Annotated in this window: 55 protein-coding genes, 1 tRNA gene and 1 pseudogene (1 of these 57 running past the window's edge); 29 read left to right on the top strand and 28 right to left on the bottom strand. The window is 61.9% G+C overall.

Going from position 1 to position 56,429, the window contains the following annotated elements:
* The 5 genes from VJ651_RS01780 to VJ651_RS01760 all read right to left on the bottom strand — a co-directional run.
* On the bottom strand, positions 1-2,718 hold the 5' portion of the coding sequence (locus VJ651_RS01780; protein ID WP_324105778.1) for a DUF748 domain-containing protein. The gene continues 510 nt to the left of window position 1, outside the view; only the first 2,718 of its 3,228 coding nucleotides appear in the window; the start codon lies at positions 2,716-2,718; the stop codon falls past the left edge of the window.
* 91 nt (positions 2,719-2,809) lie between these two features.
* Positions 2,810-3,517 (bottom strand): lipoate--protein ligase family protein, encoded by a 708-nt coding sequence (locus VJ651_RS01775; RefSeq protein WP_324105777.1) that lies wholly within the window; start codon positions 3,515-3,517, stop codon positions 2,810-2,812.
* Positions 3,518-3,582: 65 nt separating this feature from the next.
* A complete protein-coding gene (gene groL, locus VJ651_RS01770) occupies positions 3,583-5,202 on the bottom strand; it encodes a chaperonin GroEL (protein ID WP_324105776.1) in 1,620 nt (539 codons plus the stop codon).
* Between the two features lie 24 nt (positions 5,203-5,226).
* The gene (gene polX, locus VJ651_RS01765; RefSeq protein WP_324105775.1) at positions 5,227-6,981 is read right to left on the bottom strand and encodes a DNA polymerase/3'-5' exonuclease PolX; all 1,755 of its coding nucleotides are present in this window, start codon (positions 6,979-6,981) and stop codon (positions 5,227-5,229) included.
* Positions 6,982-6,984: 3 nt separating this feature from the next.
* Positions 6,985-8,796 (bottom strand): adenosylcobalamin-dependent ribonucleoside-diphosphate reductase, encoded by a 1,812-nt coding sequence (locus VJ651_RS01760; protein WP_324105774.1) that lies wholly within the window; start codon positions 8,794-8,796, stop codon positions 6,985-6,987.
* A gap of 283 nt (positions 8,797-9,079) precedes the next feature.
* Between VJ651_RS01760 and VJ651_RS01755 the strand changes: the two genes are divergently transcribed.
* On the top strand, positions 9,080-9,541 hold the full coding sequence (locus VJ651_RS01755; protein ID WP_324105773.1) for an RT0821/Lpp0805 family surface protein: 462 nt from the start codon (positions 9,080-9,082) through the stop codon (positions 9,539-9,541).
* 120 nt (positions 9,542-9,661) lie between these two features.
* Here VJ651_RS01755 and VJ651_RS01750 read toward each other — a convergent pair whose 3' ends face one another.
* Positions 9,662-10,165, bottom strand: a complete 504-nt coding sequence (locus VJ651_RS01750; RefSeq protein WP_324105772.1) for a BCAM0308 family protein — start codon at positions 10,163-10,165, stop codon at positions 9,662-9,664.
* Between the two features lie 282 nt (positions 10,166-10,447).
* On the opposite strand from VJ651_RS01750, the gene VJ651_RS01745 reads away from it, so the two are divergent.
* Entirely contained in the window at positions 10,448-10,774 is a 327-nt protein-coding gene (locus tag VJ651_RS01745) for a hypothetical protein (protein ID WP_324105771.1), read from the top strand.
* Positions 10,775-10,869: 95 nt separating this feature from the next.
* Here VJ651_RS01745 and ftsH read toward each other — a convergent pair whose 3' ends face one another.
* Positions 10,870-12,759, bottom strand: coding sequence for an ATP-dependent zinc metalloprotease FtsH (gene ftsH / locus VJ651_RS01740; RefSeq protein ID WP_324105770.1), 1,890 nt, complete (start codon positions 12,757-12,759; stop codon positions 10,870-10,872).
* Between the two features lie 188 nt (positions 12,760-12,947).
* Between ftsH and VJ651_RS01735 the strand changes: the two genes are divergently transcribed.
* Genes VJ651_RS01735 through VJ651_RS01720 form a run of 4 tightly spaced genes read left to right on the top strand, consistent with a single transcriptional unit; the run spans position 12,948 to position 15,578 of the window.
* A complete protein-coding gene (locus VJ651_RS01735) occupies positions 12,948-13,421 on the top strand; it encodes a YbhB/YbcL family Raf kinase inhibitor-like protein (protein ID WP_324105769.1) in 474 nt (157 codons plus the stop codon).
* A gap of 23 nt (positions 13,422-13,444) precedes the next feature.
* The gene (locus VJ651_RS01730; RefSeq protein ID WP_324105768.1) at positions 13,445-13,906 is read left to right on the top strand and encodes a universal stress protein; all 462 of its coding nucleotides are present in this window, start codon (positions 13,445-13,447) and stop codon (positions 13,904-13,906) included.
* A gap of 9 nt (positions 13,907-13,915) precedes the next feature.
* The gene (locus VJ651_RS01725) at positions 13,916-14,581 is read left to right on the top strand and encodes a phosphoribosyltransferase (RefSeq protein ID WP_324105767.1); all 666 of its coding nucleotides are present in this window, start codon (positions 13,916-13,918) and stop codon (positions 14,579-14,581) included.
* The gene (locus tag VJ651_RS01720; RefSeq protein ID WP_324105766.1) at positions 14,568-15,578 is read left to right on the top strand and encodes a hypothetical protein; all 1,011 of its coding nucleotides are present in this window, start codon (positions 14,568-14,570) and stop codon (positions 15,576-15,578) included. Before VJ651_RS01725 ends, VJ651_RS01720 begins: the two co-directional genes overlap by 14 nt.
* 120 nt (positions 15,579-15,698) lie before the next feature.
* Here VJ651_RS01720 and VJ651_RS01715 read toward each other — a convergent pair whose 3' ends face one another.
* Positions 15,699-16,715 (bottom strand): ribose-phosphate pyrophosphokinase, encoded by a 1,017-nt coding sequence (locus VJ651_RS01715; protein WP_324105765.1) that lies wholly within the window; start codon positions 16,713-16,715, stop codon positions 15,699-15,701.
* Positions 16,716-16,731: 16 nt separating this feature from the next.
* Between VJ651_RS01715 and VJ651_RS01710 the strand changes: the two genes are divergently transcribed.
* Complete coding sequence (locus tag VJ651_RS01710) at positions 16,732-17,700, top strand: acetyltransferase (protein WP_136417543.1); 969 nt, start codon at positions 16,732-16,734, stop codon at positions 17,698-17,700.
* A 26-nt stretch (positions 17,701-17,726) separates the two neighbouring features.
* Here VJ651_RS01710 and VJ651_RS01705 read toward each other — a convergent pair whose 3' ends face one another.
* Both VJ651_RS01705 and VJ651_RS01700 read right to left on the bottom strand, forming a co-directional pair.
* A complete protein-coding gene (locus VJ651_RS01705) occupies positions 17,727-18,176 on the bottom strand; it encodes a CBS domain-containing protein (RefSeq protein WP_136417544.1) in 450 nt (149 codons plus the stop codon).
* Between the two features lie 150 nt (positions 18,177-18,326).
* Positions 18,327-19,715 (bottom strand): nicotinate phosphoribosyltransferase, encoded by a 1,389-nt coding sequence (locus VJ651_RS01700; protein WP_324105764.1) that lies wholly within the window; start codon positions 19,713-19,715, stop codon positions 18,327-18,329.
* Between the two features lie 211 nt (positions 19,716-19,926).
* On the opposite strand from VJ651_RS01700, the gene VJ651_RS01695 reads away from it, so the two are divergent.
* Positions 19,927-20,562, top strand: a complete 636-nt coding sequence (locus VJ651_RS01695; protein ID WP_324105763.1) for an isochorismatase family protein — start codon at positions 19,927-19,929, stop codon at positions 20,560-20,562.
* Here VJ651_RS01695 and VJ651_RS01690 read toward each other — a convergent pair.
* The 9 genes from VJ651_RS01690 to pepN form a co-directional block, all read right to left on the bottom strand.
* A complete protein-coding gene (locus VJ651_RS01690) occupies positions 20,525-21,109 on the bottom strand; it encodes a phasin family protein (RefSeq protein WP_324105762.1) in 585 nt (194 codons plus the stop codon). The two genes, VJ651_RS01695 and VJ651_RS01690, sit on opposite strands and share 38 nt — an antisense overlap.
* Positions 21,110-21,436: 327 nt before the next feature.
* On the bottom strand, positions 21,437-21,628 hold the full coding sequence (locus tag VJ651_RS01685; RefSeq protein ID WP_324105761.1) for a DUF3460 family protein: 192 nt from the start codon (positions 21,626-21,628) through the stop codon (positions 21,437-21,439).
* A gap of 94 nt (positions 21,629-21,722) precedes the next feature.
* Positions 21,723-23,648 carry a molecular chaperone DnaK gene (dnaK, locus tag VJ651_RS01680; RefSeq protein ID WP_324105760.1) on the bottom strand — a complete coding sequence of 642 codons (1,926 nt, stop codon included), beginning with the start codon at positions 23,646-23,648 and terminating at the stop codon, positions 21,723-21,725.
* Positions 23,649-23,719: 71 nt separating this feature from the next.
* Positions 23,720-24,286, bottom strand: coding sequence for a nucleotide exchange factor GrpE (gene grpE, locus VJ651_RS01675; RefSeq protein ID WP_414691285.1), 567 nt, complete (start codon positions 24,284-24,286; stop codon positions 23,720-23,722).
* A gap of 251 nt (positions 24,287-24,537) precedes the next feature.
* Complete coding sequence (locus VJ651_RS01670; RefSeq protein ID WP_324105758.1) at positions 24,538-24,939, bottom strand: GGDEF domain-containing protein; 402 nt, start codon at positions 24,937-24,939, stop codon at positions 24,538-24,540.
* Positions 24,936-25,253: a 7TM-DISM domain-containing protein gene (locus VJ651_RS01665; protein WP_324105757.1), complete on the bottom strand. Its 318-nt coding sequence runs from the start codon at positions 25,251-25,253 to the stop codon at positions 24,936-24,938. The genes VJ651_RS01670 and VJ651_RS01665 overlap by 4 nt, the downstream gene beginning before the upstream one ends.
* A gap of 291 nt (positions 25,254-25,544) precedes the next feature.
* Positions 25,545-25,620, bottom strand: a tRNA-Thr gene (locus VJ651_RS01660).
* Positions 25,621-25,808: 188 nt separating this feature from the next.
* Entirely contained in the window at positions 25,809-26,810 is a 1,002-nt protein-coding gene (locus VJ651_RS01655) for a class 1 fructose-bisphosphatase (RefSeq protein ID WP_324105756.1), read from the bottom strand.
* Positions 26,811-26,826: 16 nt separating this feature from the next.
* Entirely contained in the window at positions 26,827-29,496 is a 2,670-nt protein-coding gene (pepN, locus tag VJ651_RS01650) for an aminopeptidase N (protein ID WP_324105755.1), read from the bottom strand.
* A 152-nt stretch (positions 29,497-29,648) separates the two neighbouring features.
* On the opposite strand from pepN, the gene VJ651_RS01645 reads away from it, so the two are divergent.
* Entirely contained in the window at positions 29,649-29,993 is a 345-nt protein-coding gene (locus VJ651_RS01645; protein ID WP_324105754.1) for a hypothetical protein, read from the top strand.
* Between the two features lie 113 nt (positions 29,994-30,106).
* Entirely contained in the window at positions 30,107-30,739 is a 633-nt protein-coding gene (locus VJ651_RS01640) for a DUF4136 domain-containing protein (protein WP_324105753.1), read from the top strand.
* 23 nt (positions 30,740-30,762) lie between these two features.
* On the opposite strand, the gene VJ651_RS01635 is transcribed toward VJ651_RS01640, so the two are convergent.
* The 7 genes from VJ651_RS01635 to VJ651_RS01605 form a co-directional block, all read right to left on the bottom strand.
* On the bottom strand, positions 30,763-32,667 hold the full coding sequence (locus tag VJ651_RS01635) for a DUF1631 family protein (protein WP_324105752.1): 1,905 nt from the start codon (positions 32,665-32,667) through the stop codon (positions 30,763-30,765).
* Positions 32,668-32,702: 35 nt separating this feature from the next.
* On the bottom strand, positions 32,703-32,852 hold the full coding sequence (locus VJ651_RS01630; RefSeq protein WP_324105751.1) for a hypothetical protein: 150 nt from the start codon (positions 32,850-32,852) through the stop codon (positions 32,703-32,705).
* 9 nt (positions 32,853-32,861) lie between these two features.
* The gene (locus VJ651_RS01625; protein ID WP_324105750.1) at positions 32,862-33,836 is read right to left on the bottom strand and encodes a quinone oxidoreductase; all 975 of its coding nucleotides are present in this window, start codon (positions 33,834-33,836) and stop codon (positions 32,862-32,864) included.
* A 9-nt stretch (positions 33,837-33,845) separates the two neighbouring features.
* Positions 33,846-34,244 (bottom strand): methylglyoxal synthase, encoded by a 399-nt coding sequence (locus tag VJ651_RS01620; RefSeq protein WP_324105749.1) that lies wholly within the window; start codon positions 34,242-34,244, stop codon positions 33,846-33,848.
* A gap of 9 nt (positions 34,245-34,253) precedes the next feature.
* Positions 34,254-35,033: an SDR family oxidoreductase gene (locus tag VJ651_RS01615; protein ID WP_324105748.1), complete on the bottom strand. Its 780-nt coding sequence runs from the start codon at positions 35,031-35,033 to the stop codon at positions 34,254-34,256.
* An 8-nt stretch (positions 35,034-35,041) separates the two neighbouring features.
* Positions 35,042-35,953: a DMT family transporter gene (locus VJ651_RS01610; protein WP_324105747.1), complete on the bottom strand. Its 912-nt coding sequence runs from the start codon at positions 35,951-35,953 to the stop codon at positions 35,042-35,044.
* A 137-nt stretch (positions 35,954-36,090) separates the two neighbouring features.
* Positions 36,091-37,632, bottom strand: a complete 1,542-nt coding sequence (locus VJ651_RS01605; RefSeq protein WP_324105746.1) for a DUF853 domain-containing protein — start codon at positions 37,630-37,632, stop codon at positions 36,091-36,093.
* A gap of 153 nt (positions 37,633-37,785) precedes the next feature.
* Here VJ651_RS01605 and VJ651_RS01600 point away from each other — a divergent pair, with 153 nt between their 5' ends.
* The 9 genes and pseudogenes from VJ651_RS01600 to VJ651_RS01560 all read left to right on the top strand — a co-directional run.
* Positions 37,786-38,511: a YebC/PmpR family DNA-binding transcriptional regulator gene (locus VJ651_RS01600; RefSeq protein ID WP_324105745.1), complete on the top strand. Its 726-nt coding sequence runs from the start codon at positions 37,786-37,788 to the stop codon at positions 38,509-38,511.
* Positions 38,512-38,673: 162 nt separating this feature from the next.
* Positions 38,674-39,948 (top strand): phosphoribosylamine--glycine ligase, encoded by a 1,275-nt coding sequence (gene purD, locus VJ651_RS01595; RefSeq protein WP_324105744.1) that lies wholly within the window; start codon positions 38,674-38,676, stop codon positions 39,946-39,948.
* A gap of 161 nt (positions 39,949-40,109) precedes the next feature.
* Entirely contained in the window at positions 40,110-41,027 is a 918-nt protein-coding gene (hemF, locus tag VJ651_RS01590; RefSeq protein WP_324105743.1) for an oxygen-dependent coproporphyrinogen oxidase, read from the top strand.
* A complete protein-coding gene (locus tag VJ651_RS01585; RefSeq protein WP_324105742.1) occupies positions 41,018-41,674 on the top strand; it encodes a nicotinate-nucleotide adenylyltransferase in 657 nt (218 codons plus the stop codon). The genes hemF and VJ651_RS01585 overlap by 10 nt, the downstream gene beginning before the upstream one ends.
* A complete protein-coding gene (rsfS, locus tag VJ651_RS01580; protein WP_324105741.1) occupies positions 41,674-42,309 on the top strand; it encodes a ribosome silencing factor in 636 nt (211 codons plus the stop codon). Before VJ651_RS01585 ends, rsfS begins: the two co-directional genes overlap by 1 nt.
* Before the next feature lie 18 nt (positions 42,310-42,327).
* Positions 42,328-42,798, top strand: coding sequence for a 23S rRNA (pseudouridine(1915)-N(3))-methyltransferase RlmH (gene rlmH, locus VJ651_RS01575; RefSeq protein ID WP_324105740.1), 471 nt, complete (start codon positions 42,328-42,330; stop codon positions 42,796-42,798).
* A 14-nt stretch (positions 42,799-42,812) separates the two neighbouring features.
* The gene (locus tag VJ651_RS01570) at positions 42,813-43,433 is read left to right on the top strand and encodes a Maf family protein (protein ID WP_136417568.1); all 621 of its coding nucleotides are present in this window, start codon (positions 42,813-42,815) and stop codon (positions 43,431-43,433) included.
* Positions 43,430-44,893 (top strand): ribonuclease G, encoded by a 1,464-nt coding sequence (gene rng / locus VJ651_RS01565; RefSeq protein ID WP_324105739.1) that lies wholly within the window; start codon positions 43,430-43,432, stop codon positions 44,891-44,893. Before VJ651_RS01570 ends, rng begins: the two co-directional genes overlap by 4 nt.
* Positions 44,894-45,007: 114 nt before the next feature.
* A pseudogene (locus VJ651_RS01560) lies at positions 45,008-45,294 on the top strand (transposase); the annotation flags it as partial.
* 332 nt (positions 45,295-45,626) lie between these two features.
* On the opposite strand, the gene VJ651_RS01555 reads toward VJ651_RS01560, so the two are convergent.
* Complete coding sequence (locus VJ651_RS01555; RefSeq protein ID WP_324105738.1) at positions 45,627-46,094, bottom strand: PH domain-containing protein; 468 nt, start codon at positions 46,092-46,094, stop codon at positions 45,627-45,629.
* A gap of 274 nt (positions 46,095-46,368) precedes the next feature.
* Between VJ651_RS01555 and modA the strand changes: the two genes are divergently transcribed.
* The 4 genes from modA to VJ651_RS01535 are packed head-to-tail and all read left to right on the top strand — an operon-like array spanning position 46,369 to position 49,079.
* The gene (gene modA, locus VJ651_RS01550; protein ID WP_324105737.1) at positions 46,369-47,124 is read left to right on the top strand and encodes a molybdate ABC transporter substrate-binding protein; all 756 of its coding nucleotides are present in this window, start codon (positions 46,369-46,371) and stop codon (positions 47,122-47,124) included.
* Positions 47,121-47,531 (top strand): TOBE domain-containing protein, encoded by a 411-nt coding sequence (locus VJ651_RS01545; RefSeq protein WP_324105736.1) that lies wholly within the window; start codon positions 47,121-47,123, stop codon positions 47,529-47,531. Before modA ends, VJ651_RS01545 begins: the two co-directional genes overlap by 4 nt.
* A complete protein-coding gene (modB, locus tag VJ651_RS01540) occupies positions 47,528-48,199 on the top strand; it encodes a molybdate ABC transporter permease subunit (RefSeq protein WP_324105735.1) in 672 nt (223 codons plus the stop codon). The genes VJ651_RS01545 and modB overlap by 4 nt, the downstream gene beginning before the upstream one ends.
* 1 nt (position 48,200) lies before the next feature.
* The gene (locus VJ651_RS01535; protein ID WP_324105734.1) at positions 48,201-49,079 is read left to right on the top strand and encodes an ABC transporter ATP-binding protein; all 879 of its coding nucleotides are present in this window, start codon (positions 48,201-48,203) and stop codon (positions 49,077-49,079) included.
* A 258-nt stretch (positions 49,080-49,337) separates the two neighbouring features.
* Here VJ651_RS01535 and hutC read toward each other — a convergent pair whose 3' ends face one another.
* Positions 49,338-50,078 (bottom strand): histidine utilization repressor, encoded by a 741-nt coding sequence (gene hutC, locus VJ651_RS01530; protein ID WP_324105733.1) that lies wholly within the window; start codon positions 50,076-50,078, stop codon positions 49,338-49,340.
* Between the two features lie 221 nt (positions 50,079-50,299).
* Between hutC and VJ651_RS01525 the strand changes: the two genes are divergently transcribed.
* The 6 genes from VJ651_RS01525 to hutU all read left to right on the top strand — a co-directional run.
* Positions 50,300-51,454 (top strand): ABC transporter substrate-binding protein, encoded by a 1,155-nt coding sequence (locus VJ651_RS01525; RefSeq protein WP_324105732.1) that lies wholly within the window; start codon positions 50,300-50,302, stop codon positions 51,452-51,454.
* A gap of 64 nt (positions 51,455-51,518) precedes the next feature.
* The gene (locus VJ651_RS01520) at positions 51,519-52,382 is read left to right on the top strand and encodes a branched-chain amino acid ABC transporter permease (RefSeq protein WP_324105731.1); all 864 of its coding nucleotides are present in this window, start codon (positions 51,519-51,521) and stop codon (positions 52,380-52,382) included.
* A 2-nt stretch (positions 52,383-52,384) separates the two neighbouring features.
* Entirely contained in the window at positions 52,385-53,245 is an 861-nt protein-coding gene (locus VJ651_RS01515) for a branched-chain amino acid ABC transporter permease (protein WP_324105730.1), read from the top strand.
* On the top strand, positions 53,242-54,063 hold the full coding sequence (locus tag VJ651_RS01510) for an ABC transporter ATP-binding protein (RefSeq protein WP_324105729.1): 822 nt from the start codon (positions 53,242-53,244) through the stop codon (positions 54,061-54,063). Before VJ651_RS01515 ends, VJ651_RS01510 begins: the two co-directional genes overlap by 4 nt.
* Entirely contained in the window at positions 54,056-54,760 is a 705-nt protein-coding gene (locus VJ651_RS01505) for an ABC transporter ATP-binding protein (RefSeq protein WP_324105728.1), read from the top strand. Before VJ651_RS01510 ends, VJ651_RS01505 begins: the two co-directional genes overlap by 8 nt.
* 26 nt (positions 54,761-54,786) lie before the next feature.
* The coding region (gene hutU, locus VJ651_RS01500) for a urocanate hydratase (RefSeq protein ID WP_324105727.1) at positions 54,787-56,429 on the top strand (1,643 nt) is incomplete at its 3' end.

The following is a 56,429-nucleotide window of genomic DNA, read 5'->3' as shown; positions in this document are numbered from 1 at the left end:
GGGCGGGATGGCGGCGCTGCCGGGAGCGAGAGCGAGCGAGGACAGCTCCTCGCCGCCGCCGAAGAGCGCGCCGATCAGTGCGAAAGGCTTGGTGACGGCCTTGGTGATGATGTTGACGATGACCTTGACGATGACGCCGCCAATGGAGAACTGCGGGTCGTCGAGCGAGCCGCCGATCGGCAGGTTGACGTCGATCACGCCGTTGCGGTCGCGCAGCAGCGCCACCGCGAAATGCACCGGCAGCTTGGTCGCGGTCGGGCTGTCGACCTTGTCGCCGAAGGTGAGCTGATCGAGGATCAGGCGGTTCTCGGCCGACAGCACGCGCTTGTCGACACGATACGCCGCCTCGAAGGACAGCTTGCCCTTCTCGATGCCGTAGCCGACATACCTGCCGGAATAGGCGGACAGCGGCGCCAGTTCCATGCCGCGCACGTTCGCCTTGAGATCGAGGAACAGATCGCCCTTGAGCGGATTGATGCGGCCGGTCACGGCCAGCGGCGCGTTGTTGACGTCCCCGTGCAGGTCGAGGCCGGCACTGCTGCCGGGGTCGGACGACAGCTCGGTCACGGCGCCGCCGAAGTTATTGAGCGTCGCGCTGTAGTGCGGCTGGATGAAATTATCGGTGAAGCGGACCCGCCCGCCTTGCAGCGTGACTTTGCGGATCATGATCGGCGGCATTTTTCCTGCGGCCCGCGACGCGCTGCTGGCGGTCGCTACCGGCTTGGCCGCCGGAGCCGCTTCTTCGGTCAGGCTCTTGTGCGCGCCGGACGTATCGCGCACGATGTCCTGCAAATTGATGCGGCCGCTCGGATCGATAATGACGCGCGCAAAAAAGTCCGACAAGGCGAGCTGATCCACTTTGACGGCAAGCGGTTCGAGGCGCAGGTCGATGCCGCCGGCGAACAGCGATTTCCATCGCAGGAAATCGTTGCCGTTGAGCTTGTCGACGGTGGCGAGGTTACCCAGCGTCATGTCGCCCTTGAAATCGCCTTTCCACGCACCGCTTTCGGCTACATTCAAGCTGAGCTTGCCGTTGCCGCTCAGCGCCGCGCGCGTCAGGCGCAGGTTGATCCGATCGGCGATGTAGGGCTGCAGGGGCAGCAGATCGACTTCCTTCGCCTTGAGTGCGAGGTCGGCCTTGAACGGGGCGACAACGATGCCTCCGCTCACATCCAGCAGACCGTTCTTGTTGACGGCGGCTTTCAGATTCACATGGGCGGGCGTGGCGGATGCGGTCGAGAATCCCTGCACCGACAGACTGAGCGGCGCCAGTGTCGTCACTGTCGCTTGTGCGTCGCTGCGGTCTTCGAGACGCGCGGTCCAGTTCTGCAGGTCGACGCGATCCACCTTGATCGCATAGGGCTTGTCCGCGCCCGGCCCGGACTTCGTGGCCGATTCAGACACCGGCGCAGCGGGCGCGCCGGGCTTGTCCTGGCGCAGCAGGAAACCCGCGCTGCCCGACCTCACTTCGCCAACCGAGACGACGCGCTGGTTGATATCGACGGCCATCTTGCGCAGCATCAGGTCCAGCTTCTCCACACCGGCATGCGTGGGACGTGATGCGTGCTCGTCCGTGTAACGCAGGCTTGCATCGCGGATTTCCAACTCGCCGAGCGCGATGCCGGGCATGGGTTTGCCGGTTTCGACTCTGGACGAGGACGCGCTTGATGGCGCCGAGGCGGGCAACAGCTGCAGCAGGCTGAGCTGGCCGTCGCGGTCCCGCGCCATATCGGCTTCCAGCCCCTTCAGCAGCACGCGTGCCACGTCGATGCGCTTGCTGAACACGTCCGTATCGTGCAGCGCCACCGTCAGTTCCGGCAGCTTGAGAACCTGCTTGCCGTCCAGCGTATTGACGCGCAAGGACTTCAGCGTCGCGCCGCCGCGCAGCAAGACGGTCGGAGCCGCGCCCTTCGGTTGGCGGAAGCTTGCGCTCAATTGCATGTCCAGCCGGGCGCCGGGCACCTTGAAGCGCGGCTTGAAAGGCAGGTATTCCAGGTAGCGCGTCAGATCAAGGTCGCGCAGGCCGAATTCCACCACCGCATCGCGTGGATCGGCAAAGGGGCGCGCCTTGCCTTGCACCAGCAGCGGCGTGCCGTTGACGTTCGCGCTCAAGAGCGGTTCCACGAATACCTGAACCTGCGACGGCAGCGAGGATATGAAGGGCACGCCGAGCTTGATGTCGCTCACGGTGTGAGTGGTCTTGACCGGCTTGTCCTCGAAGTCGATGCGGCCCTGTTGCAGCTGGATGTTGTTGACTGAAAAACGTGCCGGCTCCGGCGCTGACGGCTGCTTGGCGATCAGCGCGAGGATGTCGTCGATGTTGTAGCGATGCGCCTGCTCGCGCGCCAGATGGACGTAAGGCTTGGTCAGCAGCACTTGCTGCACGACCGGCGCCAGCCGCAATACCGACTCCGCGGCCAGATTGAGCGTCAGCGTCTCGAAGGAGGCGAACACGACATCGCTGCCCGGCTCGCGCAGTGTCAGGTCGCGCACGTTCATGACCAGCGTGAACGGATTGGCTTCGACCGCGCCGACCGTGAGCTGGCGATGCAGCTGTTCCGCCGCCATCTTTTCCAGTTTCGATTTGACGATCACCGGCAGGATGGCAAAGCCGAACAGGCTGTACAGAAAAAGGGCGGCGCCCGCCGTGATGAGCGAACGGCGAACTGCACGTTTGCCGAAGAAAGCCGGAAGATGCAGCGATGGGAGCGATGGCATGGCAGACGGTGATTGAGAAAGGACGCCGTCCGATTTTAACAGTCCGCAGCGCGCCGGGTTTTGATCCGGGAAAGAGGAATGTGACGGATTTTCAATCCGGATCGGCGCCGATGGCCTGCCTGAGTGACAGTTCGAGTGCGTCGGCGATGTCTTCCGCCGCGACATGACGGCCCAATTGCTCGGCGCAGGAAGTGGTGCAGCGAGCCAGGGTCGCGGCATCCTGTTGCGGTTTTCCCATCGCCTCGCACAGCGCTGTCCAGTCGGGCTTGTGCAGCAGCAGGCCGGCGACCAGCAGGATGCCGTTGCGCTTGCGCACCTGCGCGAAGCCGACGATCTTTCGTCCGTCGATCACCACCTCGCCCGGCGAGAGGCCGCCGAAGCAGGCCCAGGCGATCGAGGAAGCGCGATTGTCCTGCTTCCATGCATGCGCCTCGTCCGGCGTGAGAACCTGCGTCGCGACCCCGATCGCAGCGAGCGCCGATGCATACACATCGCCGATCCACTGATAGCTTTTCGCGGTGCTGAGCGTCACCAGCGGATGCGCGGCGGGAAGGACGACGGAGGCGCTCAGCATCCACGGGCCGACGAGCACCGCCCCGCCTCCGGCGTCGCGCGCAATGACATCGATGCCGGCGGATGCGATGGCCGCTTCCGTTTGCATCATGGCATGTTGCGAACGGCCGAGGATCACCGCAGGCTTGTCATAACGCCAAAGCCGCGCTTCCGGCGCGCGGACCTCCGTACTGAGCTTGTGTTGGTTCCAGTGCTGCTCTTCTCGATGCTGTTGTGCGTTGTACATGGGGGTTCGGCTGGTCGAATGTCTGTGCAATGCAGGAAACTCTGCCGCAACCGACATTCTAGCGCTCACATTCCCAATCCCGCCATTTCCCCGCCGTGTTCCACCGTGCCCGGACGCTCGACGACAATGCAATCGGTAGTGAGAATCAGGCCTGCAATCGACGCCGCGTTTTGCAGGCCCAGGCGCGTGACCTTGGTCGGGTCGATGACACCCATGGCCATCATGTCGCCGTATTCCTCGCTCGCCGCGTTATAGCCGAAGCTGCCGCTGCCGGCGGCGACATCCTCGACAATCACATCCGGGTCCTTGCCGGCATTCTTCAGGATTTGCCGCAAGGGTTCTTCCAACGCGCGATGCACGATCCTGGCGCCCGATTCCTGGGCCAGATTGCCCAGCTTGAGGCCGTCGAGCGCCGGACGCGCGCGCAGCAGGGCCACGCCGCCGCCGGCCGAGATGCCTTCCTCCACCGCGGCGCGGGTCGCATGCAGCGCGTCTTCCACGCGCGATTTCTTTTCCTTCAGCTCGGTCTCGGTGGATGCGCCGATCTTGATCAGCGCCACGCCGCCGGCCAGCTTGGCTGCACGCTCTTCCAGGCGGGTGCGGTCGAAGGTGGCGCTGGACCGCTCGATCTCCTGCCGGATCTGCGCGATGCGCTGGCGTATCTTTTCCGGCTCGCCCGCGCCGCCGATCACGGTAGTCGCGTCGCGGTCGATTTCGATGCGTCTCGCGTGGCCGAAGTCCTGCGGCGAGATTTTTTCCAGCGACAGGCCGGATTCTTCCGAGATCACTTTGGCGCCGGTGACAATCGCGATGTCTTCGAGCTGTGCCTTGCGATTGTCGCCAAAACCCGGCGACTTGACCGCGCACACCTTCAATGCGCCGCGCAGGGAGTTGAGCACCAAGGTGGCGAGCGCATCGCCGCCGATATCCTCGGCGATCAGGAGTAACGGCTGGCCCGTCTTGACGACATGCTCCAGCGCCGGCAGCAAGGCATTGATCGAGGCAATCTGTTTTTCATAAATCAGGATCAGCGCATCATCGAGCACGGCGCGGCCTTTTTCTTCCTCGTTGATGAAATACGGCGACAGGTAGCCGCGGTCGAACTGCAGCCCTTCGACCACCTCCAGCTCGTTCTTCATGCCGCGCCCTTCCTCGGCCTTGATGGCGCCGTCGCGGCCCACGCGCTCCATCGCCTGCGCGATCATCTCGCCGATGGCTGCATCGCCGTTGGAGGAGATGGTACCGACATGCACCGTTTCCTGATTCGAGCTGACCTTCCGCGAATTCTGTTTCAGGCGCCCGACCACGGCGTCCACGGCGGCGTCGATGCCGCGCTTGAGGTCCATCGGATCAAAGCCGGCGGCGACGTATTTCATGCCTTGCTGCACAATGGCCTGCGCCAGCACCGTTGCCGTGGTGGTGCCATCGCCCGCCATCTCAGAGGTTTTCGCCGCGACTTCGCGCGCCATTTGCGCGCCGACATTCTCGAACGGATCGGGCAGCGAGATTTCCTTTGCCACGATCACGCCCGAATTGATGACGGTCGGCGGGCCGTAGGGATTGCCGAGTGCAACCGTCCTGCCTTTCGGACCGAGCGTGACCTTGACGGCATCAGCCAGGATATTCAGGCCGGCGCACAACCTGGCGCGCGCCTGTTCATGGAACAACAAGCTCTTTGCTGCCATTTTCATCTCCCTAAAGCGTCGATCTCAGGTTGACAACGCGGCGAGCCTGGTCCGGCCCAGCAACTCCATCAACGCGCCGAGCGGCCGCGTGTTGAGTACATCCTTCTTCTCCAGCCAGCCGCGCCTTGCCTGCCCGACGCCGAAACGCAGGTCATCGAAATCGAACACGCTGTGCGCGTCCGAGTCGATGCTCACGAGCACGCCCTCGCGTTTGGCTGCGAGGCAATAGGTGTCGGTCATGTCGAGGCGTTCCGGCTGCGCGTTCAGTTCCAGGAAACAGCCGCGCTCCTTCGCATGACGGATGATGCGCAGCATGTCGACCTCGTACGCGTCGCGTTCGAAGATCATGCGCCCGCTCGGATGCGCCAGCAGCGTGAAGCAGGGATGGTCCATGGCGTGCAGAATGCGCTCGGTCTGCCGCTCGCGCGGCAGCGCGAACTTGCTGTGCACGGCGCCGATGACGATATCCAGCCGCGCCAGCATGGCGTCGGGCATGTCGAGTGTGCCGTCTTCGTTGATGTCGACTTCTATCCCCTTCAGCAGCCTGATCCCGGACAGCTCTTCGTTGAGGCGATCGATCTCGTCGATCTGTTTCTCCAGTGCGCCGCTGTCGAGGCCATGCGCGACCCGCAGCTTCTGCGAATGGTCGGTGATGGCGAGATAGGCAAAGCCGCGCCGCTGCGCTTCCAATGCCATCGCGCGCAGACTGTTCTTGCCGTCCGATGCCCTGGTGTGCGCGTGCAGGTCACCTTTCAGGTCGGTCAGCCCGACCAGCGTCGGCAAATGCCCGGCCTGCGCCGCTTCGATCTCGCCGCGGTTCTCGCGCAGTTCCGGCTCGATGTACGGCAAGCCCACGGCCTTGAATACAGACGCTTCCGTTTCGCCGGCGATGCGGCGCTCGTTCGAGAAGAGGCCGTATTCGTTCAGCTTCCATCCACGTGCCTGCGCCAGGCGTCGCACCGCGATGTTGTGCGCCTTGGAACCGGTGAAGTAATGCAGGGCCGCACCGAAGCTGGTATCGGCGACGACGCGTGCATCGACCTGGATGCCTTGCCGCAGCAGTACGCTGGCGCGCGTGGAGCCATGCGACTGCACTTGCGCAACGTCGCCGAACTCGGTGAAGCACTGCAGCAGGCGGATCGGCCGCACGGAGCTCATCACGATGTCGAGGTCGCCGACAGTTTCCTGCCTGCGCCGATAACTTCCGGCGATCTCGATCTGCCTGACGTCTCCACCCGCCCGCAGATGGGAGACCAGGGCTTCCGCGATCCGGGCTGCCATGTCGATGCGGAAGCGTCTGGCCTTGGACAGCCTTGCCTGTACCGCTTCGAGGATGCGTTGTTCGGCGCGCTTGCCGAATCCCGGGATGGTGCTGATCTCGCCGGCGCGCGCCGCCCGCGCAAGCTGGTCCAGCGTCTGGATGTTGCGCTCGTCGTACAGCGTCTTCACGCGCTTCGGCCCGAGGCCGGGAACGGAGAGCAATTCATGGATTGCCGGCGGCAATTCCTGGCGCAGTTGTTCGCGCAAGGCGCAGGTGCCGGTGGCGACGATTTCGATGATCTTGCCGGCAAGGTCGGGGCCGATGCCCGGCAACGCCTTCAGGTCGCGGTTTTCTTCCACCATGGTCTGCACGCTGGGCGCGAGCGTGCTCAACATGCGCGCCGCGTTGCGATAGGCGCGAATGCGGAACGGATTGTTGCCTTCGATTTCCAGCAGGTCGGCGATCTGCTGGAAGACGGCAGCGACGTCCGCGTTATGGACAAGAATCCGGTGTTCCATGGCTCATGGGGAGGCTTTGTCGTTCGTCGTCGTGGATCCCTGCGGTGACAATATGCCGGCCTTTCCGGCTCGAGGGCGAAACATGGTGCACCCCTTCAGGCCCAGCTGATACGCTTGTCCGAACAGGCCCATGCAGGCATCGAGGTCGGCATCGGACGGCAGATTGATCGTCTTGGAAATCGACTGGTCGACATAGCTCTGCAATACAGCCTGCATCCTCAGCTGGTCGCTCACATCGATGTCGCGCGATTCGGCAAAGGACTCCGGAAGACGCGCCTTCTCGCCATGCAGCTTGCGATACAGCATCCATGCGTAATCACGCACCGGCACCGAGGCAGTCGTGCCGTCTGCCTGTCTTACATTGCGGTGATAATGCATGGCATAGATCGGCTCGACGCCGCTGGACACATTGTTGGCCAGCAGGCTGATCGATCCCGCCGGCGCAATCGCGGTGAGATGACTGTTGCGTATGCCCTTGTGGCGAATCACCTCCACCATGTCGCGCGGCAGCGATCGCACGAAGGCGCCCTCGATGTATTTCTGCGGATTGCACTCGGGAAAGGCGCCGCGTTCCTGCGCCAACTCGATCGATGTCCGATAGGCCGCGTGGCAAATCGTCTGCATGACGGTGCGCGCAACATCCAGTGACGCGCCCGACCCGTAACGCACGCCGAGCATGGCGAGCGCATCGGCCAGCCCGGTGATGCCCAGGCCGATGCGGCGCGAGGCGTGCGCCACCTTTTCCTGCGCCTTGAGCGGGAAACTCGACACTTCATACACATTGTCCAGCATCCGCGTCGCGACGGAGGCGGTGGCGGCGATGCCCTGCAGGTCGAGGCGCGGTTGCGATCCGAACGGATCGTTCACGAACTGCGTCAGGTTGATGGAGCCGAGATTGCACGCGCCATGCGGCGGCAGCGGCACTTCGCCGCAAGGATTGGTCGCACTGATGGTTTCGGCGTAGTAGAGATTGTTCCCGCTTTCCACGCGATCGATGAAGATCACGCCGGGATCGCCGCACTCGAACGCCGCCTTCTGCAGACGTTCCCACAAGGCACGCGCCGACACGGTGCGCAGCACGATGCATTGCTCGGTCTCGAATGACCCCGACCATTTCCGCTCACATACCATGGCGCCGGCGGGCGCGCTCCTGCCGGCCAGCGGAAACACCAGTGGCCACGGCTCGTCCTGCTCCACTGCGCGCATGAATGCGTCGCTGACCAGCACCGACAGGTTGAAGTGCTGCAGGGAATGCAGATCGCGCTTGGCATCGATGAAGCGTTCGATATCCGGATGGTCGCAGCGCAAGGTCGCCATCATCGCGCCGCGCCGGCTTCCGGTCGACACCAGCGTGGCGCATGCCTGGTCCCAGACCTGCATGAAGGACAGCGGCCCGGACGCGATATTGCCCGATCCCGCCGCCGGCATACCGGCCGGCCGCAGCGTGGAGAAATCGCAGCCGACGCCGCCGCCCGCCTGCATGGTGAGCATGGTTTCCGCCAGCGACGAAAAGATGCCGTCGATGGAATCATGCAAGGATCCCATCACGAAGCAGTTGAACAGCGTAAGGCGCCGCCCGCTGCCCGCGCCTGCGAGGATGCGGCCGCCCGGCAGGAAGCGGAAATGCGACAGCGCGGCTTCGAATCGCGCGCGCCATTCGTCGCGATGATGGGCCTCCGGACTGGACAAGGCCAGCGCGACGCGCGACCAGGTCTGGCTGATGTCAGGTTCACTGGCATGGCCGTCTTCGACCAGGCGATATTTGCTGCGCCATACCTGCTCCGCAATCGGTTCGGAAAACATGGTGATGGGCATGATGACCTCCGCATGTGTGCGCAACGGGGACGGGATTCTCGACCGCAGTACTAATCACAGCTTAGGTGCGCAACAGCCGGGATAAAAGTGATCTATCTCAAGGTTTTCGGAATTGGCGCCTGCTTCGCTTCGCCCTCTCGCCCGGAATCGGCGACACGTTCCGACGAAGTTGCGCGCAATAAAGAAAGCTGGCGTGCGAACACGTTTCCCTTAAGGAGGGTCAACACGGCCAGGCCGACGGGGCCTATGCTGAATACGATATCCCTGAAGGAGGATTGCTCTCATGCATGCCAAACTCACCGGCATCACCATCCTGTGCTGCACCGTCGCGTTCGCCGGCTGCGCCGCGCCTCCAACCCAGGAACAAAGCGGCATGGTCATCGGCGGCGTGCTGGGCGGCGCGCTCGGCTCGCAGGTCGGCGGCGGCCATGGCAGAACGGCGGCGACCGTGGTCGGCACGCTGCTGGGTTCCACCGTGGGCGGTTCGGTCGGCCGTTCGATGGATGACACGGATCGACTCAAGGTCGCCCACTCGCTCGAAAGCGTGCGCACCGGCGTGCCCTCGCACTGGCGCAATCCGGATTCCGGCAATGAATATACGGTGAAGCCGACGCGCACGTATGAAAGCGCCGGCACGCCCTGCCGCGAATACACGGTCGACGGCCGGGTCGGTGGGAAAAAGGAAACGATCTACGGCACCGCCTGCCGCCAGCCCGACGGGAGCTGGCGCTCGGTCAATCAATAGCGGACACCGCACAACCGGATTGAAGCGGCAGTTGAAGAACGTGGCAAGCGGGCCGAGTGTGGCTGCGCGGAACGCCGCAGCGTCCCAAATCGACCCGCGCGGTCGCTTTTCGGCCGCCTGCTAGTGCCGCCAGCGGACGCGCAGCAGGTATTCGTCCTCGTTGTACTGATAGTCGAGTTCGCCCTTGTACGCATGATGCAAGGCGTCACCGATCGCGCGCGCCAGATGGATGTCCGTGGTGGTGATCACGAGCTGATTGTCCTGGTCTTCGATGGCCATGATCCTTTGCAGCGGATGGTCCGCCTTTTCGCGCGCCTCCAGATTGCGAGCCACACTGATCAATTCCTCGCGGTGCGCCTGTGCAAACGGCCCTTCGATGGATACAAAGCCGGCAGGCAGTTTGTCGTGGATGCGGTGGCAGGCGGGGCACATGGCCTGATGCGCATTCGCCGGCACGGCACTCCATTGCCAGCGGCCTTCGTGATACACCGCGCCGCAGTCCGCGCACACCGTGGGCTCCGCTAGTTTTTCCCGATCCTGATAAGGATCCTTGATCTGACCATCAAACATCTCAAGATGCCGTCCGGGCCGAAACGTGGATCCAGGTGGCTGTACCGATTTCATCGTATTTCTCCTTTCACGCGCGGCTTGCATCTGTCGCACATTATCCAAGGCATCAGACAGTGGAATTTGCCGCGGCGTCGAGCGCGACGTCGGCGGCTCCGTTTTCACTCTATATCTTTTTGCACTGCACGAAGGCTGAAAAATCAAATCCCGTTGCGTTGTCGACTTGCAAAGAAGTATGGCCGGGCTGTTTTCGCGCGACATGTGCAACCGCAAACATTTTCAAGGGTATACAATCAAAGCAAGGACGCTTTACATCTACCGAGGGAGAAACCAGCCATCATGACAACTCCGGAAAACCAGCGCCCCGGCGCCACCAGCGCCGAACACCAGGACTTCAGCCTGGAGCGCATCAGTCGCCTCATTGCCGATCTTGAGCAGGAACTGGCCAAGGCTCCCGTGGAAACGCCGCATGTGCAGGATCTGCGCGAGGAAATCGATACTCTCAAGCATGTCCTTGCGTCGCCCGATGAAACGGACGACCGGGTCGGCGAAAGCCTGCATGCCGTGCGCGACGCGCTGCAGAATGTCACGGCCAGAATCGAGGGAGAAGTGTTGAAGGACAGCCCCTACATCGCCGAAATCGGACGGATACTGGGCATGGTGTAAGCCACATTGCTTTCCGGGTAGGATGATTTCTGTCCGGCATGCTCTTTGTTGCAGAAGCGGATCACGCGCAGTGCCGCGCTATGCCGCCCAATGTCTTATCCGCCCTCGACCGAATCGCTTTTCGCCCGCGTTCCCTCGATCAACTTGCGCAATTCTTCGCGATCGAGCGTTTCCTTTTCCAGCAAGGCACGCGCCACCGTATCGAGCAGATTGCGGTGCTGGGTCAGCGTGCCCTTGACCCGCATATGGGCGTCGTCGATCAGCCGGGCGATCTCCGCATCGATGACCTGGGCGGTATTTTCGCTGTAGGCCTTCTTTTCCTGCAGCGATGACGGATACAAAAACGGTGCGCGCGCTTCCTCGAAGGTCGCCAGCCCCAGGCGCTCGCTCATGCCGTACTGCGTCACCATGTGGCGCGCCATGTCGGTCGCCATCTGCAAGTCGTTCTGCGCGCCGGTGGACACGTCGCCAAACGCCAGCTCCTCCGCCACGCGCCCGCCGAGATAAACATCGAGCCGGTCCAGCAATTCCGCTTTCTTGAGCAGGTAGCGGTCTTCGGTCGGAAGCTGCTGGGTGTAGCCGAGCGCCGCGATGCCGCGCGGGATGATGGAGATCTTGTTCACATGGTCCGCGTTGGGCCGCAATTCCGCGATCAGCGCATGACCGGCTTCGTGATAGGCCACTGTTTCCTTTTCCTTCGGATTCATCACGCGGGTCTTCTTTTGCAGGCCCGCGACGATGCGGTCGATGGCTTCGTCGATGTCGTCCATGCCGACCTTGTCCTTGCCGTTGCGCGCCGCCAGCAAGGCAGCCTCATTGATCAGGTTGGCGAGATCGGCGCCGGCGAATCCGGCGGTGCGCGCGGCCACCACCGAGAGATCGACCTCGGGCGACAACACGATGTGCTTGGCATGCACGGCCAGAATCTTTTCGCGTCCCTTGAGGTCGGGCCGGTCGAGCGCGATATGCCGGTCGAAGCGGCCCGGGCGCAGCAAGGCAGGATCGAGGATTTCCGGGCGGTTGGTGGCGGCCAGGATGATCACGCCCTTGTTGGTATCGAAGCCGTCCATTTCCACCAGCAACTGGTTCAGCGTCTGCTCCTGCTCGCTGTTGGCGCCGCCCACCACGCTCACGCCGCGCGCTTTGCCTAGCGCATCGAGCTCGTCGATGAAGATGATGCAGGGCGCTTTTTCCTCTGCCTGCGAGAACAGGTCGCGCACGCGCGCCGCGCCCACGCCGACGAACATCTCGACGAACTCCGAACCGCTGATCGAAAAGAAGGGTACGCCCGCCTCTCCGGCGAGCGCCTTGGCGAGCAGGGTTTTGCCGGTGCCGGGCGCGCCGACGATCAGCACGCCCTTGGGTATCTTTCCGCCCAGCCTGCGGTAGCGCTCCGGATTCTTCAGGAACTCGACGACCTCCATCAATTCATCCTTGGCCTCGTCGATGCCGGCCACGTCGTCGAAGGTCACGCCGGTCTTGCTGGCGACATAGACACGCGCCTTGCTCTTGCCGATATCGAACACGGACGACATGCCGGTGCGCTTGGCAAGACCGCCCCACAGCCAGAAGATCAGGCCCAGGGGAATGATCCATGACAGCAAGGTGTTGAACCATTCGCTCTTTGGCTGGCCGGTGAAGCGCACGCCCTGTTCCTGCATTTGCTCCACCAGTTGCGGATCTGCGACGCGCACCGTGATGAAGTTGCAGCCGCGCTCACCCTTGCATTTCAACTGCGATCGGGTTTGCTCGGGCAGGATCTGGTCCAGTCCGTCGGCCTTGAGCGTTCCGGTGATCACGTCGTCGGCAACGTTCGCTTCGCTCACCTTCCCCGCATTCAGCAGATTCTTGAAATCACTGTAAGCGAGCTGTGTGCGTTCCGTCTGGAAGAGGACTTGCATCATGAGAAAAACGAGGGGCAAGAGCAGCAGATACCAGAGCGGTATGCGAATGTTCCTGGAGACATCGTTGCTCGGTTCTTGCATGGTGGATTTTCTCTTTCCAGCGAGGCGCGCTTGCATTCAACTTACACCGCGCCACACAGCTTCGCCTTTGATGAGGGTCAAGAAATTCCGGTCTCGCGGAGGTCGGCGGTATGCCGGAAAAACACGCGCGATTAGAATGAATCGGATACTGTCTGCAGCATGCATATCATCGCGATGGAGGGCTAGCAATGAGCATGACTCTCACTTCAAGCGCATTCAGCGCCGGCGGCAGCATGCCGTCCATCCACACTTGCGAAGGCAGCGATCTCTCCCCGCCCCTGAGCTGGTCGGGCGTGCCGGCCGCGGCGAAGAGCCTGGCCCTGATCGTCGACGATCCGGACGCGCCCGATCCCGCCGCGCCGCAACGCACCTGGGTGCACTGGGTCTTGTATAACCTGCCGGCCGACGCCGCCGGACTGCAGCATGGCGCTACCGCGCATACCTTGCCGCAAGGCACGCGCGAAGGAATCAATGACTGGAAGCGCACCGGCTATGGCGGCCCCTGCCCGCCGATCGGCCGTCATCGCTATTTCCACAAGCTGTATGCGCTCGACCTTGTCTTGCCCGACCTGCACAAGCCGACCAAGGCGCAACTCGAGCATGCCATGCACGGACACATCCTCGAACAAGCGGAATTGATCGGGACGTATCAACGCACGTAGTACACCCCTAGAGGGAGACCTCGGTGAGTTACAGGAAGATTCTGCTGCCGACCGACGGATCGGAAATCGGAAGCGCGGCCGCGCTCGCCGGCCTGCGATTCGCGGCGGAGCAAGGCGCGGAAGTCATCGGCCTCTTCGTCGCGCCGCCCTACGAATACGCCGCGTCGGACAGCTTGCCCGACGATGTTCCGACGGAAGAAGAGTACGCGGCGTCGATGCGCAGGAAAGGCAAATCCTATCTCGCTCCCTTGCAGGAAGCCGCCGCTTCGGGGTTGAAGTTCACCGGCGTTGTCGCGTTTGCGAAATCCGCCGCGCAGGCGATCCTCGACGCTGCCGAAGAACACCGCTGCGACCTGATCTTCATGGGATCGCACGGCCGCGGCGGGCGAAACCAGGCGCTGCTGGGCGACGTTACCCTGAAAATCCTGACGGCATGCCGCATGCCGGTACTGGTCCACCGCGCGCAAGCGCGCCAACACGAGTGAGGCACCGAGATGCACTTTCACGATCAATTCGAGGACCGCATCCAGGCGGCGACGCTGCTGGCGGAGCGACTCGCACACTACCGCGGACGCAATCCGCTGGTGCTGGCGATTCCGCGCGGCGCGGTGCCGATGGGGAAAGCGGTCGCCGATGCGCTGGACGGCGAACTCGATGTGGTGCTGGTGCACAAGTTCGGCGCACCTTACGATCCGGAATTCGCGCTGGGTGCCGTGGATGAAACCGGCTGGACCTACATCACGCCGGATGCGCAGCGCTATGGTGCGAACAGCCGCTATGTCGCGGAGGAAAAGCAGCGCCAGCTCGAGGTGCTGAAAAAGCGTCGCACGCAATACACGCCCTGCCGTCCGCCGATCGATCCGAAGGGGCGCATCGTGATCGTGGTCGATGACGGCATTGCCACCGGCGCCACGATGATCGCCGCGCTGCATGCCACGCGCGCACGCGAGCCGGCCGAACTGGTCTGCGCGGTGCCGGTCGCCGCGCTCGACAGCCTCGAATACGTCAAGCCGCTGGCCGACAAGGTCGTCTGCCTGCTTCCGCTCGCGCTCATGGGCAGCGTCGGCCGCTACTACCGCAATTTCCGCCAGGTCGAGGACGAGGACGTGATCGCTGTACTGACCCAGGCCGGCGCAGGCAAGCGCAATGATCTCGCTTGAATCGAAGCTCGCCTTCCTGCGCCAGCCCAGCAGCTATGCGGACTCGGTCTATCGGGTGGAAGCGATCGAGACGCACATGTCCTGGGTATTCCTGACCGATGGCCATGCCTACAAGCTGAAGAAGCCGGTGCATTATGATCTGCTGGACTTCGGCACGATCGAAGCGCGGCATTTTTTCTGCGAGGAAGAAGTGCGCCTCAACCGGCGGCTCGCGCCCGACGTCTATTTTGGCGTGGTGCCGCTCGTCATCAACGAGCAGCGGCATCTCGCGCTTGGCGGAGAAGGCAGGGTCATCGACTGGCTAGTCCGCATGCGGCGCGTGCCGGCCTCGCGCATGCTGGACTACATGCTCAAGACCAGGTCCGCGCAGGCCAGCGACATGCAGCGGGTGGCGGCGCTGCTCGCGCGCTTCTACCGCGGCTGCCCGCCGGTCGCCATCGACGCGGTCGAATACCGGCGGCGTTTCGAACGCGATATCGAGCACAACTGCGCCGTGCTGGCCACGCCTGCCTTCCGCCTGCCGGCGCCGCGCATCAAGCGCATCTGCGCCGCGCAGCAGGCATGGCTGGGCCGCAATGGCGCTCTGCTTGATGCACGCGCGGACGGACATCGGATCGTGGAAGGCCATGGCGATCTGCGCGCGGAGCATGTCTGCCTGGAGGATCCGCCGATCATCATCGACTGCCTGGAATTCTCGCGCGAGCTGCGCATCACCGACAGCGCCGACGAGCTGTCTTTCCTCGCGCTGGAGTGCGAGCGGCTGGGCAGCCCCACGCTCGGCGATACGCTGTTGCACACCCATGCCGACCTGTCGGGCGACATGCCGCACGCCGGCCTGATCCGCTTCTACCAGAGCGTGCGAGCCTGCGTGCGCGCGCGCATCGCGATTTTCCATTTGAATGAAGAACAGTTCCGCTATTCCGCCGAATGGCCGCGCCGCGCGATGGAATATCTGCAACTCGCGGAACAACATGCGGAAGCGGCCCATGTCTTATAACGCCCCAGGCAGACTGTTGAAAAACGCGGCGAGCGGGTCGAGACCGGGACCGAGGAGCGCACGCGTGCGACCGGTACGCAGAGCACCGCAGGTCCAGGGATCGGCCCGCGCAGTCGTTTGTCAACTGTCTGCCAGCAGGTCGGTGACCGATCCGCCCTCGTGCATCCTGCGCATCGCTTCGGCGAACAGCGCAGTGCTGTCCAGCACGATCAATTTTTCCTTGAGCGGGCCTGCGTGCAGACGGAAAGGCGGCACCGTATCGGCCACCACGATGCCATCCAGTGCGGCATCGGCCAGCACCGTTTCCGCGTCTGCCATGAACAATCCATGCGTGGCCGCCGCGATCACTTTTTTCGCGCCGCGTTGCCGGCCGGCCCGAGCGGTGCGCGCGATCGTGCCGCCGCTGCTGATCAGGTCGTCGATGATCAGTGCGACGCGACCGTCGACCTCGCCGACCAGCATCTCGCCGCTGACCACGCCCAGGCTGCGATGCTTTTCGGCAAAGGCCGCGCCGACCGGCTTGCCGATCGCATGCGACAGGCGCTGCCGGAAACTTTCGGCACGCTTGATGCCTCCGGCATCCGGCGACACCACGACCACCTCTTCCTTTTGCAATGCCGGCGCGAAATGCGCGACGAACAACTTGTTCGCCTCCAGGTTCTCGGTCGGGCAGCGAAAGGCATTCTGAAAGGCCGCGAGATTATGCACATCCATGGTCACCACCGCATCGCTGCCCACCGCCTCGAACAGCGCGGCGACATAGCGCGTCGTCACCGGATCGCGCGGCTGCGTTCTGCGGTCCTTGCGCGCGTAAGCGAGATAGGGAACGACGGCGGTAACGCGTCCGGCCGCGGCATCCTTGAGCGCCCCGATGAAGAACAGCAGGCGGCACAGCTTGTCGTTGCCGCTGTGCGTTGCATCGCCATACAGGGAGTGGATGACAAACACGTCGCGTCCGCGCACGCCGGTCAGCGGCCGCGCCTTGTGCTCGCCGTCCTCGAATCCGCGCTCCTCATGCGCGCTCAAGGCCAGGCCGAGATGCCGTGCAACCGCTTCACCGAAAGGGCGGCTGCCTTCGAGCGCGAAGATTTGCATGTCCGCCAGCGCCGCCGAAACCTGCAATGCGTGATTCACCATTTCCGTCACTCCTGATATGACCTGTTTCGATGTATTCAACGGCGACGCGGACGGCATGTGCGCGCTGCGCCAGCTGCGACTTTCGGAGCCGCGCGAGGCGATCCGCATCACCGGCCTCAAGCGCGAGATCGCCTTGCTGGAGCGTGTGGACGCGCGTTCGGGAGATGATGTCGCGGCACTGGATATCTCGCTCGACGTCAATCGCGCTGCGCTGCTGTCGCTGCTGCAACGCGGCGTACGGGTGCAGTATTTCGATCATCACGGCTCGGGCGATATCCCTTCGCATCCGGCGCTGCAGGCGCACATCGATCTTGCGCCGGCGGTGTGCACCGGCATGATCGTCGACCGCTATCTGGGCGGCAGACACCGGCTGTGGGCGATCGTCGCGGCCTTCGGCGACAACTTCGGCCGGGCGGCGCGCGGATTGGCCGCATCGCTCGCGCTGCAGCCGCAGCAGCTCGCCGCCCTGCAAGAACTCGGCGAATGCCTGAACTACAACGCCTACGGCGACATCGACAGCGATCCCGTGCTTCATCCCGCCTCCCTGTACACCCTCCTGGAGCGCTACGAGAGCCCGTTCCAGTTCATGCAAGCCGAGCCGGTCTTCGGCAAAATCAAGCAGGCGCGCCGGCACGATATCGAACTCGCTTGCCAGCTCCAGCCGCACACCGTTCTTCCCGGCGGTTGCGTGCATGTCCTGCCCGACGCCGCATGGAGCCGCCGCGTGCGCGGAGAGTTCGCCAATACCCTCGCCAACAACGACCCGCGACGCGCGCACGCTGTGCTCACGCCGAATGTGCGGGAAGGATTCACGGTCAGCGTGCGCGCCCCGCTCACCCGTCGGCAGGGCGCGCGGCAACTGTGCGTGCAGTTCGAGACTGGCGGTGGGCGTGCGGCAGCGGCCGGCATCACGCATCTGCCTCGCGACCGCCTGCCGGACTTCGTCAAGGCGTTCGAGCAGGCCTTCCCGCAGGACGCGAAATGAATTCGGCGACGCGCTGCAATGACCCGCTACTGGCGCACGCGCCGCTCGACGTCCGGCTGCTTTGCCATCACCCGCGACACCATCGCCAGCTCCACCGACAGCAGGTTGACGATGTCATCCGCGGTGACGATGCCGAACAGGGTGCCGTCTTCGCGCACCACCGGCAGCCGGCGGACCTTGAGGCTGCGCATCAGCTCCAGCGTCTCGAACAGGCCGGCGTTTTCGTCCACCGTCATCAAGGGTGAGGTCATCACGTCACCGGCCGTGATCAGCCCGAGGTCGATGCCCGGCGCCACCGCCTCGACCACAATATCGCGGTCAGTCACGATGCCCAGCGGCACGCGGGACTGCGCCTGCATGCCGGTCACAATCACATCGCCAACATGGTGCTCGCGCATCAGCTTGGCCACATCCGACACCGACGCCTTGGCGTCGCAGCAGATGACGTCAACGTTGCAAATCTCGCCTATCGGCATATCGTTTCTCCTTGCTTCCATCAATCGCTACGTGCGGCTGGCTTCCACCGCCGTGAATGGACCTGCACACAACGCCTTCCACCACGCGGCGATGCCGGACGGCACGGAAATGCGTTCAATTCTGCTGCGACCTTGTTTCATGCTGCACGCTCAACCCGCCTCCAGCCCCCATCTCTGCTTGTCGCTGTCGGCGCGGCTGCGCTGGATTTCATCCACCTGATGCGTGAGTTCTTGCAATGCCCGCGAAACTTGGAGCGGGTACGGCGAAGCCGGTTCCAGACTATGCAAGGCCAGCGGCAAGCGGGAGAGCTGCTCCTGCGCATAAGCGCGCACGGCGGACAGCGGCGGCGGCGAGTACTGCAGCACGCCGCCGCGCATGACCGGCTTCAGCAGCGCCTCCCCGGCGACATCCTCGTCCGCCAGCGCCAGCACATCGCCCTCGAGTATGCCCTGCGCCGTGGTGTGGCGGTAGACCTGCTTGCTCCCCGGCCAGGTCATCTTGCCGAGCGAGCGCTTGCGGCAGGGCTGGCCGGCGTATTCCACCAGCTTGTACGCGCAATCGAGGAAGGGTGCGTCGGCGGATGTGTTCATGCGCGTGCCGATGCCGAAACCGTCGATCGGCGCGTCGCCCTCCGTCAGCTCCTGCACCGCGTATTCGTCGAGGTTTCCGCTGGCAACAATCCCGATCGCCTCGCAGCCGCCCGCGTCGAGGATTTCCCTCACGCGGTAGGCCAGCGTGCCGAGCTCGCCGCTGTCCAGGCGCACCGCCTTGATGCGGATGCCCTCCTCTTCCCGCAGCCATTGCGCCAGCCGCACCACCTGCTCGGCGGCCGCTTCGGTATCGTAGGTATCGATCAGCAAGGTGGCGTTGTCGGGGAAGGCGCGGGCGAAGCCGGCGAAGGCATCGGTTTCCGACTCGTGCGCCTGGATGAAGGAGTGGGCCATCGTGCCGGACACCGGAATGTCGAACATCGCGCCTGCCAGCGTGGTCGCCGTCGCATCGAAGCCGGCGAGATAGCTGGCACGCGCCGACAGCAGGCCGGCCTCCGCGCCATGTGCGCGCCGCAGGCCGAAATCGACCAGGCGCTTGCCGTTGGCGACATTCACCGCACGCGCCGCCTTGGACGCGACTATGGTCTGGAATTGCAGGAGGTTGATGATGCGGGTTTCGACGAATTGCGCCTCGCGCAGCGGTGCGGTGATGCGCAGGATCGGTTCGTCGGCGAAAAAGATCGTGCCTTCCGGCATCGCGTCCACGTCGCCCGTGAAGCGGAATTCGGCGAGCGAATCGATGTAGGCTGCGCTGAATTTTCCGCTGGCGCGCAACCATGCGATGTCTTCATGGTCAAAGCGCAGCGCGGTCAGGTAGGAAAGGACTTGCTCCAGCCCGGCCGCCATCAGGAAATTGCGCCGCTCGGGCAATCGGCGCACAAAAAACTCGAACACCGCAGTCTCGTTCATGTGCCGGGAAAAATACGCCTGCAGCATGGTGAGCTCGTAGAGATCCGTCAGCAAGGCGCTTTCACAATGGAGCTTCATGGTGGCAGTGCAAGAGAGGACCGCAGCGCGGAAGAATATCTCTAGTCTATTCCGCGCCGGAAGGAACCGCCATATCAATCGGGAAAATCGCCGGCAAGGACCTCCTTCGCCTGATTTGGGTCAAGGATTCCGGTGCCGGGCGGAGTAAAATTAAAGTCTCCCCACGTGCCGCGAAGCGCGGAAACGCCTTTCTGATATGCAGATATCGCCTATGCGTCCAGTCCATTTGGCTCCCCACGATGCGTTGCTGATCGTCGACGTGCAAAACGATTTCCTTCCCGGCGGAAGCCTCGCGGTGCCTGCGGGCGACGAAGTGGTCGCGGTGCTCAACCGCTACATCGCGCTGTTCACGCAGTCGCACCTGCCGGTGGTCGCGACGCGCGACTGGCATCCCGCCACGCATTGCTCCTTCAAGCCCGTCGGCGGCATCTGGCCGCCGCACTGCATCGCCGAAAGCCGCGGCGCGGAATTCCCTGCCGAATTGCAACTGCCGTCTGGCACGACCATCATCTCCAAGGCCACCGAGACGGATAAGGATGCCTATTCCGGCTTCGAGGGCACCGACCTCGCAGAGCGTTTGCACGCCGCCGGCGTCACGCGCCTGTTCATCGGCGGTCTGGCGACCGATTATTGCGTGCTGAACACCGTGTCAGATGCGCTGCAGAAACAATTCGAGGTCATGCTGTTGCTCGATGCCATACGCGCCGTCGAAGTGCGCCCTGGCGACGGCGACGCGGCGATCCAGGAAATGCGACGCCAGGGTGCGCACCCGCTGACGCTTTCGCATCTCCATTCAATGGCGCGCGCCACTAGTGTTTTTCATTCGGGTCGGATGCCCGCGCAATAGTCTCCGCAGCCTGAATGATCTGGCTGGTTGCCGTGCTCATGCTGTCGCGCAGCGTATCGACCGCAAGCCTGGCATTCTTCGCCAATTGTTCGTAGCCAGAGTTCGCGTTGTCGATGGCGGTCTTCATCATCGCGACCGTGCTTTCGGATCCGGGCGGCGTGTTCTTTGACGCTTCATCCACCAGGTTCTTCAAGGTGCGCGTGGTTTCCGCCACCTGAACGACTTGCGCCTCGGCGGCCCGGGCAAATTCCGCCTGCATGTTGGCGCTGATTTCCGCCAGCTGACGGCTGTAGTCGATTGCTTTCTTGGCATTGGGCTGCGCCTGCGCGGCGGCACCGGAAAACAGGTCTTGCGCATTCTTCGCAGCGCTGCTCTGCTTCACGGCTTCCGAGACTTCCTCGAGCGAGGCCCGGGTGGCATTGAGATTCAGTTCGATGATTTTCTCGACGCCTTCAAATGCCTTGCTCGTCAGCGCATTGATCAGGCCGAGCTGAGCTTCGAAATTGGCGCGCGTGGCGGATGCAAGTTGCTCTGGAATTGACGGCATGGAATTTCTCCTCAAGAAAAGTCGGTGGGCGCGCAGCCGACAGGAAATCAGGAAGCCGCACGACCGCATGTCCAAGAATCCTGTTCGCTATTGTGAGCGTCGCATGCGGCCGCCGCGTCTGATGCGCGACAAACTTCGTGAGAATCTAGGGCGTGTCATCAATTACTTCGGGAGTGCGAAGGGGGCATATGCGTTGCAGGCCAAGGCGCGGGGACGCGACGTAGCGGTGCTACGGCAAGGAGGACTCGGCGTCCCCCCGCAACACCGGCATGCGACGCATATGTCCCCTTCCCGGAGGGTTCCTGCCAAGGTAACTGATGACACGCCCTAGTCGTAGATGTAGGGCTGCATCTTGACCTCCGAATGCATGGCCAGCTGCAATTCATCCGGAGAAATCGGCGGTTTGTCCCACAGTAGCTTGCGGCCGTCGCGTTGCCCCTTGTCGATTTCCGGTTGGTCTTGCTTCAGGTCCCTGAGAAAGGTCGAGAATTCCGATTCATAGTTGCGATAGTGTTTCATCGTTTCACCTCCGATATCTGCTGCTGCCTTCGGTCGTGAAACACGCTAGCGCGAACATGGCGGGAATGCGCGCGCCTTCCCGCCAAGCCCCTGCCTATTTCTTGACTTCCTTGAATTCGGCATCGACCACGTCTTCGCCGCCGGCCGGCTGCTGCTCGTTCGCGCCGGCAGCCGCAGCATCGGCCGCCTGGCGTCCCTGCGTATCGGCATACATCGCTTCGCCAAGTTTTTGCGCCACCGTTGACAGGGCCGTCACCTTGGCATCGATTGCGTCCTTGTCGTTGCCCTTCAAGGCGTCGTCCAGCTCCTTGATCGCTGCTTCGATCTTCTCTTTCTCGCCGCCGCCGAGTTTGGCGCCATGCTCCTCCAGCGCCTTGCGCGTCGAGTGCACCAGCGCATCACCCTGATTGCGGCTTTCGGCCAGGGCGCGCAGTCGCTTGTCTTCTTCCGCATAACGCTCGGCGTCGCGCTCCATCTTGCGGATCTCATCCTCGGTCAGGCCGGAGTTGGCCTTGATGGTGATCTTGTTTTCCTTGCCGGTCGCCTTGTCCTTCGCGCCGACATGCAGGATGCCGTTGGCGTCGATGTCGAAGGTCACCTCGATCTGCGGAATGCCGCGCGACGCGGGCGGAATGCCTTCCAGGTTGAATTCACCCAGCAGCTTGTTGCCGCTCGCCATTTCGCGCTCGCCCTGGTACACCTTGATGGTGACTGCAGGCTGGTTGTCTTCCGCCGTCGAGAACACCTGGCTGAACTTGGTCGGAATCGTGGTGTTCTTTTCGATCATCTTCGACATCACCCCGCCCAGCGTCTCGATGCCGAGCGACAGCGGCGTCACGTCCAGCAGCAACACATCTTTGCGTTCGCCGGACAACACCGAACCTTGCACCGCCGCACCGACTGCCACGGCTTCATCCGGATTGACGTCCTTGCGCGGCTCCTTGCCGAAAAATTCCTTCACCTTTTCCTGCACCTTCGGCATGCGCGTCTGGCCGCCGACCAGGATCACGTCATGCACATCGGAGGCCTTGATGCCGGCGTCTTTCAGCGCAATGCGGCAGGGCTCGATGGTCTTCTGGATCAGGTCCTCGACCAGCGATTCCAGCTTGGCGCGCGTGATCTTCATGTTCATGTGCACCGGTGCGCCGTTCGCCATCGCAATGTACGGCTCGTTGATTTCGGTCTGCTGGGTGGACGACAACTCGATCTTCGCGCGCTCGGCGGCGCTCTTGATACGCTGCAAGGCGATCGCATCCTTGCCGAGGTCGATGCCGTTGATCTTGTTGAATTCGTCGATGATGTAATTGATCAGGCGCTGATCGAAATCTTCGCCGCCGAGGAAAGTGTCGCCGTTGGTCGACAGCACTTCGAACTGTTTTTCACCGCTGATGTCGGCGATCTCGATGATCGAGATATCGAAGGTGCCGCCGCCCAGGTCGTACACCGCGATCTTGTGCTCTGCCTTGGTGGTTTTGTCGAGGCCGAATGCGAGTGCCGCCGCGGTCGGCTCGTTGATGATGCGCTTGACTTCCAGTCCCGCGATGCGGCCGGCGTCCTTGGTGGCCTGGCGCTGCGAGTCGTTGAAGTAGGCCGGCACCGTGATCACTGCTTCCGTCACGCTCTCGCCGAGATAATCCTCCGCCGTCTTCTTCATCTTGCGCAAGACTTCAGCGGAAACCTGCGGCGGCGCGAGCTTCTTGCCCCGCACCTCGATCCAGGCGTCGCCGTTGTCGGCCTTGATGATCTTGTAGGGCATCAGGTCGATGTCCTTTTGCACTTCCTTCTCGTCGAACTTGCGTCCGATCAGGCGCTTGATCGCATACAGCGTGTTCTTCGAATTGGTTACCGCCTGCCGCTTGGCCGGCGCGCCAACGAGAATTTCGCCATCGTCCTGATAAGCAACGACCGAAGGCGTGGTGCGCGAGCCTTCGGAATTTTCAATCACCTTCGGCTGACCGCCTTCCATGATGGCAACGCAGGAATTGGTAGTGCCGAGGTCGATACCGATAATCTTGGCCATGATTTCACCTCATACGAATTAGTCCGATTCGCTATTGAATATATAAAGTCGCACCCTGTTTTCAAGTCCCATCAAGCCCCCTGCCCGGAAGCCGGCGGGCGCGGTCTTTCCTCCGCGACCGTCACCAGCGCGGGCCGCAACAGGCGATCGGCAATCATGTAGCCCTTCTGCAGAATGTTGACGATCGTGTTGGCGCCCTGCTCCGCAGGCACCACGGAAATGGCCTGGTGTTTCATCGGATCGAACTGCTCTCCGGGCGCCGGGCTGATTTCCGTCAGCCGGTTTTTCGTGAAGGCCGAGGACAGCTGCTTCAGCGTCATCTCCACACCTTGCTTGAATGCATCCACCGACGATGTATCGATATTGAGCGCTGCTTCGAGACTGTCCTTGACCGGCACCAAGGCTTCGGCAAAGTCCTCCACCGCGAACTTGTGCGCCTTGGCAATATCTTCCTGCGCGCGTCGCCGCAAGTTCTCCGCATCGGCCATCGCGCGCAGCAGCGCGTCCTGCAGTTGCGCCGCCTGTTCGTTCGCCTCCGCAATTTTTTGGTCGAGCATGGCGTCGTCGCGCAGTGATGGCGGCGCATCGTCATGTGTGCCGGGTTCCGGCGCCGGCGTCACCGGTTCGGGCGGCTGCATGAGAGGTTCGCTGGCCGGGGTAAGAGGTTCACTTGCCGGCGTGACCGGTTCCGATGGCGGCGTGATGGGCTCGCCTGATTTTTCCTGGGCCTGCTCTCGCAAATTCTTCTGCGTTTCCATGGAAAATCCTCCTGTGCGCTGAGAAGAAAAGTCGATACAGATAATGACCCCGGAAGGCCGCCACGGTTCAAGAAACGGGAGATTTCAGCGCCTCTGTTACACGTGCCGCAAAGGGGAAGGAAAAAAGCCTGTCAAAGATGGCACACCTGGTTGCGTCCGCGGCGCTTGGCTTCATACAGCGCACGATTCGCGTCACCGATCAGCGCCCCGCTGCTCATGACCGCCTGGGGCACCATGCTCGCGGCGCCGATGCTGACGGTCACCGGAATCTGCTTGCCTTCATAATCGACTTGCAGCGACGCGACCTTGTCGAGGATGGTCTTGCCGAGATGGATCGCACCCGCCAGATCCGTATTCGGCAGCAGTACGGCGAACTCCTCGCCGCCATAGCGGAAAGTCTCGTCGCCAGGACAGCGGATCAGCTCCCGGATAGCCTGCGCCATCTGCTTCAGACAGGCATCGCCGCCGAGATGGCCATAGGTATCATTGATCTGCTTGAAGTGATCGATGTCCAGCATCAACAAGCTGATCACCCGGCGCCCGTTGCGCGCGGATTGCCATTCCTCCTCCAGCACCGCATTGAAACATGCGTGGTCGCCTCCTTCTGAATGCGCACATTCTCATCCTTCAGCATGCGTATGCGCTGCACGAGCGCCAGCGACAGCAGGATCACTTCCAGCGCCGAACCGATCTGCATGCCGTAGTCGATCAGGAACGCGCTCGGCAGAATGCCGAACTGCCGGAGAATGAAGACAATGCTCCCGACCAGCAGGGAGCGACATCTGGAACACGACAGACGGCGTGCTGCCGTCCAGGCGTCGCGCAGATGAAGTGTCGACTCTCTCATGCTTGCCATTACGTCAAGGAACCGCGGAGCGAAGGCGGACGAGGCCCGGAGGCGAAGGCACACGCCAAATCGTGTCAATGCCCGGAAAACGGATTGTTGGTCACCAATATTGACTGAAATCAATATTGGAACGAATCAATAAATTTGAGGCGAGTCTCGGGAGGTCGGATGCTGTCGCGTCAGCGCCAGCGATGAGGTGCCGGCGCACCGGTCTTTGCTGACCGCGGCAGGACAATCAGCGCAAGCCAGAAACAAAAAGGGTTCGCAGGACTGCGAACCCTTTGCATTTTCTGGTGCTGATGAGAGGAGTCGAACCTCCGACCTACTGATTACGAATCAGTTGCTCTACCAACTGAGCTACATCAGCGAAAACGCGTATTCTATCAAGAAAAGTTACGAACGCGCTAGAGCGGCGTGCGGCATCGCCTCCACAACCATCCGCTATGAGCATTTTCAGCCCCGAAAAATCCGCGCTCCGCCCAAGAGGAATCAAGTTTCCAGACAGTCATCAACCGCGAGAATGGATGTCTCGCGGCCCCGCTCATGCGGCAATAATTACTCGAAGTGGTAACTCGTCACCCGTTCCACTTCACTCTTCGAGCCCAGGAACACCGCTACCCGCTCATGCAGCTTCTGCGGCTGGATGTCGAGGATGCGCTGCTTGCCGTTGGTCGCGGCGCCGCCAGCCTGCTCGACGATGAAGGCCATCGGGTTGGCTTCGTACATCAGGCGCAGCTTGCCGGGCTTGTCCGGTTCGCGCGCGTCGGCGGGGTACATGAAGATGCCGCCGCGATTCAGGATGCGGTGCACGTCGGCCACCATCGAGGCGATCCAGCGCATGTTGAAGTTCTTGCCGCGCGGACCGGTTTCGCCGGCCAGCATTTCGTCGATGTAGCGCTTGACCGGTGGGTGCCAGTGACGGGAGTTGGACGCGTTGATCGCGAATTCCTTGGTCTCGGACGGGATTTTCATGTCGCGGTGCGTGAGCACCCATGAACCCATTTCACGGTCGAGCGTGAAGCAGTTCACGCCGGCGCCGGTGGTCAGCACCAGCACGGTCTGCGGGCCGTAGACCGCGTACCCAGCGGCGACCTGCTTGGCACCCGGTTGCAGGAACGCGTCCTCGGTCGGCTCGCCCATGCCTTCCGGCGCTTTCAGCACCGAGAAGATGGTGCCAATGGAGACGTTGACGTCGATGTTGGAAGAGCCGTCGAGCGGATCGAACAGCAGCAGGTATTCGCCCTTCGGATAGCGGTTGGGGATGGGGTGAATCGTTTCCATTTCCTCGGAGGCCATCGCCGCGAGGTGGCCGCCCCACTCGTTTGCTTCGAGCAGCATTTCATTGGACAGGATATCCAGCTTCTTCTGCACCTCGCCCTGCACGTTCTCGCTTTCGGCGCTGCCGAGGACCTCGCCCAACGCTCCCTTGCCGACTGCATGGCTGATGGTTTTGCAGGCGCGTGCGACCACTTCGATCAACAGGCGCAGTTCAGCCGGAATGCTGTTATGCAGGCGCTGCTCTTCAACAAGGTGCTGCGTGAGGCTGATTCTTTTCATGGGTCTTTCCGATGTGTTAGTTGGCGAGGGACTTGGTGACGACTTCGAGCACGTCTTTCGACAGGGCCTTGGTTTCGGCGACTTTCTTCAGCGCGGCGTGCATTTTTTCCTGCAGGGCCGGTGCGTACTTGCGCCAGCGGTCGAGGCTGCGTGCCAGGCGAGCGGCGACCTGCGGGTTGATGGCGTTGAGCGCAATCACCTGCTCGGCCCAGAATGCGTAGCCGCTGCCGTCGATCGCGTGGAACTGCGAAGGATTGGCGTTGCAGAAGCTGAAGATCAGGCTGCGCGCGCGGTTCGGATTCTTCAGCGTAAAGGCCGGGTGCTGCATCAGTTCGCGTATTGCCTTGACGTCGGTGGTGCGCGCCGTGGCTTGCAAGGAGAACCACTTGTCGACGACCAGCGCCTCCTGCTCGAACTCTTCATAGAAGCGCTCCAGCGCCGCCATCTTGCCCGGCGCGCTGCTGTTGGTCAGCGCGGTGAGCGCGGCGATGCGGTCGGTCATGTTGTTGGCGTGATCGTACTGGTTCTGCGCGAGCTGGTGCGCGTCGGCATCGTCGAGTTCGATCAGGTAGGCCAGTGCCAGGTTTTTCAGTGCGCGCTTGCCGCACGAAATCGGATCAGGCGTGTAGCTGCCCGGCGTGCGATTGGATTGATACGCGACCAGCCAGTCGACGCGCAGCGCGCTCGCCAGCGAGCGGCGCAGGAACTGGCGCACCGCGTGGATGGCATGCGGATCGATCACCTCCATCTGTTCTGCCACCACGGTTTCCGACGGCAGGATCAGCGCTAGTTCGCGGAACGCGGGGTCGAGCGCGGTGTCGTTGAGTGTCGCGCGAAACGCCTTGTTGAGAACGTTTTCCACCAGCTCCGCGTCGCTGAGCGCGTGGTTTTCCAGCACCGCGGAGGTCAGCTTCAGCATGCGGCGCATCGCCAGGCGCTGCCCGGCTTCCCAGCGGTTGAAGGCGTCGCTGTCGTGCGCCATCAGGAAGGCGAGCTCGGTGTCGGTGTACTCGATATCGAGCACGACCGGCGCGGAAAAGTCGCGTAGCACCGATGCCACAGGCTGTTGCGGCACCTGGGTGAAACGGAAAGTCTGGCGGCGCTCGGTCAGTTCCAGCACCATGGTCGTCGGTGCGGCGCCGTCGTTGTTGATGCCTTCGCGATGCAGAGGAAGATCATTGCCACGGCTGTCGAGCAGGCCGATCGCGACCGGAATATGCAGCGGCTCCTTGCTCGCCTGGCCCGGCGTCGGCGGGCAGGATTGCGTGAGCGTGAGTGCATAGGTCTGCGCATCGGCGTCGTATTGCGCTTCCACTTTCACGTGCGGCGTGCCGGCCTGGCTGTACCAGCGCTCGAATTGCGACAGGTCGCGGCCGCTGGCGTCGGCCATGGCGGCGCGGAAATCGTCGCAGGCCACCGCCTGGCCGTCATGGCGCTGGAAGTACAGGTCCATGCCCTTGCGGAAGCCTTCGCGGCCGAGCAGGGTCTGGTACATGCGCACCACTTCGGCACCCTTTTCATAGACCGTGACGGTGTAGAAATTGTTGATCTCAACATAGGAATCGGGGCGCACCGGATGCGCCATCGGGCCCGCATCTTCCGGGAACTGCGCCTGTCGCAGCACGCGCACGTCCTCGATGCGTTTGACCGCGCGGCCGCTCGCCGAGCCGATCATGTCGGCGGAAAACTCCTGGTCGCGGAATACGGTGAGGCCTTCCTTCAGCGAGAGCTGGAACCAGTCGCGGCAGGTGACGCGATTGCCGGTCCAGTTGTGGAAATATTCGTGGCCGACCACCGATTCGATGCCCGCGTAATCGGTATCGGTCGCAATGCGCGGATTGGCCAGCACATACTTGGTGTTGAAGATGTTCAGGCCCTTGTTTTCCATCGCGCCCATGTTGAAGTCGCCGACGGCGACGATCATGAAGCGGTCGAGGTCGAGTTCCAGCCCGAAGCGCTCCTCGTCCCAGCGGATGCTGTTCTTCAGCGAATCCATCGCATGCTGGGTCTTGTCGAGGTTGCCCTCTTCCACCCAGACCTGCAGCAGCACTTCGCGGCCCGACTTGAGCGTATATTTTTCTTCCTGCCGGACCAGCTTGCCGGCCACCAGGGCGAACAGATAGGAGGGTTTCTTGAACGGATCTTCCCATACCGCATAGTGACGGCCATCGCCCAGGTCGCCCTCTTCAACGAGGTTGCCGTTGGACAGCAGCACCGGGTATTTTTCCTTGTCGGCGCGCAGCATCACCTTGTATTTCGCCATCACATCCGGACGGTCGGGGAAATAGGTAATCTTGCGGAAACCTTCGGCTTCACACTGGGTGAAGAAATTGCCGTTGGACACGTACAGGCCCATCAGCGAGGTATTCAGGTTGGGATGGGTGACGGTTTCGATTTCCAGCGTCACCTCGTTCGGCGGATTGAAGATTTCCAGCGTTCCCTGCCCGAGCGTGTAGGCGCGCTTGGTCAAGGACTTGCCGTTCATGCGCAACTGCACCAGGCGCAAGGCTTCACCATACAGCAGAAGGCTCTTGCCTTTGCTGGCGGGGTTGCGCCGCATGGTCAGGCGGGTGGCTACGCGGGTTGACTCGGGATCGAGGTCGAAACCCATTTCGACCGTCTCAACCAGGAAGCCGGGCGGCGTGTAGTCCTTGCGATAAATCGTCTGCGGAGTGTCTGTACGCATATGGGGGCTTGAATCAGAAGAAAATGGCGCAAACTGGTATTCTACCAACCCGTGGATAGAGGGTGTATTGACTTGTATTAGGCGAGGCCGCGTACTTGCGCAAACGCATGTGCCTTCCTTGGACGGTCAAGCATCGAGAGGAGCCCCGCAGCATGAAGAAATCATCCCTTGCGTTTGTAGTGGTCGGAACAGCCTTGTTGCTGGCGGCCTGCACACAAGAGCAACAAAACAAGATCAGCCGCTCGGTACAGAACTGGACCGGAACCAATGGCGTGCTGGAGTTCTATGCCGGCGACAAGCTGGTGCGGCGCTTCATCCATATTGACAAGATTTCGACGGCCATGGGCACCGACGACAACCGGCCGCGCTCCTACCGCTACGGCTATGGCGTGCTGGACGAAAATTTCAATATGGTCACCGATCCCGGCGAAAAGAAGGTTTACTTTGAAATCAGCGATTTCGGCTCGAATTACATTTTCTTTGAAAGTCCGCGCTGAGCGACCATTGCCCCATTATTGACACAAAAGCGTTACAAAAACTTACGTAATTTTTTTGCTGCTGGTCTATTCTGAATTTGAATCAAAGAGCCTATGCACGCTGGAGAAAATCGATGAAAGCCTGGCTGATCGCCGTCGTCATGGCGGCAACTAGCGTCCTGGTAGCGGGCTGCGGCACCACCATCCAGAGCAATGTCACGGCCTTCCATGAATGGCCGGAAAGCCTGCCGGACAAGCACTACGTGTTCGAGCGCACCAAGGATCAGAACAATAACCTCGAATACCTCAACTACGAGAACCTGGTCCGCGCCGAACTGAACCGGCTCGGGTTCATGGAAGCCTCGCCGTCGGTCAAGCCGACGCTCAAGGTCGCCATCAGCTACAGCATCAATGGCCGCGACGTGCGCGAGGTTTATCCCGTGGTCGTCAACCCCAATCCCTACTGGTACGGCCCCGCCTGGTATGGCCCGCCCTGGCGCGGCTATTACAGCCCGTTCTACGATCCGTTCTGGTACGGCCCACCGGTGGTGGAACAACGCGTTTCGCAGTACCGCCTGTACACACGTCAGCTGCGCGTCATGATCGCGCGCATGGCGGACAACAAGCAGCTCTATGAAACCACCGTCGTCAGCGAAGGCACCAACAGCTCGCTTGCCGCGGTGATGCCTTACATGGTGCGCAGCGCGTTCGCGGATTTCCCCGGCAAGAGCGGTGTTCCGCATCGCGTGGAACTGAAAATGCAATAAGCGGCGCCGCCGCCCTCTGCCCGTCAGTTACCCACTATTTCCCGCAGCGCAGCCTGCAGCGCACGGCCGATCACGCCGCTCGTGGCGTGGATGCGGGTGCGGTCGGCGCGCATGGCCTGTGCCAGCGCCTCATTCGTCAGCGTAAAGAGGAGCTGTCCCTGCCGCCCGGCGAACACGAAACGGCTGCGGCCCGGGCTGATCCACATCAGCCTGCAATTCACCTTGCCGCCGTCATTGCGCACGAACTCCAGCCAGCTGCCCTGCGCCAGACCGTCGATCTGGCGCAGGAAGTCGGCCAGCGCGGCGTCCTGCTGTTGCTGCGCGCGTTTGGCGAGCTGGTGTTCGCTCGCCTTTTGCACCACGTTCATTCGCAATTCAAGCTGATGGCGCGGCGTCAGTTCGGCCGGCATGCGCAAGGCCGAGGCGTGGCGCTCCGCCAGCTCGCTGAAAAAGGCGTCGCGCTCGGCGCCTTCCCACTTGACCACATTGAGCCAGGCATTGAGCATGGACAACAGCCCCGGCAGCCGCTCGACCAGATCCCTGCGTTCTTCCGGTCCGAGCTTGGGCTTGACGCTCCAGATCAGGTCGTCCATGGCCTTGAGCACGTTAGTCAGCACCTCGGGTTTGGAACTGTGCGTGCCGTGCGCAAAGCTGAGCACGCGTGACCACTGGTGCTGCAGAAATGTCTCGACAAAACCGGGCACCTCGCCGGTTTCGATCCGCGCGATCACATCTTCCTGTGCCAGTTGCTGCGCCTGTCCGATGTTTTCCTGCGTGGTGGCGCCGGCGATCGCCCGATTCAACTTGCCTGCCAGAGCGTCATCGCCCTCGGTCGCAATCGATTGCAGTTCGGCAATGATTCGATCGAAAGATGTTTCGCTGCCTTCCGGGTCGACGCAATCCATCACCTGTGCAATCCGCTCATGCAAGGGATCGGCGCTTGCCTTTTCCGGATCACAGGCCAGCCCTGCCGTCAGCACTGCATCGACCAGTCGCCGCGCCGGATGTGCTTCACGGAAGAAGAATTCCTTGTCCGCCAATGCCGACTTGCGCAGCGGAACGCGCAGGCCTTCGATCAGCGCGCGGACCGCGGGCGGGATGTCTTCATCGCGCCGCAATTGATCGAAAGCCTTGTCCAGCAATCCGGCTGCACGCGCGTCGATGACGTTCAGGATGCCGTCCGGCGCCAGCCAGCGCCGCAGCTTCTCCTGCTCCGAGGGCGTGAAGGAAAGTATCGGCGTGGCGCGTTTGCGCCGATATTCCTGCTCGGCGTCCGGCAAGACCTGACGGATCGCCAGTTCCTGGTTCAGCGCCTGCAGGATCGGCCCCAGTTGCAGGAATACTTCCGGCCGCATCTCCCGCAGCACGATGCGCTGCGAGGCCGCGTTCAAGTCAAATTTGCCCCATGCATTGCCGGCAGCCTTGAGGAAGATTTCGGCACGAAACGGATTGGCACGAATGCCGACCACTTCCGACTGCAGCCAATGGGCAATCCGCATGCCGAGGACGGCGAGTGCCTCCGCGTTGGCCGCGTCGATGGCCTGGCTCAGGTTATCGATCAGCACCTTGCGTTCCATCGCGGCGAAGTCGACCAGCGACAAATCCATCGCGCCGCTTTCGAGCAGCGACTCGCCCTGCATGCCGGTTGCCTGCACGGCTTGCAGCAAGCTTTCCTGCAGGCTCTCCGCGAGCAGACGATGAAAGGTGACGCGTTGGCGGTTCAGGTGCTCCGAGGCGCTGCGGCACAGCGCGGATTCATCCGAATCCTCGGCTTGCCCGGAGGTGGACAGTGCTTGCGCCAGGCGCGTGGTGAACCCATCGAACTGCGCGGCGCTCAGCCGCATGGCGGCAAACGCGAGCGTGTGCAGCAGCGCCATGCGATCAGGCGCGACGCCGGTCTCTTCTCGCGGTGTTGTGTTGTCTGCCATGGTGCCGAACGTCGTTGCCTTTGCGCGCAGGCTGTTCAGGAATACATTGCTTCCGAAGCGAAAGTAAGCGCCACGATCAGCATCACGACGGCGGCGAGGACCAGCAGCAGGCGGCCGAACTTCGGCGTGCCGTCCGTCCCGGTCGCTTGTTCCGGCGGATGATTCATCTCACTCTGCTCGTCCATGGCCCGCGCTCACGGCAGAAGAATGGTGGAGCCGGTCGTCTTGCGCGCTTCCAGGTCGCGGTGCGCCTGCGCCACGTCCTTCAGTGCGTAGCGCTGGTTGACCTCGATCCTGACCTTCTTGCTCAACACCATGTTGAACAGGTCGGCCGCCATCTTGTCGAGATCCTCGCGCTTGGCCGCATACGCAAACAGCGACGGCCGCGTGATGAACAGCGATCCGCGCGACGCCAGTTCATTGAGGCTGAAGGGCGGCACCGGGCCGGACGCACTGCCGAAGCTGACCATCATGCCCAGCGGCGACAGGCAATCGAGCGAGCCGGTAAAGGTGTCCTTGCCGATCGAATCATAGACCACGGGAACACCCTTGCCGCCGGTGATTTCCTTGACGCGCTCGACGAAGTTTTCCTTGTTGTAGTTGATGGTATGCGCGCAGCCGTGCGCCTTGGCCAGAGCCGCTTTCTCGTCGGAACCGACCGTGCCGATCATGGTCACGCCCAACGCCCGCGCCCACTGGCAGGCGATCAGCCCGACTCCGCCGGCAGCCGCATGGAACAGGATGGTTTCGCCGCCGTGCAAGGGGAAGGTGCGATGAAACAGGTATTGCACCGTCAGGCCCTGCAGCATCATGGCCGCGGCCGTCTCGAAATCGATTCCGTCCGGCAGCTTGACCAGGATGGAAGCCGGCATCACGCGCGCTTCCGCATACGCACCGGTCGGTCGCCCGGCGTACGCGACGCGATCACCTACCTTTACATGAGTGACGCCGGCGCCCACCGCTTCCACCGTGCCCGCACCTTCCATGCCGAGGCCGGCCGGCAACGGCTGCGGATAAGCGCCGGTGCGGAAGTAGACATCGATATAGTTCAAGCCGCAGGCGGCCTGGCGCACGCGCACCTCGCCCGGCCCCGGCTCACCCACCTCGACATCCACGTACTCCATCACTTCAGGACCGCCGACTGCGTTGATTCGAATTGCCTTCGCCATGCTTGCTCCTCAAGTGTTGTGATTGTGATGATGATGATGCGGCACCATCTGCGCGAGCAGCAGTTTGGCCGACACGATATTGGTGGCGCAGGGAATATTGTGCACGTCGCAGGCGCGCACCAGCGCATTCACATCCGGCTCGTGCGGATGCGCGGTCATCGGATCGCGCAGGAAAATCACGCAGTCGATCCTGCCTTCGACGAGTTCGGCGCCGATCTGCAAGTCGCCGCCGAACGGCCCGGACAGCTTGCGCTCCACCGTCAGCCCCACTTCATCATGCAGGCGCTTGCCCGTCGTGCCGGTCGCCACCAGGATGCACTGGCGCAGCAAATCGGCATGCTCGGATGCCAGTTCGACCATCTCGTCCTTCTTCTTGTCGTGTGCAATCAATGCAATTCGCTTCTTCACCGCAACCTCTCAAAACGTTCCAGGATAATTTCCGCCGTCCAGCAGGACGTTCTGCCCGGTCATGTAACCAGCATGCACGCTGCACAGGAAGGCGCACAGCGCACCGAACTCCGCCGGCGTGCCGAAGCGCTGCGCCGGAATCTGCAGGCGACGCGCGGCATACACCTCGTCGATGCTCTTGCCGGAGGAACCGGCGGCGGCGCCGAGCGTCTTCTTCAGCCGGTCGGTATCGAACTGCCCCGGCAGCATATTGTTGATCGTCACATTGTGGGCCACCGTCTTGCGCGCCAGGCCGGCCACGAAACCGGTCAAGCCGGAACGTGCTCCGTTGGACAGGCCGAGGATATCGATCGGCGCCTTCACCGCACTCGATGTGATGTTGATGATGCGGCCGAAACGGCGCGACATCATGCCGTCGACGGTCGCCTTGATGAGTTCGATCGGCGTGAGCATGTTGGCGTCCAGCGCCGCGATCCAGTCGTCGCGCGTCCAGGTGCGGAAATCCCCGGTCGGCGGTCCGCCGGCATTGGTGACCAGGATGTCCGGCTGCGGACAGGCGGCCAGCGCCTTTGCACGGCCGTCGGCGCTTGTGATGTCGCAGGCCACTGCGGTCACCGTCGCGCCGGTCTTCTGACGGATCTCGGCGGCGGTCGCTTCCAGCACATCCGCTGTACGCGCCACGATCGTCACGTGCACGCCCTCGGCGGCCAATGCTTCCGCGCAACCGCGCCCCAAGCCCTTACTCGCGCCGCACACCAGCGCCGTTTTGCCCTTGATTCCCAGATCCATGCTGTTTCCTAAGCCTTTTTCCTAGACAATAAATAAATTCCGACAAGCACCAACGCTGTGCCGGCCAACTGAATCCCGGTGACGGGTTCCCCCAGGATCACTGCTCCCATGAACAAGGTCGAGACAGGCCCGACCATGCCGGCTTGCGACGCGGTTGCCGCACCGATACGGGCCACGGCAATCATTGTCAAAAATACCGGGAATACCGTGCAAAACACGGCGTTCACCAGCGACAGCCAGTACACCGGCACCGGCTGCGTCAGCATCGAAACCGGGCGCAGCAGGAAAAACTGCACGATGCATGCCACACAAGCCGCGCACATTGCATAGGCGACCAGCCGCATTGCGCCGACACGCCGAACCAGATGGCCGGACTGCAGCAAATACAGCGCATACAATACCGCACTCCCGAGCACGAATGCACTGCCGAGACCGACATTGGCGCCGCCGAGTCTGACGTCATGCAAAAAAACCAATACCGTGCCGAGATAGGCCGTGCCCAGCGCCAGCCATTCCAGCCGCGTGATTTTCTTGTGCAGAAAGAAAACTGAAATGAGCAGCACGAAGGAGGGCGTGAGAAACAGGATCAGGCGCTCCAGCCCGGCCGAGATGTATTGCAGCCCGATGAAATCGAAGAAGCTCGACAGGTAATAGCCGAGCATGCCGAGCACGGCAACCCAGGCGCGCTCGATGTTGGTCAGGGGCGTCGAAATCCTCGCCTGCCAGATCGCAATGGCGGCAAAGAACGGCAGCGAAAAGATCATGCGAAACGCAATCAGCGTCACGGCGTCGACATGGTAGCGGTAAATCAGTTTGGCAACGATGGCCTTGGCGGAAAACAGGATCGCGCCGGCGATCGCGATGGAGAGCCCGGAGAGAAATGCCTGGCGCGCGGGAGATTGTGCGGAAGAAGAAAGCATCCGGCGATTTTACGCCGCGAATGATTTTCTTACATTTCATTGAAAAAACGGAACATATCGGTCCACGGAAAGCACAGAAATCACGGAAAACACGGAATGACTGTTTCCGTGATTTCTGTGCTTTCCGTGGACATCTTCTACTTCTTCATGATCGACCCCAGCACGCCGCGAATGATTTCGCGTCCGACTTGCGAGCCGATGCTGCGCGCGGCCGACTTGACCATTGCCTCCACCATCGTGTCCTTGCGGCGCCCGACGCCGCTGCCGCCGAACAGGCCGCCCAGCGCATCCTTGAAGGTGTCGCCCAGCGACGGGCCGCTCGGCTGCGGTTGTTGCGGTTGTTGCGGTTGCTGCGTGCCGCCGTTGCCTGGCGGCGCTTTCGACGTTTGCGGCATCTCGGTGGCGACCCTGCCCTTCAGCTTTTCGTAGGCGGAATCGCGGTCGACGACTTTGTCATATACGCCGGCCACGATTGAACTGCGCATGATTTCACTGCGCTCGGCGTCGCTGACCGGGCCGATTTGGGAAGCCGGCGGCAGGATGAAGGCGCGTTCGACGATGTTGGGCCGCCCTTTTTCGTCGAGGAAGGACACCAGCGCCTCGCCGACGCCAAGTTCGGTAATCACCTGCGCGGTGTCGAGTTGCGGATTGGGCCGGAAGGTTTCCGCCGCCGCCAGCACCGCCTTCTGGTCGCGCGGCGTGTAGGCGCGCAAGGCATGCTGCACGCGGTTGCCAAGCTGCCCAAGCACGGTGTCGGGAATGTCGAGCGGATTTTGCGTCACGAAATACACGCCGACACCCTTGGAGCGGATCAGCCGCACGACCTGTTCGATCTTTTGCAGCAAGGGCTTCGGCGCTTCATCGAACAGCAAATGCGCTTCGTCGAAGAAGAACACCAGCTTGGGCTTGTCGAGATCGCCGACTTCCGGCAAGTGCTCGAACAATTCCGACAACATCCACAACAGGAAAATCGCGTACAGGCGCGGCGAGTTGAGCAGCTTGTCGGCGGCCAGGATGTTGACCACACCCTTGCCCTGCGCGTCGGTCTGCATGAAATCGTCGATGTTGAGCATCGGTTCGCCGAAAAAGCGGTCGCCGCCCTGCTCCTCGATGCCGATCAGGCCGCGCTGGATGGCGCCGATGCTGGCGGCGGAAATGTTGCCGTATTCGGTTTGCAGTTCGCCCGCATGCTCGGCCACATGCTGCAGCATCGCGCGCAAGTCCTTGATATCGAGCAGCAGCAAGCCATGGTCGTCCGCGACTTTGAACACCAGTTGCAGCACGCCCTGCTGCACATCGTTCAGGTTCAGCATGCGCGACAGCAAAAGCGGCCCGAGATCGGAAATGGTGGCGCGCACCGGATGACCTTTTTCGCCGAAGACATCCCAGAAAGTGACCGGACAGGCGGACCAGGCCGGCTCTTCCAGCTTCAGCAGATCGAAGCGCTCCTTGATGCGCGGCGTTGGCGAACCCGGTTTTGCCAATCCGGAAAGATCGCCCTTGACGTCGGCCATGAACACCGGCACGCCGATGTCCGACAAGGCTTGCGCCAGCGTTTGCAGGGTGACGGTCTTGCCGGTGCCGGTGGCGCCGGTGATGCAGCCATGGCGATTGGCGAGATTGGGCAACAGTACGAGCTCTTGCTGCTGGTGCTTGGCGATCAGTAGTGGTTTCGGCATTGTTCGGCGGGCTTTCCGAGAGGTTTTGACAGAGGGCGATATGGTAAAATTGTAGATTGGTTTTCGGCTCGGTACTCACTTATTTTGGATCAGATTCTGCGCCAAAATCCGTGATCCCGACCTTCTCTCGTTCATTTCCAAGAAAGATTTGCCATGGCTGGACACAGTAAATGGGCCAATATTAAGCACAAAAAAGCTGCAACCGATGCAAAACGCGGCAAGATCTGGACGCGTTTGATCAAGGAGATCACGGTTGCCGCGCGCATGGGCGGCGGCGACATCGCCAGCAACCCGCGCCTGCGTCTCGCGGTGGACAAGGCCGCCGACGCCAACATGCCGAAGGACAACGTCAACCGCGCGATCCAGCGCGGCACGGGCGGCCTGGATGGGGCGAACTATGAAGAAATCCGCTACGAAGGCTATGGCATCAACGGCGCGGCGATCATCGTCGATTGCATGACCGACAATCGTGTGCGCACCGTGGCGGAAGTGCGCCATGCCTTTTCCAAGTTCGGCGGCAACATGGGCACCGAAGGCTCGGTCGCGTTCCTGTTCAAGCACTGCGGCCAGCTGTACTTTGCGCCGGGCACGAATGAAGATGCGCTGATGGAAGCCGCGCTCGAAGCCGGCGCCGAGGACGTGATCACCGACGAAGAAGGCGGCATCGAAGTCCTCACTGCCCCGAATGATTTCTCCGCGGTCAAGGATGCGCTGGAAAAAACCGGATTCAAGGCCGAAATGGCGGAGATCATCATGAAGCCCTCGACCGAAACCGTATTCACCGGCGACGACGCGGTCAGGATGCAAAAATTGCTGGACGCCCTGGAGAATCTCGACGACGTGCAAGAGGTCTATACCAACGCCGTCATTGAAGAATAGCCTCCTCCGGCACAAGGCAACGCGGCCGGCCGGCAAGATGGCTTGCAGTGTTGCATTATGTGAGCCATCCAGGAAGTTAGCCTTTCGCTTTACCCGTTTCACAAGTAAATTAGGTAGTGCATGCAAAACGCTTGCACTACCCACTAACTGTTTTTGCACCTCATGAAAATTCTGGTAGTCGGCTCAGGCGGCCGCGAACATGCCCTGGCTTGGAAGCTTGCGCAATCCGAGCGGATCCAAATGGTTTATGTTGCACCGGGCAACGGCGGAACCGCGCTCGACGCACGCCTGGAGAACGTCGACATCACCGATCCGGTATGGCTCGCGCAATTCGCGATCAAGGAACATGTCGCGCTGACCGTCGTCGGTCCGGAAGTTCCGCTGGCGGCCGGCATCGTCAACATCTTCCGCGAACAGGGTCTGAAGATTTTCGGACCGACCAGGGAAGCCGCGCAACTCGAAAGCTCGAAGGACTTCGCCAAGGCCTTCATGAAGCGCCATCGCATTCCGACCGCCGATTACCAGACCTTCTCCGATGCCCAGGCTGCACGCAAGTACATCAACCAGAAAGGCGCGCCGATCGTGATCAAGGCCGACGGACTGGCCGCCGGCAAGGGCGTCGTGGTGGCGATGACGATCGAGGAAGCGCATGCGGCCGTCGACATGATGCTGTCGGATAACAAGCTCGGCGACGCCGGCGCGCGCGTCGTGATCGAGGAATTCCTCGCCGGCGAGGAAGCCAGTTTCATCGTGATGGTGGACGGCAAGCATGTGCTGCCGCTGGCCACCAGCCAGGACCACAAGCGTTTGAAGGATGGCGACGAAGGCCCGAACACCGGCGGCATGGGCGCCTATTCGCCCGCTCCTATCGTCACACCGTCGCTGCATGCGCGCATCCTGCGCGAAATCATCAACCCGACTGTGCTCGGCATGATGAAGGACGGCATTCCGTTTACCGGCTTCCTGTATGCCGGCGTCATGATCGACGCCAAGGGCAATCCGAAGACATTGGAATTCAACTGCCGCATGGGCGACCCGGAAACGCAGCCGATCATGGCGCGCCTCAAGACCGATCTGGTCGGCGTCATGGAACATGCGGTCAACGGCACGCTCGATCAGGTCGAACTGGAATGGGACCGCCGCACCGCGCTGGGCGTCGTGATGGCCGCCGCCGGCTATCCGGATGCACCGCGCAAGGGCGACGTGATTACCGGCATCCCCGAGGAATCGCCCAATTGCATTACTTTCCACGCAGGAACAAGCGCGGTCGGCGGCAAGCTGGTCACCTCCGGCGGACGCGTGTTGTGCGTGGTCGGCCTGGGCGACAGCGTCCGGATTGCGCAGAAGAATGCCTACGACGTGGTCGACAACATCCACTTCGATGGCGCGCAATTCCGCCGGGATATCGGATGGCGGGCATTGAAGCGTCATAGCTAGTTCTCATCCCGTCATCATCCTTGTTACCCTCCCTTCCTGCCTGTGCAGCGAAGGGAGCAGCGTGTTGCGCAGCGTCGGTTGCGTCAATTTGCAATAAAATTCGTGCAAATCCACGCCGCGTTTGTGCGCCAACTACCGATCAGCACTCATCGACTACACCCGTGACTATCTCGCCCGACACCGTCAGAACCTACCTCCTCGACCTGCAACTGCGCATCGTCGCCGCGCTCGAACAGGTGGACGGCAAACAGTTCATTACCGACCAATGGGAACGGCCGCATGGCGCCGGCCCGATTGCCGGCGGCGGCATTTCGCGCATTCTCGAAGAAGGCAATGTGCTGGAGCGCGGCGGCATCGGCTTTTCGCATGTGCGCGGGACCAGCCTGCCGCCGACGGCAGCGGCCAATCGTCCCGAGATTGCCGGCCGCAGCTGGGAAGCGATGGGCGTGTCGCTGGTGATGCATCCCCGCAATCCCTATGCCCCGACCTCGCACATGAACGTGCGTTTTTTCACCGCAACCAAGGAAGGCGAAGAGCCGGTCTGGTGGTTCGGCGGCGGCATGGACCTGACGCCCTACTACGGCTTCGAAGACGACGTGAAGCACTTTCACCAGGCTTGCCGCGATGCGCTCGCGCCCTTTGGCAGCGACCTGCATCCGCGCTTCAAGAAATGGTGCGATGAATACTTCTACCTGAAGCATCGCAAGGAGCCGCGCGGGGTGGGCGGCATTTTCTTTGACGACTTCCACGAACTCGGTTTCGAGCAAAGCTTCGCGATGATCAAGAGCGTGGGCGACCATTTCATCGATGCCTATGTGCCGCTGCTGCAGCGTCGCAAGGACATCCCCTATGGCGAACGCGAGCGCGATTTCCAGGCGTATCGCCGCGGACGCTATGTCGAATTCAATCTCGTGTTCGATCGTGGTACCCTGTTCGGCCTGCAATCCGGCGGCCGCACGGAATCGATCCTGATGTCGATGCCGCCGGTGGTTAAATGGCGTTACGACTGGGCGCCCGGGCCCGACACGCCGGAAGCGAAGCTGTATACTGACTTCTTGCCGCTGCGGGAATGGGTGTGACGGGGCGCTGCATCGCCTTGCTGGGAGGCAGTTTCGACCCGGTACACAACGGCCATGTCGCGCTCGGCAAGTATTTCGCCACCTTGCTGGCGCCGGATGAGCTGCGTGTCATCCCCGCGGGAAAACCGTGGCAAAAGAATGGCCTGCAGGCTTCTCCCGAACATCGTGTCGCGATGGTCAAGCTGGCCTTCGACCGCCTGCCGGTGCCGGTTGTGGTGGATCCGCTGGAAATCCTGCGCGGCAGCCCGACCTATACCATCGACACCCTGCGCGCGGTGCGCGAGGAACTCGGGCCCGAGGTTTCGCTCGCGTTTCTGATCGGCGCCGACCAGTTGCAACAGCTGCATACCTGGAAAGAGTGGCGGCAACTGTTTGATTACGCGCATATCTGTGCCGCTTCCCGGCCCGGGTTTGCCATGGATTCCGCCCATGTACCTGCGGAAGTCGGCCGGGAATTCGCCCGGCGTGACGCAACCCCGCAACAAATCCGCGAAACATCGCATGGATTGACCACTATCGCGACCAATCTGGCCGTCGATATTTCCGCAACCCATATCCGGGCAGCACTGGAACGGGGCGAGCGGGCCGACGCGCTGATCCCGCCCGGGGTGCTAGACTATATAAAACAACACCACCTTTATACCTAATGGACATCAAAAAACTGCAAGCCATCGTCATCGACGCCCTGGAAGACGTCAAGGCCCAAGACATTCGCGCCTACGACACCGTACACCTGACCAGCATGTTCGACCGCCTTGCGATCGCTTCCGGCACCTCCAACCGCCAGACCAAGGCGCTGGCCGCGTCCGTGCGCGACAAGGTCAAGGAGCACGGCGGCAACGTCGTCAGCATCGAAGGCGAGGAAACCGGCGAGTGGGTACTGGTCGATCTGGGCGACATGGTGGTGCACATCATGCAACCGGCGATCCGCGACTACTACCGCCTGGAAGAGATCTGGGGCGACAAGGAAATCAAGCTCGGCGCCGCCAAGCGCATTTCCAAGCGCACCGCTTCCGAAGAGACGGAAGAAGCACCGAAGAAGCGTTCCCGCCATCTCGCCGCAAGCCAGACCACGGTCGACGACGAGCCGAAGAAGCCGGCGCGCAAGACCGCGGCAAAGACGGCGACCAAGCCGGCAACGAAAACAACGGCCGCCAAGTCGCCCGCCAGGAAAACCGCGAAGACGCCCGTCGGCAAGACCGTAAAGGTTGCCGCCGCCAAGACCGCTGCGCCGAGAAAGACGGCGGCCAAGCGCGCCAGCACCAAAAAAGCTGCCGTATAAGCGCGGCGGGCGGCCTCCATGCAGCTCATCATCGCGGCGGTCGGCCACAAGATGCCTGCCTGGATCGAGGACGGATTCGGCGAATATGCCAAGCGCATGCCGCCGGAATGCCGTCTCCAGCTCAAGGAGATCAAGCCGGTCGAGCGCTCCGGCAGCCGGACCGCCGAAACCGTGATGGCGCAGGAGCGCGCCAAGATCGAAGCCGCCATTCCGAAAGGTTCGCGCGTCATTGCACTGGACGAGCGAGGCAAGGATCTGACGACCATGCAACTTTCGCAAGCTCTGACGCAGTGGCAACAAGACGGGCGTGATGTTACATTCGTGATAGGCGGCGCAGATGGGCTGGATGCCGGATTCAAGGCGTCCGCCGATATGCTGGTCCGGATATCCAGCCTGACCCTGCCGCATGGAATGGTGCGCGTCCTGCTCGCGGAGCAGTTGTACCGCGCCTGGTCAATTACCCAGAATCACCCGTACCACCGCGTTTAAATTCGCAAGGCTTCATGAAATCGGCAAACCAAAAGATTTACCTCGCATCCAAGAGCCCTCGCCGCCGCGAGCTGCTGCGCCAGATCGGCGTCGACTTCGAACTGCTGCTGCTGCGCGATCAGGCGCCGCGCGGGCCGGAGGTCAGCGAAGAAGTCTTGCCGAACGAACAGGCGGACGCCTATGTGACGCGCGTGACGCGCGAAAAGGTCGAGCACGCGGCGAAAGTCATGCTGATGCGCCGTCTCCCGCTGCGTCCTATCCTGTCCGCCGACACCACCGTGGTCATCGACGGCCGCATTCTCGGCAAGCCGGCCAACGAGAACGAGGCGATGGACATGCTGCGCCTGCTGTCCGGCCGCACGCATCAGGTGATGACCAGCGTGGCGCTGCACAAGGACGAGAACATCACCCAGATCACCCAGATTTCAGACGTCACCCTGGCAACGCTGACCGAGGACATGATGCGCGCCTACTGCGCGACGTCCGAGCCTTACGACAAGGCCGGCGGCTACGGCATCCAGGGGTTTGCAGCGGTATTCGTGCAACGCATTGCCGGCAGCTACACCGGCATCATGGGCCTGCCGCTGCATGAAACCGCAGAATTACTCAATCAGGCCGGTATCCCCGTTTTATGAGCGAAGACATCCTCATCAATATCACCCCGCAGGAAACGCGGGTTGCATTGATACTCCAGGGCGCAGTACAGGAACTCCATATCGAACGCACGCTGTCGCGCGGCATGGCAGGCAACGTGTATCTTGGCAAAGTGGTGCGCGTGCTGCCCGGCATGCAATCCGCCTTCATCGACATCGGACTGGAGCGTGCTGCCTTCCTGCACGTGGCCGATATCTGGGAAGCGCGTCCGCACGACAATCCGAACGCGACGCAGACGCCGATCGAAAAGCTGCTGTACGACGGCCAGTCGGTGATGGTGCAGGTCATCAAGGATCCGATCGGCACCAAGGGCGCGCGCCTGTCGACGCAAATCTCGATTGCAGGCCGCATGCTGGTCTATCTGCCGCAGGATTCGCACATCGGCATCTCGCAGCGCATCGAAAACGAAAGCGATCGCGAGCTGCTGAAAAGCCGCGTGCAGAAACTGCTGCCGCCCGAAGAGAAAGGCGGCTTCATCATCCGCACCATGGCGGAAGACGCGTCCGAGGCCGACCTGCAGATGGACATCGACTACCTGCGCAAGACCTGGTCCACCATCACGCAGCAAGCCAAGACCAATCCGGCGCCGACGCTGCTGTACCAGGATCTGAATCTGGCGCAGCGCGTATTGCGGGATTTTGTGAACGATGAAACCTCGACCATCCAGATCGACTCGCGCGAGAATTTCCAGAAGCTGCAACAGTTCGGCACCACCTACACGCCCTCGGTCCTGTCCAAGCTGGTGCACTACACCGGCGAACGGCCCTTGTTCGATCTGTACGGCGTCGAAGAGGAAATCCAGCGCGCGCTGGGCCGGCGCGTCGACCTGAAGTCAGGCGGCTACCTGATCATCGACCAGACCGAGGCAATGACCACGATCGACGTCAATACCGGCAGCTACGTCACCGGCCGCAATTTCGACGACACGATCTTCAAGACCAATCTGGAAGCGGCGCATGCCATCGCGCGCCAACTGCGGCTGCGCAACCTGGGCGGCATCATCATCCTCGACTTCATCGACATGGAAAATATCGAGCATCGCAACGCGGTGCTCAGCGAGCTGAACAAGGCCTTGTCGCGCGACCGCACCAAGGTATCGGTGTCCGGCTTCTCGCAACTCGGCCTGGTCGAGATGACGCGCAAGCGCACGCGCGAATCGCTGGCCCACATCCTGTGCGAAGTCTGCCCGGCCTGCGGCGGCAAGGGCCAGGTAAAAACCGCGCGCACCATTTGCTACGAAATCCTGCGCGAGCTGCTGCGCGAGGCCAAGCAGTTCAACCCGCGCGAATTCCGCATCCTTGCTTCGCAGGTCGTGGTCGACATGTTCCTCGAAGAAGAATCGCAGCATCTGGCGATGCTGGGCGACTTCATCGGCAAGCCGATCTCACTGCAGGTCGAGACGATCTACCATCAAGAGCAGTACGACATCATCCTGATGTGAAAACTTTTTCTTGTTTTCAAATACTTAGCAGGCTGTTGAAATTCGGCCGCATGTAAACGCGGATTGCGGGGAAAACGTTATGGATATCGTATTCATGATCACGGAAAGAATGCGATGCGCGGAATGGATGAGATGCAGGAAAGCCTGTTCACGGTGAGCAAACTGGAGGATTTCGTGCCGGCGGGACCATCCGTTGCGGCTGGTCCCGCCGGCTGGTCAACGATGCGCTCAAGAAGTTGAACGGGCTGTTCAATCTGATCTATGCCGACACCGGCCGCGCCTCGATTGCGTCGGAGAAGCTGATGCGGGCGTTGCTGCTGCAAGTGTTTTACTCGGTGTGCAGCGAGCGCATGCTGATGGAGCAGATGCGTTACAACATGCTGTTTCGCTGGTTTGTCGGCTAGACCATTCGGGCGCGCATTGAAGAGCATTTCGGCTGGGGCAAGACCGTAGGACACATTCGACAGACGATGTACCGCGGATTGCGCCGGGTCGATCACCAGTTCAAGTTGACGATGGCGGCCAGCAATTTGCTGCCGCATGGCGCCAATACTGTTCGCGGTGCCGCAGGGAGTGGCGCAATGAGGCGCGCAACCGTCCATGGTGCAGTGCGCCACGCGGCAACGCGCCAGGCGAATACCTGCGAATTGTTGGTAACACAAACGACATTTACTGTAGAAATCCTTTTAAACAACGCCTCAATCAATTGGTTGGGGCGAATTTCTACAGCCTGCTAATCGATCTCTCGCACGCCTTTCGCGATTCTGCAGCGCTCCACGCAGTCGCGTAAGGTCCTTGCGACCGCGTGGGGATCGCTGATGACGTTGAGGACGACGACAAGCGTTGATCGATCGGAAGTCAGCAAGACAACGCAGCCATGCCCCAGCATTCGCTGCAACAAGGTTTGCTGAATGGAGATGCCCTTGGCGCGATACAGCTCCAGTTTATCGGTTTGTCGAAACAGAATGCCGCTCGATTCCTGCAGGCGCTGGTCGGTCAATCTGTAGGTATGGCAGACCGTTTTCAGACAACGGTACATCGCATAGATGACGGGCACGACCAGCCAGCAAAAAAGCAAGCATAGAAAGTAGACGCCGGCATTGACGATTTGCCCTTCAGTGCCGGCCCAAAGCAGACCGGACTCAGGAGAATAGATCGGCTGTGGATAACCGGAGTATGGATCGTCGTATTGATCACTCATGGCATGGGTTGCGCAAGACGTTCGGTACGGCCGCCCCCCCGCAGATGCCGTGATGAAGTCGGTCCGTTAACTGCACTTGGTGTTGACCATTATGTGGACTTCAGCGGCGATCTGGTTCCATTGCGGAAGAGGAGTTTTGTTCAACAGCGACAAACTGCATTCCGTCATGAGGGCGAGTTGCATACTTGCCTGGAATGGAAAAGTCACCGCCATCGTTATATGATGACGCATTCGCCACGCCGCCGGCATGACCTATCCTTTCCATGTTCGTCTCATGAACCGTTTATCCCTGCTTTTCGTCGGGTTGCTGTCGATGGCCTGCGTGCCGGCATCTGCCGGCACCCTGACGGTTGCGGTGGCGGCCAACGTGCAATACGCATTCGACGATCTGCAAACAGCATTCCGGAAAGAGTCGGGCCATGATCTCAAGCCGGTATACGCTTCTTCCGGCAAGCTGACTGCCCAGATCATGAATGGTGCGCCGTTCGACGTCTTCCTGTCGGCCGACATGGACTATCCGGAAAAACTCCACAAGGAAGGCCACGCCACCGCAGCGCCGAAGGTGTATGCGTACGGCACACTCGTTCTGTGGACGCTGAAGGATCTCGACCTTGCGAAATGGCAGGGCGTCCTCGCGGGTCCGGCGGTGACGAGAATCGCCGTCGCCAATCCGAAGACCGCACCCTACGGGCGCGAAACGATGAAGGCACTCACCTATTTCAAGCTGGACACCGCATTGAAAGACAAGCTGGTATTCGGCGAAAACATTTCGCAGACGAACCAATATATCCAGTCACGCGCCGCCGATGTCGGATTCACCGCAAAATCTGTTGTGGTCTCGCCCGAAATGAAGGGCCAGGGAAAATGGATCGAACTGCCGAAGGAATCGTATCAACCGATCGCCCAGGGTATCGTGGTGCTCGCGCATGGCGCAAAGACAAACGCGGCGATCGCGCAGCAATTCCATGACTTCGTGCTGTCAGCGAAATCGCGTGCGATCCTCGAACGTCACGGATACCTGCTGCCATGAACCGCTTGCCCGGCACCATCAGCGCCATCGACATGCATGGCAGCATCGCACTGGTCGACGTGGCAGTCGGCGATCATCGGTTCAGTGCGACGCTGATCGGCGCAGGCGATGAAATCGGCACATGGACGCCGGGCATGGCCGTTGTACTGCTGTTCAAGGAAACCGAGGTATCGCTCGCGAAAAACCTGTCCGGTCTGATCAGCATGCGCAACCGCCTTCCCTGCACCATTAGCGCCATCGAGCGCGGCCAGGTGCTGACGCGCGTCGCGCTCGATCTCGATGGCCGCCGCATCGAATCCATCATCACGACACGCTCTTCGCATGCGCTTGAGCTTGCCGTCGGCGACGCGGTAGAGGGATTGGTGAAGGCCAATGAAATGACCCTGGTGCCGGAGGCGGATGCATGAGCTATGACTGGCAACCTCTGCTGCTGACATTCCGGCTGGCCGCTGTCACGACGCTGATCCTGTTCGTGATCGGTATTCCGCTGGCCTACTGGGTCGCCTATGCCCGCACACGTTTCAAGCCGGTGGTCGAAACTCTGGTGAGCATGCCGCTGGTATTGCCCCCCTCGGTCCTCGGCTTCTACCTGCTGCTTGCATTCAGTCCGCAGAATGCTTTCGGCCAGTGGCTGGAGCAATGGTTCAATATCCGGCTCGCATTCAGCTTTGCCGGTCTGGTGATCGGTTCGGTGATCTTCAGCCTGCCCTTCATGGTGCATCCGATCCAGTCGGGTTTCCAGAATCTGCCTGTGTCGCTGATCGAAGCCTCGCGCACGCTCGGCAAGCCGGATCCCGTAACCCTGTTCCGCGTGCTGCTGCCGAATATCAAACCGGCGCTGCTGTCGGGTGCGGTGCTGAGCTTTGCGCATACGATAGGCGAATTCGGCGTGATCCTCATGATAGGCGGGAATATCCCGGGCGTGACGAAGGTGGCCTCCATCGCGATTTACGATGAAGTGGAGAGCCTGAATTATGCAGCGGCGAATTTCTATGCCGGCGTGCTGTTTGCGATCACATTCGCGATCCTGCTGACGGTGTACCTGGTCAACAAGAAATGGCTGAGGGCGCACTGAGATGATCGACATCGCGCTCGTCAAGACTTTGCGCAGCTCGTCCGGACAGCTCGATCTGGCGGTGGATGCAGTGATCGCGGATAGATGCTTCGTCACGCTCTTCGGCGCATCCGGCGCCGGCAAGACCAGCGTCCTGCGCATGATCGCGGGATTGACCGAGCCCGATGGCGGCCGGATCGTCGTGAACGGCCAGGTCTGGTTCGATGCGGACCGGCGCATCAGCCTGGCGCCGCAGAAGCGCGCGATCGGTTTCGTGTTTCAGGATTATGCGCTATTCCCCAATTTGAGCGTACGCGAGAACGTCGCCTATGCCGCGTCCAAAGATGACAGTGCATGGGTCGATGAATTGCTCGACCTCACCGGACTGGCGGACTTGCAGCACCGGCTGCCCGGCACGTTATCCGGCGGGCAGAAGCAGCGCGTCGCGCTTGCGCGGGCGGTCGCCAGAAGGCCGACCCTGCTGCTGCTCGACGAACCCTTGTCCGCGCTCGACGCCTCGCTACGCAGCCAGTTGCAGGACGACCTGCTGCGCCTGCATCAAGGCCTCGGGCTCACCACGCTGCTGGTCAGCCATGACATCAGTGAAGTGTTCAAGCTTTCTCAGCGCGTATTGAAGCTGGAAGGCGGACGCATCGAGCAGTCCGGCACGCCCACGGAAGTCTTCCTGCAGCAACGCGTCGCGGGCAAGCTGAATGTGCATGCGCAGGTGCTGGCAATACGACGCGAAGAGGTGGTCTGCATCGTGTCGCTGCTGATCGGGCAGGACATCGTCGAGGTCATCGCATCGGACGACGAAATCGAAGGACTGCGCGAAGGCGATACCGTCTCGGTATCCGCCAAGGCATTCAGCCCCCTGCTCTTCAGACAGAAGGCGCGCTGAGAAATATTTTGTCCACGGAAAACACGGAAGGCACGGAAAAAATCAAGTCTTTCCTTCCGTGAGTTCCGTGATTTCCGTGGACCACGCTGTCAAAAACTCCCCGTAAACTGGTACCTGCTGTCCGGATGCCACATTGCGGCGATAGTCGCCACCCGTCCTTTCCATCGCTTTCTTCTTTTGTCCACGGAAAACACGGGAGACACGGAAAAAACCAGGTCTTTCCTTCCGTGAGTTCCGTGTTTTCCGTGGACCACGCTGTCAAAAACTCCCCGCGAACTGGTACCGGCTGCCTGGATGCCACATTGTGGCGACCGTCGCGACCTGCCCTTTCGACAGTGTTCTGCGCTTGAGCACGAGGCAGGGTTCCCTTGAAGGGATGTGCAGCATCTCCACGATGTCGCGCGGCGCGACCAAGGCTTCGATGCTGTAGTTCACGCCTTGCAGCGGCGCCACCGCCATCAGGTATTCGTTCGGTGTGATGGTGGAAAAATCCTGCTGCATGTAATCGGGGGCGACGTCCGGATTGACCCAACGGTCCTCGACCTGGATCGGGATGTCGTTTTCGAAGTGCACGATCACGGAATGGAACAGCGGATGGCCGGCCTTCACGCCGAAGGCATGCGCCAGCAGTTCGTTTGCCTTGCTGCGTTCCAGCAGGTGCAGTTCGCTGCGATGCTGGTCGCCGCGCGCGCGCACCTCCTCCGCGATGCTTTTGATCTCGACCAGGGTTGCCTGGTATTTGTGCTGCGCCACGTAGGTGCCGGAACCCTGGATGCGAGTGAGAGTCTGCTCGTCGGTCAGTTCGCGCACCGCGCGGTTGACGGTCATGCGCGAGACCTCAAACTGCTTCGCCAGCGCCTGTTCGGACGGAATGGCTTCGCCCTCTTTCCATTTGCCGGCCTGGATTTCCGCCAGCAGGTAATTCTTGATGTGCTGAAAAACGGGTACGCGCTCTGCCGTTTCTTCTGCCGCCGATGTGCTTGCCGAACTGTCCTTCATCCCACCCTCTCATGAATGCCCATGGATTTTATGGCAATAACTTGTATTGTCAATTAAGATTTTTCTTGCGAGAGTTGTCTATACAACTTATGATACATTGGACGACTCGGGCCAGTCCATGGTTTTCGAGTACGCAATCGGGCTCAAGCACGCATTCGGAACGTTTTGCAAAGCGCGAACGGAATGAGCGCTTGGTGTGACGCATTTTCAGGAGACAGTAGATGATTCCATTTCGCCGTAAGCAACTACTCACTTTCGCCATCGCCGGCGCCGCCTTCGCGGTCTCGCCTGCCTTTGCCGACATCAAGATCGGCTTCAACGTTCCGCTGACCGGCTTTGCCGCGGCCGACGGCAAGTCGGCGCTGGAAGGCGCCAAGCTGGCCGTGGCGCAGGCCAATGCCAAGGGCGGTGTCGCCGGCCAGAAGCTGGACCTGGTTATCTATGACGACCAGGCCTCGCCCAAGGAAGCCGTCCCGGTCGCGACCAAGCTGGTGGAGAAGGACAAGGTGGTGGGCGCAGTGTCCGGTTCGTACTCTGGCTCGACGCGCGCTGCGGCGGCCATCTTCCAGGCAGGCAAGGTGCCGTATGTGGTTGCCTATGCGATCCATCCTGAAATCACGCTGGCCGGCGACTACATGTTCCGCACCGCCGCCATGGGCGAAGTGCAAGGTCGCGCCGGCTCCATGCTGGTGAATAACCTGGGCAAGAAAAAAGTTGTGATGATCACGCTGAAGAACGACTTCGGCCAGGCGCTGGCGGCGGGCTTCAAGGAAGGTGCGCCGAAGTTCGGCCTGCAGATCGTCAATGAATACGAGTACGGCATGCCGGACCGCCAGTTCGGCGCGCTGGTATCCAAGGTGAAGTCCGACAATCCGGACATCATTTATGCCTCCGGCTACTACTTCACCGCCGGCCCGCTGGTCAGCCAGTTGCGTTCGGCAGGCGTGAACGTGCCCATTATCGGCCAGGAAGGCTATGACTCCGACAAGTTCATGGAGATCGCCGGCCCCGCCTCGGAAGGCGTGTATGTGACCACCTCGCTCGACCGCGATTCGGATTCGCCGGTGACCAAGGCCTTCCTTGCCGACTACCACAAGGCGACGAACACCAATGCCGACATGGTGGCCGCCTCCGCCTACACTGCAACCAGCGTGCTGATCGAAGGTCTGAAGAAGACCAACGGCAAGGGCGGCGAGCCATTGAAGACCGCGCTGGCCGCCGGCAGCTACGAGACGCCGATCGGCAAACTGTCCTTCAACGACTTGCATGAAGTGAAGAAGGATGTACAGGTGCAGATCGTGAAAGACAAGGCCTTCCACCGCCACTCGGTGATCACGGGCCCGCTGCTGACGCCGCCTTCCAAGCCGGCCAAATAAGGCAAGCGACGCGCAGGCGGCAATGCGCCGCCTGCGCCATCAATATCCAATTTGAGGAGTGGAGATGCTCTTTGTCGAGCTGACCGCGCAGGGCCTGGTCCAGGGCGCCATCTACGCGCTCGTCGCGCTGGGGCTGACGCTGGTGTATGGACTGCTGCGCATCCTGCATGTGGCGCATGCCGCCTTGTTCACGCTGGGTGGTTACCTCGGCGTGCTGGTCGCCAACGCAACCGGCAGCCTGGCGCTCGGTTTCGCGGTCGCCATGACCGTTGCCGGACTGGCCGGCATTGCGATGTTCCGCCTGTGCTATGAACCGATCCTGAAACAGCCGCCCTTCGTCGCGCTGATCGCCTCGATCGGGTTGTACATCGCTTTCGAAGAACTGTTCCGCATCGTGTTCGGCGCTTCCGGCTTGTCCTACCAGAATCCGCCCTTGCAGCAGCAGGTCGCCCTGTTCGGCGGACTGCAGTTCAAGGAAGCCGAACTGATGGTGATGGCAAGTACCGCAGTCATCATCGGCGCGCTCGGTTATCTGCAGAACAAGACGCGCATCGGCGTCGCCTGCCAGGCCACCGTGTCCGATCCGCAGATGGCTGAATCCTTCGGCATCAAGCTGCGCCAGGTGCGTGACATCAATTTCTTCGTCGGCTCCGCGCTGGCCGGTTTCGCCGGTGTCTGGGTCGCGCTGCTGAACAACCTGGTCGAGCCGACCATGGGCAGCGTGCCGTCCTACAAGGGACTGGCGATCATCGTGCTGGGCGGCATGGGCTCGGTACGCGGCACTCTGCTCGCCGCGCTGGTGCTGGGCGTGATCGAATCTTTCGGCACGATTTACCTCGGCAAGCTGCTCGATCGCAACGCCATCGCGTTCGCCTTCCTGATCGCGGTGCTGATGGTGCGCCCGCAAGGCCTGTTCGCAAGGAGATAAGAATGGACTACGAAATTTCCTTGCTCACCTCGATGGCGATCAGCGTGCTGTTTGCGCTCTCGCTCAATCTGATCACGGGCTTCTGCGGCCAGATCAGCCTGGGCCACGCCGCCTTCCTCGGCATCGGCGCTTATCTGTCGGCACTGCTGGCCAAGGCCGGCCTGCCCTTCCTCGCCACCTTGCCGCTGGCGATGCTGCTGGCCGGCGCGATCGGCGTCGTGGTCGGCCTTGCCAGCCTGCGCGTGCGTGCCGACTTCCTCGCCATCACCACGATGGGCGTCGGCTTCCTGTTCGTCGGGGTGGTACGTCAGCAGGAATGGCTGGGCGGCGAACTCGGCGTCTCCGCGATTCCCGACTCCGGCTTGTCGAAGACGGGCTTCATGCTGCTCAGCGTGATCCTGTGTGTTGCGACGGCCGCACTGTGCATCTACATCCGCAAGTCCTGGATGGGCCGCGTGTTCAACGGCGTGGCGGAAGACGAGGACACCATGCGCGTGCTCGGCATCGACGTGCCGCGCTACAAGCTGGCGGCATTCGCGATCGGCACTGCGCTGGCGGGATTGGCGGGCGGCTTGTATGCGCAGCACCTGAAGTTCATCGGCCCGGACAGCTTCGGCTTTGTGGAATCGGTGACCGTACTGTCGATGGTGGTGGTCGGCGGCATCGGCTCGGTGGCCGGCGTATCGATCGGCGCCGCGGTGCTGAGCGCCTTGCCGGCGTGGTTCCAGTTCATTGGCGACTACAAGCTGCTGGTGTATGGCGGCCTGCTGTTCCTGATGATGCGCTTCTCGCCCGGCGGCATGGCCGGCATGGTCAGCCGCGTGGTCAATCGCAAGCGTGTCGCGCAAGGAGAGCGCGCATGAGCCAAGCACAACAAGCGCTGCTCAGCGTGTCCGACGTGACCGTGCGTTTCGGCGGCCTGACCGCCATCGACAAGGTGTCTTTCGACGTCTATCCGGGTGAGCTGCTCGGCCTGATCGGGCCGAATGGCGCCGGCAAGACTACCATGCTGCGCGCGATCACCGGCGTGGTGCGCGCAAGCGACGGTGAGGTGCAACTGGAAGGAGAAAAGCTGAACGGCTTGCCGATTCACAAGCGCATCCAGAAGGGCCTGTCGCTGTCGCAGCAACTGGTGAAACCTTTCCGTGAAATTTCGGTGCTGGACAACGTCGCACTGGCGGCCGGCATGCGTCGCACGCGTTCGCCGCTGAAGGCCTTGCTGCATGTTTCGCAGCAAGAGGAAGCCGCAATCGGCCGCGCCATGCTCGAGCGGGTCGGCATCGCCGCCTACGCCGATCAAATGCCGGGCATCCAACCGCTGGGCATTTTGAAGCGCCTCGAGATGGCGCGTGCACTGGCGATCAAGCCGAAGCTGCTGCTGCTCGACGAGCCGCTGGCCGGGCTCAATTCGAAGGAAGCCAATGCGCTCGCCGACACCATCGCGGACATCAACCGGCAGGGGATGACGATCATTCTTATTGAACACAACCTGGGTGAAGTCATGCGCATCTGTCAGCGCCTCGTCGTTCTCGACAACGGCCGCAAGATCGCCAGCGGCGACCCGCGCGCCGTGATGGCGGATCCGGGCGTGCGCGCCGCTTATCTTGGCGGCGATGCCGAAATCACCGAGGATGGCACCACGCGCCCCACCCTCGCCGTCGTCGGAGGCAAGCATGCTTGAAATCCATCACCTCTCCTGCGGCTACGGCGCGTTTCAGGCGGTCGGCGACCTGTCGCTCACGCTGCGGCGCGGCACCATCACCGGGCTGATCGGCGCCAACGGCGCCGGCAAATCCTCCACCCTGATGTGCGTGGCCGGCCATGTCGCGCTGCAATCCGGCGCCATCATGTTCGAGGGCAAGGACATCAGCACGCTCGCACCGGACCAGCGCGTACGCCACGGCATCGCCATTTCGCCGGAAGGACGTCGCCTGTTCAAGGATCTTTCGGTGGAAGACAACCTGCGCGTCGGCGGATTGACCCAGCCGGCCAGTCGCTTCGCGCAGGACCGCGACTATGTGCTGGCCCTGTTCCCGCGCCTCGGCGAACGCCTGCAATCGCTGGCGGGCAATCTCTCCGGCGGCGAACAGCAGATGCTCGCCATCGGCCGTGCGCTGATGGCGCGCCCGAAGCTGATCATGATCGACGAACTGTCGCTCGGCCTGATGCCGAAAGTCATCGATCTCTGCTATCGCGCGCTCAAGCAATTGCAGCAGGACGGCATGACCATCCTGCTGGTCGAACAAAATACCGATCGCGTGCTCTCGATCGCCGACGACGTCTGCGTGCTGGAATCCGGCCGCACCGTCTGGCAAGGCAAGGCGAGTGACGCGCGCAAGGACTCCACCCTGGCTGCGGCTTATCTCGGCCTGCACTGATCCCACATTCGTAGGAAAGAACAAGCATGAATACCATCACCGAATCGACCAATCTGAACAATGACCCGCGCTGGGATGCCTCCCGCGTCATTCGCGCGCCGCGCGGCAGCGACAAAGCCTGCAAGAGCTGGCTGACCGAAGCCGCCTATCGCATGATCCAGAACAACCTCGATCCCGAAGTCGCGGAAAATCCGAAGCACCTCGTGGTCTACGGCGGCATCGGACGCGCCGCGCGCAACTGGGAATGCTTCGACAAGATCCTCGAAACCTTGAAAGACCTGAACGACGACGAATCGCTGCTGATCCAGTCCGGCAAGCCGGTCGGCGTATTCAAGACGCATCCCGATGCGCCGCGCGTGCTGATCGCCAATTCCAATCTGGTGCCGAAATGGGCCAACTGGGAACACTTCAACGAACTCGACCGCAAGGGCCTGTTCATGTACGGCCAGATGACCGCCGGCAGCTGGATCTACATCGGTAGCCAGGGCATCGTGCAAGGCACCTATGAAACCTTCGTCGAAGCCGGCCGCCAGCATTACAACGGCGACTGGGCCGGCCGCTGGATCGTCAGCGCGGGCCTCGGCGGCATGGGCGGCGCACAACCGCTGGCCGCGACCTTCGCCGGCGCCGTCTCGCTCATGATCGAATGCCAGCAAAGCAGCATCGACTTCCGCCTGCGCACGCGTTACCTCGACAAGCAGGCCAAGGACATCGACGACGCCCTCGCGCTGGTGAAGTACCACACCGAACGCAAGGAAGCCGTCTCCATCGGCCTGCTCGGCAACGCCGCCGAAGTGTTGCCCGAACTCGTCAAGCGCGCCAAGGCCGGCGGCATCAAACCCGACCTCGTGACCGACCAGACCTCCGCGCACGACCTGGTCAACGGCTACCTGCCGATCGGCTGGAGCGTCGCGCAATGGAAAGCCGCGCAGCAGGACCACACGCAGCACGCGCAACTCACCGCCGCCGCCGCACAATCCTGCGCAGTCCATGTGCAAGCCATGCTCGACTTCCACGCGATGGGCATTCCCACGGTGGACTACGGCAACAACATCCGCCAGGTCGCCTTCGACACCGGCGTGAAGAACGCCTTCGACTTCCCCGGCTTCGTTCCCGCCTACATCCGCCCGCTGTTCTGCGAAGGCAAGGGTCCGTTCCGCTGGGTTGCATTGTCCGGCGATCCGGAAGATATTTACAAGACCGACGCCAAACTCAAGGAACTGTTCCCCGAAAACAAGCATGTCCACCACTGGCTCGACATGGCGCGCGACCGCATCGCTTTCCAGGGCTTGCCGGCGCGCATCTGCTGGCTCGGCCTCGGCGAGCGCCATCGCGCCGGCTTGGCCTTCAACGAGATGTTCCGCAACGGCGAACTGAAAGGCCCGATCGTGATCGGCCGCGACCATCTCGATACCGGATCGGTCGCCAGCCCGAACCGCGAAACGGAAGGCATGAAAGACGGCACCGACGCCGTATCCGACTGGCCGCTGCTCAACGCCCTGCTCAACACCGCAGGCGGCGCGACGTGGGTATCCTTCCATCATGGCGGCGGCGTCGGCATGGGCTATTCGCAGCATGCGGGCATGGTGATCGTGGCCGATGGCACGGACGCAGCGGCTAAGCGGCTGGCACGGGTTCTCGTCAATGACAGCGCATCGGGCGTGATGCG

This window comes from Noviherbaspirillum sp. (assembly GCF_035254865.1).
GTDB lineage: Bacteria > Pseudomonadota > Gammaproteobacteria > Burkholderiales > Burkholderiaceae_D > Noviherbaspirillum.
The sequence above is the reverse complement of the archived record's forward strand: the minus strand, read 5'-3'. Positions and strand labels throughout refer to the sequence as shown.

Coding starts and splice junctions, on each gene's coding strand:
- VJ651_RS01775 (WP_324105777.1), bottom strand. CDS start 3,517: ATGTACAACGCACAACAGCATCGAGAAGAGCAGCACTGGAACCAACAC.
- groL (WP_324105776.1), bottom strand. CDS start 5,202: ATGGCAGCAAAGAGCTTGTTGTTCCATGAACAGGCGCGCGCCAGGTTG.
- polX (WP_324105775.1), bottom strand. CDS start 6,981: ATGGAACACCGGATTCTTGTCCATAACGCGGACGTCGCTGCCGTCTTC.
- VJ651_RS01760 (WP_324105774.1), bottom strand. CDS start 8,796: ATGCCCATCACCATGTTTTCCGAACCGATTGCGGAGCAGGTATGGCGC.
- VJ651_RS01755 (WP_324105773.1), top strand. CDS start 9,080: ATGCATGCCAAACTCACCGGCATCACCATCCTGTGCTGCACCGTCGCG.
- VJ651_RS01750 (WP_324105772.1), bottom strand. CDS start 10,165: ATGAAATCGGTACAGCCACCTGGATCCACGTTTCGGCCCGGACGGCAT.
- VJ651_RS01745 (WP_324105771.1), top strand. CDS start 10,448: ATGACAACTCCGGAAAACCAGCGCCCCGGCGCCACCAGCGCCGAACAC.
- ftsH (WP_324105770.1), bottom strand. CDS start 12,759: ATGCAAGAACCGAGCAACGATGTCTCCAGGAACATTCGCATACCGCTC.
- VJ651_RS01735 (WP_324105769.1), top strand. CDS start 12,948: ATGAGCATGACTCTCACTTCAAGCGCATTCAGCGCCGGCGGCAGCATG.
- VJ651_RS01725 (WP_324105767.1), top strand. CDS start 13,916: ATGCACTTTCACGATCAATTCGAGGACCGCATCCAGGCGGCGACGCTG.
- VJ651_RS01720 (WP_324105766.1), top strand. CDS start 14,568: ATGATCTCGCTTGAATCGAAGCTCGCCTTCCTGCGCCAGCCCAGCAGC.
- VJ651_RS01715 (WP_324105765.1), bottom strand. CDS start 16,715: ATGGTGAATCACGCATTGCAGGTTTCGGCGGCGCTGGCGGACATGCAA.
- VJ651_RS01710 (WP_136417543.1), top strand. CDS start 16,732: ATGACCTGTTTCGATGTATTCAACGGCGACGCGGACGGCATGTGCGCG.
- VJ651_RS01705 (WP_136417544.1), bottom strand. CDS start 18,176: ATGCCGATAGGCGAGATTTGCAACGTTGACGTCATCTGCTGCGACGCC.
- VJ651_RS01700 (WP_324105764.1), bottom strand. CDS start 19,715: ATGAAGCTCCATTGTGAAAGCGCCTTGCTGACGGATCTCTACGAGCTC.
- VJ651_RS01695 (WP_324105763.1), top strand. CDS start 19,927: ATGCGTCCAGTCCATTTGGCTCCCCACGATGCGTTGCTGATCGTCGAC.
- VJ651_RS01690 (WP_324105762.1), bottom strand. CDS start 21,109: ATGCCGTCAATTCCAGAGCAACTTGCATCCGCCACGCGCGCCAATTTC.
- VJ651_RS01685 (WP_324105761.1), bottom strand. CDS start 21,628: ATGAAACACTATCGCAACTATGAATCGGAATTCTCGACCTTTCTCAGG.
- dnaK (WP_324105760.1), bottom strand. CDS start 23,648: ATGGCCAAGATTATCGGTATCGACCTCGGCACTACCAATTCCTGCGTT.
- grpE (WP_414691285.1), bottom strand. CDS start 24,286: ATGCAGCCGCCCGAACCGGTGACGCCGGCGCCGGAACCCGGCACACAT.
- VJ651_RS01665 (WP_324105757.1), bottom strand. CDS start 25,253: ATGAGAGAGTCGACACTTCATCTGCGCGACGCCTGGACGGCAGCACGC.
- VJ651_RS01655 (WP_324105756.1), bottom strand. CDS start 26,810: ATGAAAAGAATCAGCCTCACGCAGCACCTTGTTGAAGAGCAGCGCCTG.
- pepN (WP_324105755.1), bottom strand. CDS start 29,496: ATGCGTACAGACACTCCGCAGACGATTTATCGCAAGGACTACACGCCG.
- VJ651_RS01645 (WP_324105754.1), top strand. CDS start 29,649: ATGAAGAAATCATCCCTTGCGTTTGTAGTGGTCGGAACAGCCTTGTTG.
- VJ651_RS01640 (WP_324105753.1), top strand. CDS start 30,107: ATGAAAGCCTGGCTGATCGCCGTCGTCATGGCGGCAACTAGCGTCCTG.
- VJ651_RS01635 (WP_324105752.1), bottom strand. CDS start 32,667: ATGGCAGACAACACAACACCGCGAGAAGAGACCGGCGTCGCGCCTGAT.
- VJ651_RS01630 (WP_324105751.1), bottom strand. CDS start 32,852: ATGGACGAGCAGAGTGAGATGAATCATCCGCCGGAACAAGCGACCGGG.
- VJ651_RS01625 (WP_324105750.1), bottom strand. CDS start 33,836: ATGGCGAAGGCAATTCGAATCAACGCAGTCGGCGGTCCTGAAGTGATG.
- VJ651_RS01615 (WP_324105748.1), bottom strand. CDS start 35,033: ATGGATCTGGGAATCAAGGGCAAAACGGCGCTGGTGTGCGGCGCGAGT.
- VJ651_RS01610 (WP_324105747.1), bottom strand. CDS start 35,953: ATGCTTTCTTCTTCCGCACAATCTCCCGCGCGCCAGGCATTTCTCTCC.
- VJ651_RS01605 (WP_324105746.1), bottom strand. CDS start 37,632: ATGCCGAAACCACTACTGATCGCCAAGCACCAGCAGCAAGAGCTCGTA.
- VJ651_RS01600 (WP_324105745.1), top strand. CDS start 37,786: ATGGCTGGACACAGTAAATGGGCCAATATTAAGCACAAAAAAGCTGCA.
- purD (WP_324105744.1), top strand. CDS start 38,674: ATGAAAATTCTGGTAGTCGGCTCAGGCGGCCGCGAACATGCCCTGGCT.
- VJ651_RS01585 (WP_324105742.1), top strand. CDS start 41,018: ATGGGTGTGACGGGGCGCTGCATCGCCTTGCTGGGAGGCAGTTTCGAC.
- rsfS (WP_324105741.1), top strand. CDS start 41,674: ATGGACATCAAAAAACTGCAAGCCATCGTCATCGACGCCCTGGAAGAC.
- rlmH (WP_324105740.1), top strand. CDS start 42,328: ATGCAGCTCATCATCGCGGCGGTCGGCCACAAGATGCCTGCCTGGATC.
- VJ651_RS01570 (WP_136417568.1), top strand. CDS start 42,813: ATGAAATCGGCAAACCAAAAGATTTACCTCGCATCCAAGAGCCCTCGC.
- rng (WP_324105739.1), top strand. CDS start 43,430: ATGAGCGAAGACATCCTCATCAATATCACCCCGCAGGAAACGCGGGTT.
- VJ651_RS01555 (WP_324105738.1), bottom strand. CDS start 46,094: ATGAGTGATCAATACGACGATCCATACTCCGGTTATCCACAGCCGATC.
- modA (WP_324105737.1), top strand. CDS start 46,369: ATGAACCGTTTATCCCTGCTTTTCGTCGGGTTGCTGTCGATGGCCTGC.
- VJ651_RS01545 (WP_324105736.1), top strand. CDS start 47,121: ATGAACCGCTTGCCCGGCACCATCAGCGCCATCGACATGCATGGCAGC.
- modB (WP_324105735.1), top strand. CDS start 47,528: ATGAGCTATGACTGGCAACCTCTGCTGCTGACATTCCGGCTGGCCGCT.
- VJ651_RS01535 (WP_324105734.1), top strand. CDS start 48,201: ATGATCGACATCGCGCTCGTCAAGACTTTGCGCAGCTCGTCCGGACAG.
- hutC (WP_324105733.1), bottom strand. CDS start 50,078: ATGAAGGACAGTTCGGCAAGCACATCGGCGGCAGAAGAAACGGCAGAG.
- VJ651_RS01525 (WP_324105732.1), top strand. CDS start 50,300: ATGATTCCATTTCGCCGTAAGCAACTACTCACTTTCGCCATCGCCGGC.
- VJ651_RS01520 (WP_324105731.1), top strand. CDS start 51,519: ATGCTCTTTGTCGAGCTGACCGCGCAGGGCCTGGTCCAGGGCGCCATC.
- VJ651_RS01515 (WP_324105730.1), top strand. CDS start 52,385: ATGGACTACGAAATTTCCTTGCTCACCTCGATGGCGATCAGCGTGCTG.
- VJ651_RS01510 (WP_324105729.1), top strand. CDS start 53,242: ATGAGCCAAGCACAACAAGCGCTGCTCAGCGTGTCCGACGTGACCGTG.
- VJ651_RS01505 (WP_324105728.1), top strand. CDS start 54,056: ATGCTTGAAATCCATCACCTCTCCTGCGGCTACGGCGCGTTTCAGGCG.